We start from the raw sequence: 55443 nt of genomic DNA, 5'->3' as shown, positions 1-55443 counted from the left end.
AACAGCGAGGCGGAGAACAGCCCGAGCGCGGTCAGGTTCCCCGCCATGTGGACGAAGCCCACCCGTTGCTGCTCAAGGTGGAGCGAGGACCAGTCGGTCAGCCCGGCCGCCGCCGTCGGCAGCGCGCCGGCGATGCCGGTGGCCAGCAACAGCCGCGCCGCCCGTTGATCACCGCCCGCCGCGTCCAGCAAGGCCGCCGACGTCCAGCAGCCCAGCGTGACGGAGGCCAACGACGGGTGCAGCGGCTCGCCTATGGGGACGCCGTGCAGCAGGTCACGCAGCCGGCCCGGTTTGACGCGGGTGCGTACGGCCTTGGCCAGCACACGGATGGGCCGGTCCATGGCCTTGGACTTCTCAAGCCGATCGGCCAGAGCGACCGGACCGGCGAATCCCCTCAATTGCCGACGTTTGGCGCGTACTGTCTCTTTCACGACAAGTCCCCTACCCCAGGCATACGGGGATCACTCGGCGAGGTGTCCCCTGGCCACGGAGAGCTCGACCAGCTCCAGGGCGTACCGGCCGAGGGTGGGTGAGCCCTCCTCGATGATGCGCACCTTCTCCCGTACCTGCGAGGCCCGTACCTTGAACAGCGGCCAGGTGCCGCCCTCGGTGTGATGGTTGGCCAGGATCGGAGCGAAACGGTCGAGCGCCTTGGCGAAGCGCGCCTCCGGCGTCTCGCGCGCCTCGAACTCGTCCCACAGCGCCCGCAGCTCCGCCCCCTGCTCGGCGGGCAGCAGGCCGAAGATGCGCTCGGCGGCGGCCCGCTCGACGTCCGCCTGCGCGGCCACCTCGACCGGGTCGTAGATGAACGTGTCGCCGGCGTCGATCTCCACCAGGTCGTGCACCAGCAGCATGGCCACCACCCGCTGGAGGTCGGTCCCCGGCGGGGCGTGCTCGCCGAGGACCATCGCCAGCGTGCCCACGTACCAGGAGTGCTCGGCGGTGTTCTCCCGGCGGGAGCCGTCGATCAGATGGTTGCGGCGGATGATCCGCTTCAACTTGTCGATCTCGACGGCGAAAGCGATCTGGGCGTTCAGGCGACGGTCCTCTTCTGGCGCGATAGTCACGCGCAGCACCCTAATGTGCGGTGATCACCCCGGTTGGTGAAATCGTGACCGGAACTCCGTTGAACACTGCGTTACCACTTGGGGCGTCCACCGCGCTCTCGTCGGTGAGGTCGTTGACGCTCACGCCCGCGTGCGCGGAGGCCACGCGCTGCGTGCTGTCCGCGTGACCCCAGCCGTGCGGCAGGCTGACCACGCCCGGCATGATCGTGTCCGTCGGCTCCAGCGGCACCGTGAGCCGGCCCTTCGCCGAGCGCACCACCGCCTCGCCGGCGAGCCCGAGCCGCGCCACGTCCGCCGGGTTGATCTGCAGCGTGCAGGCGTTGCTGCCGCCGACCAGCGGGCCGACGTTGTGCATCCAGCTGTTGTTGGAGCGCAGATGGCGCCGGCCGATGAGGACCATCTCCGGCGCCTCCTCCTCCAGCTTCGCGCGCAGCCGCTCGACGTCCTCCAGGAGCTGCGGCGGCGCCAGCTCGACCAGGCCGGAGGCGGTTCGCAGCACCTCGTCCAGGCGGGGCTCCAGCGGGCCCAGGTCCAGGCCGTGCGGGTTGTCGAGGAGCTTGCGCAGCGACAGGTCGCCCTTGCCGGACCACTCGCCGTACGGGCCGAGCCTGAGCATGAGGTCGAGCCGCCGCTCGCCGCCGTCGCGGCCGTCCAGCGCGGCGCGCAGCTCGGCCACGTCCCGGCCCTCGACGCCGGAGCCGGGCGTCTGCGTGGCCTTGCGCAGCGTCTCGTCGATGACGAACGCGTCGAGGTCGCCGCCCTCCGTGCCGGAGGCGATCATCGCCAGCCTGGCCAGGATCTGGGACTCGGACGGCCGGTCGTCCATCGGCAGCAGGGGAGGGGAGTAGCGCGCGTAGTTGCGTACCGCGAAGCCGAGCAGCGCGAAGTCGTAGTGCCCTGACTGCAGCACGCGCGGCGGCGGCAGGATGACGTTCGCGTGCCGGGTGGTCTCGTTGAGGTACGGGTCCACGCTCACCATGAAGTCGAGCCGCTCGAAGGCCGCGTCCAGCCGGGCCCCGTGGGGCGCCGACAGCACGGGGTTGCCCGCCACCGTGAGCAGGAACCTGATCCGGCCCTCGCCCGGCGTCTCGATCTCGTCGGCCAGCGTGGCCACCGGCAGCTCGCCATTGGCCTCCGGCAGGCCGCGCACCCGGCTCCGCCAGCGGCCCGTCGCGTACGGCCGCCGCCGCCCGCCGGACTCGGTGGCCGGTTTGGCGAACATCGCCCCGCCCGGCCGGTCGAGGTTGCCGGTGAGCGCGTTGAGCACGTCCACGAGCCACTGGGCCAGCGTGCCGAACTCGGCCGTGCAGGTGCCGATCCTGGCGTACACGGCGGCCGTGCGCGCCGCGGCCAGCTCCCTGGCCAGCCGCTCGATCACCGCCGCGGGCACGCCGGTGCGCCGGGCCACGGCCTCGGGCGGGAAGTGCTTGGCCGCCTCGCGCACCTCGTCCAGGCCGTTGACCTCGCGGCCGAGCGTGACCAGGTCCTCGGCGAACAGCGTGTGGACCATGCCGAACAGCAGGTACGCGTCCGTACCCGGCCGGATGAACACGTGCTCGTCGGCGAGCGCGGCGGTGCGGGTGCGGCGCGGGTCCACGACCACCAGCCGGCCGCCGCGCCCGCGCAGCGCCTTCAGCCGGCCGGGGAAGTCGGGCGCGGTGCACAGCGAGCCGTTGGACTCCAGCGGGTTCGCGCCGAGCATCAGCAGGTGGTCGGTGCGGTCCAGGTCGGGGACCGGGACGGCCATCGGGGAGCCGAACATCAGGCCGCTCGACACGTGCTTCGGCATCTGGTCGGCGGTGCTGGCGGAGAAGACGTTGCGGGTGCCGAGCGCCCTGATCAGCGGCCCGGCGTAGAGCGCGCCCGCCATGGTGTGCGCGGTGGGGTTGCCGAGGTAGACGGCGACCGAGCTGCGGTCGCCCACCTGGTCGAGGCCCGCCCGTACGGCGGCGAACGCCTCCTCCCAGCCGACCTCGCGCCACAGCTCGCCCTCGCGGACGAGCGGCTTGCGCAGCCGGTCGGGGTCCTCGTCGAGCCGGCCGAGGCTGGCTCCCTTCGGGCAGATGAAGCCCTTGCTGAAGGGATCGTTCTTGTCACCGCGGACGCTGGTCACGTGCCCGCCCTCGTCGAGGGTGAGCGTCAGGCCGCAGACGGCCTCGCACAGGGGACAGGTCCGGTGGACGGTCGACGTCATCACGACTCCTGAGTTCGTCAGATGAACTCATCTTGGCCCGAGTCGCGCGCATGGGGAAGCCCCGGAGCCCCCGCGGTCTCCGAGGCTTGCCCCCTGGGGAAAGGCCCCATTCATCCCCAGGCTTCTAGCCGATCCGCACCGCCTGCATCGGGCTGCGCAGATCAGGCGGCTCCTTCAGGTCGGGCCGGAGCGAGATCCAGGCGCGCCGGCCGAACAGCCGGTCGAGCCCCGGCGACAGCGTGCCCGGGGCCTCGTCCCTGCGGACGATCTCCACGATCACGAACTGCGCCCGCGTACGGTGCCGGTAGACGTTCACGCCGCGCGCCCAGCAGGCCGCGGCGATCTCCTCGCTGTAGGCGTCGAACTCCTCGGCGCAGATGCCGGCCCTCGTCAGCACCAGCGCCTTCTCCCCGGTCGCGGTCGGCGTGATCCACAGGATCAGCGGGATGCGCCCGGCCCTCGTGTGCATGGTCGTCTCCAGGCAGACCCGCTGCAGGCGGTGCCGGGAGACCACGCACCAGCAGTGGGCCGCGATCCAGCCGCGGCCGGTCCTGGTCACCGCCGCCGGCACCGAGATCGCGCTGGTCACCAGGGCGAACGGCAACAGGTGGCCGGCGTCCGCGGCCCGCAGCAGGAGCAGCGCGAACAATCCCAGCGCCGCCGCCAGCAGCAGCTCGGCCCGCGCCCGCCAGAGCCGGACGAGGACCCGTGCGCGCCCGGCGGCGGGCAGGTCCTCGTAGCCGGGGTAGATCTGGTTCCGTGGGTTCCTGGGCACCTCACGTCACCTCCTCGCGCACCCGGCCGGGCACGCGGAGCTGGTCGAATCGCGGATCACGGTAGCGGCGCGCGCCGAACCCCGTCCTGGTCACCGTCCAGCCGACGTGGTAGGCGAACTCATCGGGCTCCATGCAGACCTCGCGGTCGGCCCAGGCCATGAGTTCACGGATACGGGACTTGATTCGGCCAGGTCCCTTGATACCTTGTGAGTACATAGAAGACCCCTTTCGCGGCATTTCTAGAGGTGGCTTCTGCGCCGGTCCGCCGGCTGGCGGCCGTTCCTCCCGCTGGGTGGCAGCCCATATGCGGGGATCAGGCCGACAGCCGCGGCCCGGCATTTTTTTGTGCCCGGCTCGTTCTTATTCGGGGGCGGCGACGCCGCCGGAGTGCGTACGGCCCGGCATGCTCGGGCACGCGTTGCTGTGGGGGAGGCCCGGTGCGTGCGGCGGACTCGACGTCATGCCCGGCCTCCTCACGTCAGAGAAACCTTTTCCCTACGATCGTGCTCCGCTGGTGAGCGGGGCACAATACCTTCCGCCCGGAAGTTTTGGTTTTCTTGCGCGGAGCTTGCGGTGCAAGTTGCACGCAGCCGATCCGATCCGCGCTCTCGCCTTGCTCCTGAGCTCTCTCCGTGACAGCCTTCCGGCAAGGGCACCTGGCATTGGGTGTGCAACTTGCATGTACGATTGTGGGAACGGCCCCGAATGCCGTCCCCCAAACGATCCCCGCCGGTTACACCTTCCTTCCGGACAAGGAGAGCGGACGGTGCCATCGCAGCAGGGCAGCCCGACGGTACGCAGGCTCCGGCTCGGCCAGGAGCTGCGTTTGCTGCGTGAGCGCAACAAGCTCACCGGCGCCAAGGCCGCCAAGGAGCTCGGCTGGTCTCCCAGCAAGGTCAGCCGCATCGAGGCCGCACGTACGATGCCCAGCGCCGACGACATCAAGGCACTGGTGAAGCTCTACGGCGTCGACGGGGGCAAACTTGACGAACTCATCGGCCTGCTGCGGGATGCGGAGCGGCGGGGCTGGTGGGAGGATTACCAAGACGCCCTGCCTGAGGAATACATGAGGTTTCTCGGGCTGGAAGCGGAGGCGACATACCAGCGCGCCTGGGAACCCCAGGTCGTTCCTGGTCTGCTGCAGACAGAGGATTACGCGAGGGAAGTGATCCTGGCCACTCGCGGCATCGCTCGGATCACTCATAGTGGCATCCGAAGCCGAGTGGAGGCCCGTCTCGCGAGGCAACAGCGAGTGTTGCACAGGAGTGACCCGTGTGCGCTCTCCGTGGTGCTGGATGAATCGGCGCTGATGCGACGATTCGGAGAGCCCTCTGTCATGCGGGAGCAGATGGAGCACCTTCTGGAAGTCTCGCTGCTGCCGCACGTGAACGTGAGAGTTCTGCCGCTGGAATCCCTGCACCCGGTCAACACAGGTGCATTCATCCATCTGAGGTTCTCGTCCTTCGATGACGTCGTGTACCTGGAGCAGTTGTATGCGGCGCATTTCGTCGAGGAGCTCGAATGGGTGGCGGGATATGAGACGGCCTTTGATCACATACGGCTGGAAGCGCTGGACGAGGACGAGTCACGCGTGCTCATCCAGCGTAAAGCAATGCTCTGGCGTCGCTAGAGCGGAACCTCAGAAAAGGGGCAACGGTGCCCCTTGCGCATTTGGGGAGAAAATGTACAACCATACTGCGACGACGGCTTGGCGGAAGAGCACTTTCTGCAACGGCGCCGACACGTGCGTGGAGGTCGCCCCGCTGGCCGACGGAAAAGTCGCACTGCGGGACGCCAAGGACCAGGATGGTCCCGTCCTGGTCTTCACTCCCGAAGAATGGGCCGCCTTCACCGCAGGGGTTCGTGAGGGAGAGTTCGACCTGACGGCTCTCCAGGTCACGGCGTGAAGACGAAGGCGTAACGCCGCCCGTCATGACACATCCGCCCCGGAGGTCGATCGACTCCGGGGCTGTTTCCTGCGCGTGTGACGGATCCAGATGATTCCCGCGGCGACGAGCGCCGTCGCCGTGACGCCGGCCGAATTCCGGCCGGCGACCGGCCTGTCCGTACGCGTGCTTAGGCTCTGCCGCCAAACCTGATCCATCACGTTGATGAAGCGCTCGCCGCGCCGGTCCTTGACCACCAGGAGCCTGTGGTCCCGGGTCGCCCGCCAGAAGCTGTGGCCGGCCTCCGTGCCGAAGAAATTCGCCCGCGCGTACTCGGCGAGCTGTTCCTCCGTCATCTCTCCCACTCTGAAGAGCATCTCCCAGTAGGAGAGGACCAGATTGAGATAGATGTGCACCCGCGGATCGAGCTGGGATCTGATGCTCAGCGCGTCGCTCAGCACGGGGTTCTCTATCTGCAACTGCATGAGTTGAAAATGGTGAGCGCGTTCGGCCTCCGCCCTGGCGAATCGCATTTCCCGCACCTGTAAGAAGAGCGAGAACCCGATCGCGACCAGGGCGAAGGCGAAGATGACGGCTGAAGCGGCGCCGTACGTCTCGCCGACGGCGCTCAACTGCTGCCATCGGGTCCCTGCGGGCACCAGGCGTTCCAGCAGGAGGGGCGTGAGCAGGGTCGCGACGAGGCAGGACAGCGTCGCAGCCGTGAGGAGCAGCGACCAACGCAACGCCCGTGAGCGATGACGGAACGTCATGCCTCCACAGTGCCATCTCGGCCGGTCGCACGGTGGAAAACCTGGAGCGCCACCACGACCTGACGTTCGGCGGGCCGCGCTCCGGTAGTCGCGGCCGAGCTTCGGCAGGCCGGCCTCCCTGACCAGAGATGGTCAAATTGTTGCGATTTGCCGGGTAACGACCCCCGCATGGCATGCTCAATCCCTGAATGTCAGGATTCGAGCGGAAGTGCGGCAGATGAGACTCCCCCGTGCCCTCCCGTTGTTCGCCGCCATCGCGTCGGTGGCCTCGCTGGCCGCCTGCTCCTCTTCGGCGCCGGACAAGGAGTTGCAGGCCAAGCAGGCCGACCAGCAGGCGGCGGTGTCGCCGACGAAGAAGCCGACGCCGCAGCGGCGGCCGTACACGATCTCGTTCGGCGGGGACGTGCACTTCGAGGGCATCCTGCGGCCGCGGCTGGCCAATCCGCGCACCGCGCTCGGGCCCATCGCGAACGTCCTGCGCCAGGCCGACCTCACCATGGTCAACCTGGAGACGGCGATCACCACGGCGGGGACGCCCGCGCCGGGCAAGCAGTTCACCTTCCGCGCGCCGGCCAGCGCGTTCACCGCGCTCAAGTCGGCCGGGGTGGACGTCGTGTCCATGGCCAACAACCACGGCATGGACTACATGGAGAGCGGGCTGGCCGACTCGCTGGCGGCCATCAAGCGCAGCAAGTTCCCGGTGGTGGGGATCGGGAAGGACGCGGCGGAGGCGTACAAGCCGTACAGGAAGACCGTGAACGGCAACCGGGTGGCGATCATCGGGGCCACGCAGGTGCTCGACTCCGAGTTCATCCAGGCGTGGACGGCCACCGCGGACAAGGGCGGCCTGGCCTCCGCCAAGGACGAGGCAGCCCTGCTGCAGGCGGTGCGGCAGGCGCGCAAGAACTCCGACACCGTGATCGTCCACCTCCACTGGGGCACCGAGATGCAGAAGTGCCCGAACGAGGCGCAGCTCTCGCTGGCCCCCAAGCTGGTCAAGGCGGGCGCGGACGTCATCGTCGGCGGCCACGCGCACATCCTGCTCGGCTCCGGCTACCTCGGGAACGCCTACGTCAACTACGGGATGGGCAACTTCGTCTTCTACAACTCCAATCCGGCGACCACCGGCCGGACCGGCGTCTTGACGCTCACCATCAACGGCAGGAAGGTGCTGAAGGACCGCTGGACCCCGGCCACCATCCAGGGCGGCGTCCCGGTGCCGATGACGGGCTCGGCGAAGACCCAGGCGCTGACGGACTGGAAGGCGCTGAGGTCCTGCACCGGCCTTTCCACGCGGCCCTAGCGGATCTATATTGCGGACGGAGCGTCCACTAGGGGGTCGCGATGCGGTGGGTCGAGTCCGGCGACGTGCGGCTGGCGGTCTACACGGACGGCGACCCCGCCGATCCGACCGTGCTGCTCCTCCACGGCTATCCGGACACGCACCGCGTCTGGGACGAGGTCGCGGCCCGGCTCTCCGGCCGCTTCCATGTGGTGCGTTACGACGTACGAGGGGCCGGGGCCTCGACCGGGCCCCGTGACCGCCGCGACTACGGCCTCGACCGTCTGATGGACGACCTGCGGGCGGTGCTCGACGCGGTGGCCGGCGGGCGGAAGGTCCATCTGGTCGGGCACGACTGGGGGTCGGTGCAGGGGTGGGAGGCGGCCGGGCGGGCCGGGCTGCGCGAGCGGCTGGCCTCGTTCACCAGCCTCGGCGGGCCGGGCGGGCGGCACCTGGCGGACTTCGCCCGGCACGGCGGGCGGCGGGACCGGCTCGTGCAGCTCGTACGCTCCTCCTACATCGGGTTCTTCCTGATCCCGGTCCTGCCCGAGCTGGCCTGGCGCTCGCTGGTGCCGCGGCTGCTGGCGCGCCGCCTGCGCCGCGAGGGCGCGCCCCCGCGCGACGGCCATCCCGCCCCGACCCTGGTACGTGACGCGCGCAACGGCCTCTGGCTCTACCGGGCGAACCTGCGGGGGCGGCGGGGCCGGGCCGAGCCGGCCGGGCCGCCCGTGATCGACCTGCCCGTGCAGCTCGTCGACGCCGCGCACGACCCCTTCGTGACCCCGGCGCTGGCGGGCTGGTGCGAACGGTGGACGCCGCGGCTCTGGCGGCGCGAGCTCGACGCCGGCCACTGGGCGCAGCGCGCCCGTCCCGACACGGTGGCCGGCATGATCGCCGAGTTCGTCGCGCACGTCGAGGGCGCCTCCCCGTCGCGGGAGTTACGGCGGGCGCGGGCGGGCGCCGCACGCCGGGCGTTCACCGACCGGCTGGTGGTGGTCACCGGCGCGGGGTCGGGGATCGGGCTGGCGGCGGCGCGGGCGTTCGCGGCGCACGGGGGAGAGGTGGTGTGCGCAGATGTGGACGGGTCCGCCGCGGCGCGGGCGGCCGAGGGGATCGGAAAGGAACTCGGGGGCACGGCGTGGGCCGCGCAGGTCGATGTGGGCAATGTCGATCAGATGGCTGACTTTTCGCGAAATGTCATTGCGGAATATGGAGTGCCGGACATTGTGCTCAACAATGCCGGGATCACCGTCGCCGGCCCCATTCTCGATCACACCGTCGACGACTGGCGGCGCACCATCGACACCAATCTCTGGGGCGTCATTCACGGCTGCCGGCTGTTCGGGGCGGCCATGGTGGCGCGCGGGCAGGGCGGGCACATCGTCAACGTCGCGTCCCTGGCGGCGTTCGCGCCGACGCGGCTGCTGCCGGCGTACTCGGTGTCCAAGGCCGCCGTGAAGGCGCTCAGCGACAGTCTGAGGGCCGAACTGGCGGGACACGGCATCGGGGTGAGCGTCGTCTGCCCGGGGTTCGTGTCCACGCCCATGGCGGAGCACACCACGTACGTCGGCGCGGTCCGCAGGGACCTCGCCGTCCGGTGGCCGGCGCGCCGCCGGTATCCGGCCGAGCGGGTGGCCGCGCACATTCTGCGGGCCGTGGACCGTAATGAGGCGGTCGTTCCGGTCAACCTGGAAGCCGAAATAGGTTATGCGCTGTCCCGGATTTCGCCCCGGCTGATGCGGACACTGGCGCGGCTGGGGTGACGAGCGAGAAATCCAGAAATTTTCCAACTAACGATCGCGCCTTCGGGAGAAGATGAATCCGTGTCTTCGCCGCAGATTGAGAACGATTGCTCCCAGCCTCCCGCCCTGAGGCGGCGTCCCGCGCAGCGCCGCAGCGCCCGCCGCGTCGAGCGCATGCTCGACGCCTGCGCCGAGCTGCTCGACGAGTCCGGCTACGAGGCCCTGTCCACCACCCGCATCGCGGAGCGGGCGGGCGTGGCGATCGGTTCGGTCTACCAGTTCTTCCCGGACAAACGGGCCATCACCCAGGAGCTCACCCGGCGCAACGTCGAGGAGTTCGTCCGCCGGGTGGACCGCCGGTTCCTGGAGGAGGACTACCGGGGGTGGTGGGAGGCGGTGGACGCCATCATCGACGTCTACGTCGACATGCACCGCTCGGTCGCCGGCTTCAAGAGCCTGCACTTCGGCGACGCCGTCGACCTCAACCTGCTCGACTCCGACTCCGAGAACAACACGGTCATCGCCGGCCGCCTGCGCGGGCTGTTCCTGACCGAGTTCGGCCTGGCCGACGACCCGAGGCTGGACGTGTCGGTGCTGGCGGCCGTCGAGGCCGGTGACGCGGTGCTCAAGCTGGCCTTCCGCCGCCGTCCCGACGGCGACCCCGAGATGATAGAGGCGGCCAAGCAGCTCATCCGCGGCTTCCTGTCGCGCCAGCTCAAGAACCTGTCGCCGGCCGTCTGAGCCGCGACTACTCGCCCGTCACGGCGCGCTCGACGTCCTGGACCAGGCCGGGCAGCCAGTCGGGGGCGGCCTCGCCCGGCCGCCCGCGCCCGGCGTGCTCCTCGCGGCCGAGCGCGCTGGCCGAGAACTCCTGCAACTGCGGCGTGGACGGCGTGTGCAGGCAGGGCACCGAGTACGACACCGGCCGCGCGTCCCTGGCCTCGCGGAGCTGCAGCCGCGCCTCCAGCGCCCGCAGGTTGCGCTCGGCGGCCTCGATGGCCTCCATCCGGGCCGTCAGATAGCCGGCGACACCGGGCACCAGAGCCGACAACACGACCACACACGCCAGCGCGAAGGTCGTCTGCTTGGACATGCCCATGACAGCCCCTTCCGCTCGCGAGAACGCGTAGCGATCCGTATATCCCCCGCAAGCAGTGTCAACACGCAGAGAGTGACCAGTCTTTACCGTGGAGTGACCGAAATCCGGACCCACCGGCGATGCGCAATGACCGGGCAAAGGCGCACGTGGCTCGGTAGTCTCACGGTGTGGCGCATGTGACCCGTGAGCACCTTGATCGTCTGCTTGAGCAGGCCCTTCTGGCCGACGACCACGATTCCCTGGCCAGTCGGCTCTACGACGTCGCGCTCGGATACTCCTCGGGCGACGTCTCCAGGGCGTCCATCCTGGTTCTCGCCGCCGAGGAGTGGCGGGCGGCCGGACAGCCCGCGCGCGCGATGGAGTGTTTCCAGCGCGCGCTCGAGGACGGCGGCGAGACGGGCTTCGATCCGCGTGCCGGCATCGCCGACACGTTGTTCGAGCTCGACCGGCAGGAGGAGGCGAGAGAGGTCATCGAGACGATACGCGCCGAGGGCGGCGTCTCGACGGCGACCGCTCACACGATCGCCGAGACGCTGGTGGCGTACGGAGACCTGCGGGGCGGCCTGGAATGGGCGACCCAGGCCGCGCTGGGATCCGACGAGAGCGACCCGGAGCACGATGCGGCGCTGCGTACGCGCTACCGCATCAGGGTCGATCTCGGGCTGCCCGAGGACGAACTGGACGCGCTCGTCCACTGACGGCCCGCCCTGAGAAGGGCGGACCGCCGGGATCGGCGCGTGTACCGTTCCACCGAGGTGCACGCGCCATTCCGCCGTGCCCTCTGAGGGATCAGCGGAGGCCGAGGTCCTGGACGAGGCCGGTGAGGCCGGCCAGGCCCGGATCGCGTCCCGGCAGCACCGGCGAGTCGCCGAGGTCGCCGAGCGCCTGCGGCAGCAGCTCGCCGACGACCTGCGAGCCCACCTCGCCCGCCGGCTTCCGCGCCCCGCGCGGGTCCTTGCGCGGAGAGCCGGCGATCACGGTGTGCGGCTCCCGCGAGGCGCGCGCCGGCGTCCCCGGCAGGACGGGCGCCTGGGGCAGCGTCGGCAGGGCCGCGACGTACGCCGCCGTTGCCAGATCCCTCATCCCGGCCGGTCCGGCCGCGGCCTGACGGACCAGTGGGGAGGCGGAGGACAGGGGCGGCATGCCCCAGCTGGCCGGCACCCCGCCGAGATCGACCTTGCCCGGCAGCGCGCCCCCCGAGGCGAGGCCGGTCAGCCCGAGCTGCCGGGCCAGCCGCCCGGCCGCCAAGGCCAGGTCGTTGGCCTCCGGGGTGATCATGGTCCCGCCCGGCACGTCCTGCGGACGCACCTCCACCCGCCCGGCGCAGCCGAGCAGGCTGGTCGAGTGCCGCGCTCCGCCACAGGTGTCCGCGCCCGTGGGGCCCGCGGCGAACCAGCTCACACCCGCGGCCAGCGCGGCCGTCGCGACGATGATCCGGAACTTGTGGGATGGCACTGGCACGCCCCCTGGTCGTTGTTCGCTCATCTGACGAACGCCGAAGCTAGCCCGCCGGGGGGCGGGGCGTGCGGGGCTTGTCCGAAGGGTGGGGCGAACCTTACCGAGCGGGCGGGCCCATGACCGTGCCGTGAGCCCGCTGATCGCCCCCCCAAAAAAAACGCCGGAGCCCGGGGCCCACGGACGGGGCCCCGGGCTCCGGGCGGGCGTCAGGCGGCGCGCTGGACGAGCAGCTCGTCGTCGCCGAGCTCCACGGTCACCTTGTCGCCGTCCACGACCTCGCCCGACAGGACGGCCTTGGCCAGCTTGTCGCCGATGGACGACTGCACCAGGCGGCGCAGCGGCCGGGCGCCGTAGAGCGGGTCGTAGCCGGTCAGTGCCAGCCACTCGCGGGCCGCCGGCGTGACCTCCAGCGTCAGCCTGCGGTCGGCCAGGCGCCGGGCCAGCCGCTCGACCTGCAGGTCGACGATCTGGGCCAGCTCCTCCGTGCCGAGGGCGTCGAAGAGGATCACGTCGTCGAGCCGGTTGAGGAACTCCGGCTTGAAGGCCGAGCGCACGGCCGCCATGACGGCCTCGCGCTTGGCGTCGTTCTCCAGCTTGGGATCGATGAGGAACTGCGAGCCCAGGTTGGAGGTGAGGATCAGGATCGTGTTGCGGAAGTCGACCGTGCGGCCCTGGCCGTCGGTCAGCCGCCCGTCGTCGAGCACCTGGAGCAGGATGTCGAAGACCTCGGGGTGGGCCTTCTCGACCTCGTCCAGCAGCACCACGGTGTAGGGGCGCCGGCGTACGGCCTCGGTGAGCTGGCCGCCCTCCTCGTAGCCGACGTAGCCGGGAGGCGCGCCGACGAGCCGGGCCACGCTGTGCTTCTCGGAGTATTCGCTCATGTCGATGCGGGTCATCGCCCGCTCGTCGTCGAACAGGAACTCCGCCAGCGCCTTGGCCAGCTCGGTCTTGCCCACGCCCGTTGGGCCGAGGAAGAGGAACGAGCCCGTGGGGCGGTCGGGGTCGGCGATGCCGGCCCGGCTGCGGCGTACGGCGTCGGAGACCGCGCGTACGGCCTCCTGCTGGCCGATGAGCCGCCGGCCCAGCTCGTCCTCCATGCGCAGCAGCTTGGCCGTCTCGGCCTCCAGGAGCCGCCCGGCGGGGATGCCGGTCCACGACGAGATCACCTCGGCGATGTCGTCGGCCCCGACCTCCTCCTTGACCATGGCGTTCTCCGGCTGCTCGGCCTCGGAGGCGGCCTTGAGCGCCTGCTCCAGCCGCGGCACCTCGGCGTACATCAGCCGCGAGGCGGCCTCGAAGTCGCCGTCGCGCTGGGCCCGCTCGGCCGCGCCCTTGGCCTCGTCGAGCTGCTTCTTCAGCTCACCGACCTTGTTGAGCCCGGCCTTCTCCTGCTCCCAGCGGCCGACGAGGGCGTTGAGCTCCTCCTGGCGGTCGGCCAGCTCCTGGCGGAGCCGCTCCAGCCGCTGGACGGAGGCCTCGTCGGTCTCCTTCGACAGGGCCAGCTCCTCCATCTTCATCCGGTCGACGGAGCGCTGGAGCTGGTCGATCTCCACGGGACGGGAGTCGATCTCCATGCGCAGCCGCGAGGCGGCCTCGTCGACCAGGTCGATCGCCTTGTCGGGGAGGAAGCGGTTGGTGATGTAGCGGTCGGACAGCGCGGCGGCGGCGACCAGCGCGCCGTCGGAGATCTGCACCTGGTGGTGGGCCTCGTAGCGGCCCTTCAGTCCGCGCAGGATCGCGATGGAGTCCTCGACCGTGGGCTCACCCACGTAGACCTGCTGGAAGCGGCGCTCCAGCGCCGGGTCCTTCTCGATGCGCTCGCGGTATTCGTCGAGCGTGGTCGCGCCGATCATGCGCAGCTCGCCGCGGGCCAGCATGGGCTTGAGCATGTTGCCCGCGTCCATGGCGCCCTCGGCGGCGCCCGCGCCGACGACCGTGTGCAGCTCGTCGATGAAGGTCACGACCTGGCCTTCGCTCTCCTTGATCTCGGAGAGCACGGCCTTCAGCCGCTCCTCGAACTCGCCGCGGTATTTCGCCCCCGCGACCATCGCGCCGAGGTCGAGCGAGATGAGCCGCTTGCCGCGCAGCGACTCCGGCACGTCGCCGGCCACGATGCGCTGGGCCAGGCCCTCGACGACGGCGGTCTTGCCGACGCCGGGCTCGCCGATCAGCACCGGGTTGTTCTTGGTGCGCCGGCTCAGCACCTGGACCACGCGGCGGATCTCGCCGTCGCGGCCGATGACCGGGTCGAGCTTGCCGCCCCGGGCGCGCTCGGTCAGGTCGACGCCGTACTTCTCCAGCGCCTGGTAGGTGTCCTCGGGCGTCTCACTGGTGACGCGGGCGTTGCCGCGCACCTTCTCGAACGCGTCGAGCAGCGCCTGCGAGGTCGCCCCCTGCGCCTTCAGCAGGTCGGCGACCTGGCCGCCGTCGGCCGCGAGGCCCACCAGCAGGTGCTCGGTGGAGACGTAGAGGTCTTCGAGCCGGTTGGCGTGGTGCGCGGCGGTGTTCATGACCGTGAGGAGCTGGCGTGAGCTCGACGGCGCCCCCACCGTCGCGCCCTGCGCCTTCGGCAGCCCGGCCAGCAGCTCCTCGACCCTGGTGCGCAACGCGCGCCAGTCGGCGCCGACGGCTTCCAGCAGCGGCACGGCGGTGCCGCCCGTCTGCGCGAGCAGGGTGGCCATCAGGTGAGCCGGGGCGATCTCGGGGTTGCCCTCCGCGGCGGCGCGCCGCATGGCCCCCGAGAGCGCCTCCTGGCTCTTCTGGGTGAGCTTGTAGTCCATGTCGTTCTCAGGCCCCCGGTGGCAGCTCGTAGCGGATCAGCGCTCTGACCATGCGCATCTCGGCGCGCAGGCGGTGAACCTCCTCGCGCAACCGCAGGGTCTCGTTCTCGAGCTCGAGAATGCGCTTGATGCCCGCGAGGTTGATGCCCTCTTCCTGGGAGAGCCGCTGCACCTCGCGGAGCTGGATGATGTCTCTTGTGGAGTAGAGGCGGCCGCGCCCGGCCGTACGGCCGGGGCTGACCAGGCCGAGCCGGTCGTACTGGCGCAGGGTCTGCGGATGCAGCCCGGACAACTGCGCGGCCACCGAGATCACATAGACGGGTGTGTCGTCGGACAGGTCGAAATAGTTGGCGTCCATCGGCTCACTCGCTTCTGGCTCGCTGAATGAGGTCGGCGCGCGGGTCCTCGCCCGCGGTCGCGGTCTGGAACTCGCTGAGGAGCTCGCGCGACTTGTCGTCCAGCGTGTTCGGCACGAGCACCTCGACCGTGGCGAGCAGGTCGCCCTTGGTGCCGTCCTTACGGGACACGCCCCTGCCGCGCACCCGGAAGGTACGCCCGTTGGGCGTGCCCGGCGGGATGCGCAGCGTGACCGGCATGCCCTTGAGGATGGGCACCTTGATCTCGGCCCCCAGGGCGGCCTCCGTGAACGTCACCGGCACGGTGACGGTCAGGTTGTCGCCCGAGCGGCCGAACACCGCGTGCGGCTTGACGTGGGTCTGGATGTAGAGGTCTCCCGCGGGGCCGCCGTTCTCGCCCGGCGCCCCCTTGGCCTTGAGCTTGACCCGCTGACCGTCGGCGACGCCGGCGGGGATGCGGGCCTGGATGGTGCGGGTGCTCTTGGCCCGGCCGCTGCCCTCGCACACGGGGCAGGGGTCGTCCACGATCAGCCCGCGGCCCTTGCAGTCGCGGCAGGGCTCGGAGAAGGCGAAGTTGCCCAGGTTGCGGCTGGCCGCGCCGGTGCCCTCACAGGTCGGGCAGACCCTCGGGGTCGTGCCCGCCTTGGCGCCGGTGCCGGTGCACGCGGCGCAGGCGGCCGAGCTGGTCAGCCTGAGCGACACCGTGGTGCCCTCGACGGCCTCGGTGAACGAGAGCGTGACCTCGGACTCGATGTCCTGGCCACGCCGCGGCCGGGTCGTGGTGGTGCGGGTGGACGCACCACCACCGCCGCGGTTGAACAGCCCGCCGAACAGGTCGCCGAGCCGCTCTCCCGCGCCCCCCTGCTGCCCCTGCCCGGTGCCGCCGAACAGGTCGCCGAAGTCGAACGAGAAGCCGCCGGCCCCCGGCCGCTGGCCGCCCACCCCGGAGCCGAACAACGTCCGCGCCTCGTCGTACTCCTTGCGGCGCTTGGTGTCGGACAGGACGTCGTACGCCTCGGAGACCTCTTTGAACTTGGCCTCTTTGGCGGTGTCGCCCTGGTTGCTGTCGGGGTGGTACTGGCGGGCCAGCTTGCGGTAGGCCTTCTTGATCTCGTCAGCGGTCGCGGTCTTGGGCACACCAAGGACGGCGTAGTAGTCCTTCTCCAAGTAGTCCTTGGTGCTCATCTACGGCCCTTCGTCCTCGTCAGCTTTCGTCTTCGGTTTCACCCTGGCCGCCCGCGGCGGGCTCCTGGGGCTCGGCGGGCTCGGCCACGGCCACCCGCGCCGGCCGCAGGATGCGCTCGCCCATGCGGTAGCCGGGCTGGAACACCTCGACCGCGGTGGCCTCGGTCACGTCCGCGGAGTAGCTGTGCATCAGCGCCTCGTGGACGGTCGGGTCGAAGGGGTCGCCCTTCTGCCCGTAGGCGGTGAGGCCGAGCTTGGTGAGCGTGGCCTCCAGCGACTCCGCCACCTTCGCGAAGCCGCCGGTGAGCTCGCCGTGCTCGCGGGCGCGGCCGATGTCGTCGAGCACGGGCAGGAGCTCGGTCAGCGCGCTCGCCACCGCCTGCTCCCTGACCGCGGCGCGGTCGCGCTCGACGCGCTTGCGGTAGTTGACGTATTCGGCCTGGAGTCGCTTCAGGTCCTCGGTCCGCTCGGCGAGCTGGATGGCCAGCTCGCCGTCGGCGGCGGGACCGGCGGCGGCCGGGGCCTCGGCGGGCTGGCCGGCCGTCTCCTGGGCGGCGTCGGGCTCGCGAGGCAGCCCCGTCTCCGGGTCGATCTTGCGGTTGTCGCGGATCACCGGCTCCTCGTGCCCGTTGTCACGCGGCGGCATCACTTGTCCTTCTTCGGCTCGTCGTCGACGATCTCGGCCTCGACCACGTCCTCGTCGGCCTTCTGGCCCGCACCGGCCGCGGCGTCCTGCGGGGCGCCCTCGGGGCCGCCCTGCTGACCCTGGCCGGCGGCGTAGATCGCCGAGCCCATCTTCTGGCTGACCGTGGCGAGCTTCTCCGCCGAGTTGCGGATGACGTCGGTGTCGGTGCCCTCCAGAGCCTTCTTCAGCTCGGCCAGGGCGTCGTTGACCTCGGTCTTGATGTCACCGGGGACCTTGTCGTCGTTCTCGCGGAGGAACTTCTCCGTCTGGTAGGCGAGCCCGTCGGCGTTGTTGCGGACCTCGGCCTCCTCGCGGCGCTTCTTGTCCTCCTCGGCGTAGGACTCGGCCTCGCGCATCATGCGCTCGATGTCGTCCTTGGGCAGCGCCGAGCCGCCGGTGATGGTCATCGACTGCTCCTTGCCCGTGCCCAGGTCCTTGGCGGAGACGTTGACGATGCCGTTGGCGTCGATGTCGAAGGTGACCTCGATCTGCGGGATGCCGCGCGGGGCCGGCGCGATGCCGGTGAGCTCGAAGGTCGCGAGCTTCTTGTTGTAGGCCGCGATCTCGCGCTCGCCCTGGAAGACCTGGATCTGCACCGACGGCTGGTTGTCCTCGGCCGTGGTGAAGACCTCGGAGCGCTTGGTCGGGATCGTCGTGTTGCGCTCGATGATCTTGGTGAAGATGCCGCCCTTGGTCTCGATGCCCAGCGACAGCGGGGTCACGTCGAGCAGCAGGACGTCCTTGACCTCACCCTTGAGCACGCCGGCCTGCAGGGCGGCGCCGATGGCGACGACCTCGTCGGGGTTGACGCCCTTGTTGGGCTCCTTGCCGCCGGTCAGCTCCTTGACCAGGTCGGTCACGGCGGGCATCCGGGTCGAGCCGCCGACCAGCACCACGTGGCTGATGTCGGAGACCTTGATGCCGGCGTCCTTGATGACCTGGTGGAACGGGCCCTTGGTCCGCTCGAGCAGGTCGGCCGTCAGCCGCTGGAACTCCGAGCGCGTGAGCTTCTCGTCGAGGTGCAGCGGGCCCTCGGAGGAGGCCGTGATGTAGGGCAGGTTGATGCTGGTCTCGGACTGGCTGGACAGCTCGATCTTGGCCTTCTCCGCGGCCTCGCGCAGGCGCTGCAGAGCCATCTTGTCCTTGGACAGGTCGACGCCGTGGGCGTTCTGGAAACGCTTGACGAGCTCGTCGACGACGCGCTGGTCCCAGTCGTCGCCGCCCAGGTGGTTGTCACCGGAGGTGGCCTTGACCTCGACGAAGCCGTGGCCGTCCTCGGAGCCGACGTCGAGCAGCGACACGTCGAAGGTGCCGCCACCGAGGTCGAAGACCAGGATGGTCTGGTCCTGCTCCTTGTCGAGGCCGTAGGCGAGGGCCGCGGCGGTCGGCTCGTTGATGATGCGGAGCACGTTGAGGCCCGCGATCGTGCCGGCCTCCTTGGTGGCCTGCCGCTGGGCGTCGTTGAAGTAGGCCGGGACGGTGATCACCGCGTCGGTGATCTTCTCGCCCAGGTAGGCCTCGGCGTCCTGCTTGAGCTTCTGCAGCACGAAGGCGCTGATCTGCTGCGGGGAGAACTTCTTGCCGTCGATCTCCTGGGACCAGTTGGTGCCCATCTCGCGCTTGACGGAGCGGATGGTGCGGTCCACGTTGGTGACGGCCTGCCGCTTGGCGACCTCACCGACCAGGACTTCGCCGTTCTTCGCGAAGGCGACCACGGACGGCGTGGTCCGCGAGCCCTGCGCGTTGGCGATGACGGTGGGCTCACCGCCCTCGAGGATCGAGACGACGGAGTTGGTCGTCCCAAGGTCGATACCTACCGCACGTGCCATGAGTACGTCCTTGTGGTGAAAGTTGAGTCGGTCGGACTCAAGCTACGGATGACGGTCGTGTTTGTCAAACGACTTGAGCCTACTCGACTCAACCCTTGTGAGCGCGCCCGCATTCCCGATCCTGCCCCAGAATTCTGCAGGATGGCGCGGACGCGGGAGATCAGCTGACCGGGGTGTTCAGGTCGGTCTGGATCTCGGCGGGGGTGAGGGCGCGGTTGTAGAGGCGGACTTCGTCGATGAGGCCGGCGAAGTACTCGCCCCACAGGCTGTTGCCGCCGATGCGCAGGACGCCGTTGTCGGTGCGGATTGAGCCGGTCTTGGCGGTTTGGGCGACCTGGGTGCCGTTGACGTAGAGGCGCAGCGTGGTCGCGTCGTAGGTCGCGGTCAGGTGGGACCAAGTGTTGAGCGGGAGTTGGCTGGGGCCGCCGACGTCGGCGGGTGTGGTGGTGAAGATCGCCGTGTGCGGGCGGTTGCTGTCGCTGCCGGCGGTCAACGTGTAGGCCTCGCCGCTGGCGTGCTGCTTCATGACGACTGTCCGCCAGCCGGTGACAGTGGTGGGGCGGATCCAGGCTTCCACGGTCATGCCGGTCGTGAGGCGGAGGCTCGGCGCGTCGGGGATGGTGATCCAGCTTGAGGTGCCGTTGAAGGACAGTGCGCTGCCGTAGCGGCCGGAGGTGGTCCAGGTGGTGGAGGTGAGGGTGCCGGTGTGGCCTCCGCCGGAGGTGTCGGCGACCGTCGAGCCGGTGCCCTCGTTCATCCCGTACGCCGCCACCAGCCCCGGCACGGACGGCGGCTGCGTGACCGTCGCCGAGACCTCGGCCGAGGCGGGGCCGACGTTGTTCGCGCCGTCGAAGGCCCGCACCCGGTAGTAGTACGTGCCCGCCGCGAGCCCGGAGTCCGTGAACGACGTGCCGTCGGCCGAGCCCACCTGGTTGGCCCCTGACGGCGTGAAGCCGGGCGTGGCCGAGCGGTGGACCAGGTAGCCCGTCACGCCCACGTTGTCCGTGGCGGCCGACCAGGAGAGCTGCGCCGAGCCCGGTCCGCCCGCCGCCGTGAGCCCGCCGGGGGCGGTGGGGGCCTGCGTGTCGGGTGGCAGCGGCTGTCCCACCGGGGTGTTCAGGTCGGTCTGGATCTCGGCGGGGGTGAGGGCGCGGTTGTAGAGGCGGACTTCGTCGATGAGGCCGGCGAAGTACTCGCCCCACAGGCTGTTGCCGCCGATGCGCAGGACGCCGTTGTCGGTGCGGATTGAGCCTGTCTTGGGGGTTTGGGCGACCTGGGTGCCGTTGATGTAGAGGCGCAACGTGGTGGCGTCGTAGGTGGCGGTGAGGTGGGTCCAGGTGTTGAGGGGGAGTTGGCTGGGCCCGCCGATGTCGGCGGGGGTGGTGGTGAAGATCGCCGTGTGGGGGCGGTTGCTGTCGCTGCCGGCGGTCAACGTGTAAGCCTCGCCGCTGGCGTGTTGCTTCATGACGACCGTCCGCCAGCCGGTCACCGTGGTGGGACGGACCCACGCCTCCACGGTCATGCCGGTGGTCAGGCGGAGGTTGGCGGCGTCGGGGACGGTGATCCAGCTTGAGGTGCCGTTGAAGGACAGTGCGCTGCCGTAGCGGCCGGAGGTGGTCCAGGTGGTGGAGGTGAGGGTGCCGGTGTGGCCTCCGCCTGAGGCGTCCCCGACCGTGGAGCCCGAGCCCTCGTCCATCGCGTACGCCGCCACCAGCCCCGGCACCGCCGCCGTCGGCTCGTACGTCGCCGTATAGGTCGTCGCGGTCGCCGGAGCCACGACCTGGTGGGTCGCCGCACCCCCGTCCGACCACGACGCGAAGGTGTGGCTGCCGCCGCTCGCGGTCTGCGGCGAGGGCGCGGAGACCGAGTTGCCGGAGCCGACGATCACGGTCCTGGTGAACGGGCTGATCGTCTGCTCGCTGTTGAAGCCGAGCCGCAGGCCGGGCGGCGACGACTGGAAGGTCAGGTTCACCGTGCGCGGCTGGAGCAGCACGCTCTTGGTGTCGCTCAGCCCCTGGGCGTCGGTCACCGTGAGCCGCAGCTCCAGGTGGGACGGGTAGTCGTGGTCGGGGGCCTGGAAGGACCCGCTCGCGCCGGTGAACGCGGTGATCTCGTGCTCGTGGCAGGTGCTCGGGCAGTGGTGCAGGATCAGCGCCCAGTGCATGCGCGAGCCGGGGACCGTGCCGTCCTGGGCGTCGGTGCCGCTGCCGGAGAAGGCGATCGTCTGGCCGACGGCCCAGGTGGTGGTGGCCGTCGGCACGGCGATGGTCGCCGTGGGCGCGGTGTTGTCCACGTTGACGGTGACCGAGGCGTCGCCCTGGCCGCCCCTGCCGTCGTGGACGCGCAGGCGCACGGTGTACGAGCCCGGCTGGGCGTACGTGAACGACGGCGCGGCGGCGGTCGAGTCGTCGAGGTCGCCGTCGCCGTCGAGGTCCCAGGCGTAGGTGAGCGGGTCGCCGTCGGCGTCGCTGGAGGAGGCCCCGGAGAACGTCACGGCCAGCGGCGCGGCGCCGGAGGTGGCGCTCGCGCCGATCACCGCCGTGGGCGGGGTGTTGGCGTAGAGGTAGCGGACGAGCGTCCCGTGGTCGTAGTCCACGGCGAACAGGTCGCCGCCGGGGCCCGTCTCCAGCTCGACCGTGGGCATGCCGGAGTCGAAGGTCTGAATCGTGGCCGGGTCGGGCAGGCCGTTCGCGCCCTTGGTCATCACCCAGACGCACTGGCGGCTGTAGTCGGAGAAGAACAGCGCGCCGTCGTAGGCGGCCGGGTAGCCGCCGCCGGTGTGGAAGGCGACGCCGCTGGCCGAGGAGCCGCCCGACGGGCAGGGGTCGCTGGGGGCGGGGCGGGCGTTGTGGTTCCAGGCGAAGTACGGCGCGGTGTGGGCGGAGGCGCCGGCGGCGTACAGGTTCTCGCAGAGCGTCAGGTCGAGGTTGTCGTAGCCGCCCTGGCGGCCAGGGCCCTCGTAGCAGGGCCAGCCGAAGTTGGTGACGCCGGCGGTGGGGCTGACGACCCGGTTGATCTCCTCGACGGTGTTCCAGCCGACCTCGCCGAGCCAGATCTCCGAGGTGCCGGGGCGCACGGTGATGCGGAACGGGTTGCGCAGGCCGTGGGCGACGATGCGGGCGGCGTTGGGGTCGGGGCTCGCGGCGTTGGGGTTGCCGGCGGCCGCCGCCCCCGTATCCGGATTTATCCGGATCAGGGAGCCGTCGAGGCCGGCCGGGTCGCCGTTCGTCCGCACGTCCTGCGAGCGCAGCGCCCCGCCCTCCGCCGACGGCGGCGACAGGGCCGTGCCGACCGGCGAGGGCGGGTCCCCGCACGGGTTGTCCGGCGTGACGTCGGAGCTGGTCAGGTTGTCCTGGCCGTAGTCGGCGAAGTTGAAGCTGGCGCCGTCGCCGGCCGAGGCGTACAGCGCGCCGTCCGGGCCGAAGCGCAGGTCGCCGACCGAGTGGCTGGGATGCTGCTGGCACCAGTCGGTGATCAGCGGGGTCTCGGCCCCCGTGGGGGAGATGACCGACAGGCGGCCGGTGACCAGGCAGCCGTCACCGGTCGCGCCCGGCGGGGTCGGGCACGGGTCGTCGGTCGCGCCCGCGGTCCCCCAGCGCGGCGCGGTCCCGCCGGGCACGGCGTCGCGGCTGTAGAGGACGTACAGACGCGGGTCGGCGGGAAAATCCGGATGCAGGGCCATGCCGAGCAGGCCGCGGTCCCAGAAGTTGTGCACCTGCGTGCGCAGGTCGGCGTAGAGCGTGGGCGTCGTGTCGGACAGCGAGTCGAAGACCTTGATCAGCCCGCTCTTCTCCGCCACGAACACCCGCCCGTCCGGCGCGAACTCCACGTTCGTCGGCCGGGTGAGCCCGCTGAGCACGGTCTGCCGCTGGAACGCCGGCGGCAGCGCCCGCGCGGGCGGGCTCGACAGCGCGAGCCAGCCGGCGGGGAGGAGCAGGAGTGCGGCGAGCGCGCGGCCGAGTCGTCTCACGGGAACCCCCTGGGCTGAGCGACGTCACCCTCGACGCCCCCACGCCTTCGGTGCCTGATCGATGTATCGCAAGTAACCGATCAGTTGTCAGCAGGGGTGTCCGCTGTTGGACACGGAAACCGTTCGCGGCTCAGCGCTTGGCGCCGTCCACGAGCACGCGCTTGCCCAGGGCCTTCTTGAGCTTGACGGTGGTGGTCTTCTGGATGGCGATCATGATGCAGGAGGTGTTCTTCGCCTTGGGCGAGGTGCCCTCGTACAGGGTGATCGTGACCTTCTTCGACGTCTCCTTGACCTTGACGCGGTCCAGCACCGTGCACGGCGCGACGCCCGACCACCAGGTGAGCTGCACTTTCTTGCCCTTGGAGACCGGTTTGGCCTTGGTCCAGCGGACCTTGTGGACGTTGATCGCGTTCCCGGTCGGCTTGACCGGCTGGGGGCCTTCCGACGGCGCCGTCGGAGCGGTGGTGACCGGGGTCACCTCGACCGCCGGCGGCGGGGCAGGGGTGCGGGAGGAGGACGACGCGGCCGGTCGCGTGGCCGGCGCGGTGGCACAACTCGTCGCGAGAACCAGGGACCCGGCCAGAAGAGTCGCTTTCGTCATTGTGCGCATACCCCTACGACGGATCCCGGCGGCCCGCGGTTCAGCGCCCTGCGGGGTTAGTGTGGTCCCCGTGCTCCGTCAGGCCATGCTCGCAGTCTCCCGAAGCGAACGCGCCGAGCGCGTCATCTCCTCCTCGCCGCTGACCAGGGACGTGGTCAGGCGCTACGTCGCCGACGACGTCGCCTCCGTGGTCGGCGACCTGACCCGCAGAGGGCTCCTCGTCACCGTCGACCACCTGGGCGAGGAGGTGACCGACAGGGAGCAGGCCGCCGCCGCCGTCGGCGAATACCTCGACCTGCTCGCCCTGCTGCCCGCGGGCGCGGACGTGTCGGTCAAGCTCACCGCGCTCGGGCTGCGGCTGTCGGAGCGGCTCGCGTACGAGCACGCGGCCGACATCTGCCGGGCCGCGGCCGAACGCGGCGTCACCGTCACCCTCGACGCCGAGGAGCGCGACACGATCCACGGGCTGCACGCCGTCCATGCGGCGCTGCGGCGCGACCACCCCGACGTGGGGGTGGTGGTGCAGGCTTACCTGCCGGACTCGCTGGAGCGGTGCGAGAAGCTCGGCGGTGCCCGGGTGCGGCTGTGCAAGGGCGCCTACACGGCGCCGGGGGCCTACACGTCGCCCGCCGAGATCGACCGCTCGTTCGTACGGTGCCTCAAGGTGCTCATGGCGGGGACGGCGTACCCGATGGTGGCCACGCACGACCCCCGGCTGCTGCGGATCGCCTCCACGCTCGCCGTGCTCGACGGCCGGGACGTCACCGGGTTCGAGTACCAGATGCTGTACGGCGTCCGCCCCGCCGAGCAGTCCAGGCTGGCGGGGCTGGGATCGCAGATGCGGGTCTACGTGCCGTACGGGGACGACTGGTACGCCTACCTCATGCGCCGCCTGGCCGAGCGCCCGCGCAACCTGGGGTTCTTCCTGCGGTCGCTGATGTCACGCCGGTGAGTAGGCTGCCAGGATGATTGCGATTCTGGGCACGGGCAAGATGGGCGAGGCCCTGCTGTCCGGGCTGCTGCGGGCCGGGTTCAAGCCGGGAGACGTCCTCGCGACCACCCGCAGGGCCGAGCGGGCGCAGGCGCTGCGCGACACCTACGGCGTGCGCACCGTCACCAACGCCGAGGCGGCGAAGGCGGCCGACACGCTGATCCTGGCCGTCAAGCCGCAGGACATGGCCACCCTCCTGGCCGAGATCGCCCCCTACGTCCCCGCCGACCGCCTGGTGATCACGGCCGCGGCCGGCATCACGACGGCGTTCGTGGAGCAGCGGCTCGGGGTGGACGTGCCGGTCGTGCGGGTGATGTCCAACACGCCGATCAGGTTCGACGAGGCGATGAGCGTCATCTCGGCCGGGGCGCACGCGGGCGAGGAGCACCTCAGGCTGACCGAGAACCTGCTGAAGCCGGTCGGCAAGGTGCTGCGCATCCCCGAGTCGCAGCAGGACGCGGCGACCGCGCTCTCCGGCAGCGGCCCCGCCTACTTCTTCTACCTGGTCGAGGCCATGGTGGACGCGGGCATCCTGCTCGGCATGCCGCGCGCCGCCGCGCTCGACATGGTCACGCAGTCGATCGTCGGCGCGGCCGTGATGCTGCGCGACTCGGGCGAGCACCCGGTGATCCTGCGCGAGGCGGTCACCTCGCCGGGCGGCACCACGATCGCGGCCATCGCCGAGCTGGAGCGGCACAGCGTGCGGGCGGCGTTCCTGGCCGCCATCGAGGCGGCCAGGGACCGCGGGCGGGAGCTCGCGGGCGGCTGAGCGGTCCCGCCCCCGCCCGGAGGAACCGCTCGGTCCGGCCCGCGCCCGGAGGAGCCGCGCGGTCAGGCGTCGCGGCGGTGCAGCAGGACGCCCGCCGCGACCGCGGCCACGGCGATCCACGCCAGGTAGACGGCGAACCCGCCCCACGGGCTCAGCGAGGAGGGCCCTCCGCCGTCGGTCATGATGAGCTGGCCCGCGTTGGTGGTGAAATACTCCGCGACGGTCCTGCCCCACTTGCCGGGCAACTGGGTGACGACCGTGGGGAGCACCAGGATCAGCGCGATGGCCGTCACGAGCGCGCCCGCCGTGTGCCGGACGAGCGTGCCGAGCGCCAGCCCGAACAGCCCGCACGCGGTCAGGTAGAGCCCCGCGCCGACGGCGGACCGTACGAGGTCGCCCGTCGTGACCCCGGCGGGCTGCGTGATCGCCAGGCCGGCGGCGAGCGCCCCGGCGGCGGCGAGCGTGCAGACGACCAGCGAGGTGACGGTGAAGACCACGGCCTTGCCGGCGAGCAGGTGGAGCCGCCGGGGCACGGCCAGCAGCGAGGTGCGGATGCCGCCGGTGCGGTACTCGCCGGAGATCACCAGTACGCCCAGCGCGGCGATCGACAGCGAGGCGAACATCGCGCCGGTCAGGCTCGTCATCAGCGCGTTCTGCACGTCGACGGGCCCTTCGGCGTTCTCCTTGACCGCGAACGAGAGCAGCGCGCCGAAGCCGATCATCATGGCGGCGGTGGCGGCCAGCGTCCAGAGCGTCGAGCGGACCGAGCGGAGCTTGGTCCATTCGGACCTGATGATGTCGATCATGACGTGTACTCCAGACTGTCCTTGGTCAGCTCCATGTACGCGGCTTCGAGCGAGGGCCGCACGTGCGTCAGCTCCTCCAGCGGGATCCCGGCCCGCGCCGTGAGCGTGCCGATCTCCAGCGTGCTCATCGTGGTCACCCGCAGGTGGTCGGGGTGCCGCTCGCCCGTGCCGAGCAGGTCGGCGACCTCGGCCAGGCGGGGGGAGCGCACCCGTACGTAGCCCTGCGAGCTGCGCGCGATGAACTCGTCCACGCTCGTGTCGGCGATGAGCCGCCCCTTGCCGATCACGATGAGGTGGTCGGCGGTCTGGGCCATCTCGCTCATGAGGTGGCTGGAGACGAACACCGCGCGGCCCTCGGCGGCGAGCTCGCGCATGAACGTGCGGATCCACAGGATGCCGTCCGGGTCGAGCCCGTTGACGGGCTCGTCGAACAGCAGGATCTCCGGATCGCCGAGCAGCGCCGCGGCGATGCCGAGCCGCTGCGCCATGCCCAGCGAGAAGCCGCCGACGCGGCGTCTGGCGACCTCGCGCAGCCCCACGGTCTCCAGCACCTGCTCGACCCGGCTCGCGGGCAGCCCGTTGCTCTGGGCGATGGCCAGCAAGTGGTCGCGGGCGCTGCGCCCGCCGTGCACGGCCTTCGCGTCGAGCAGCGCGCCCACCTTGCGCAGCGGGTGCCGCAGCTCGGCGTACGGCCGCCCGTCCACGAGCACGGAGCCGCCGGACGGCCGGTCGAGCCCGAGGATCATCCGCATCGTGGTGGACTTGCCGGCCCCGTTGGGCCCCAGGAAACCTGTCACCCGGCCGGGCTCGACGTCGAACGACAATTCCGCCACCGCGGCGGTGGCGCCGTAGCGTTTGCTCAGGTTCGTTGCCCTAATGGCTGTCATGATCCCAGCGTGGCGGCGCGGGCCGCCGGTTTCTTCCTGCCCGGGGACCGTCTCGCCGGGCAGGCTCTGGGACCAGGGTCCTACTCTCCGGGGCGGACGAGCCCCGCCTCGTAGGCGACGATGACGGCCTGGGCGCGGTCCCGTACGCCGAGCTTGGCGAACAGGCTCGTCACGTGGTTCTTGACGGTCGAGGGGGAGACGGCGAGGCCGGCGGCGATCTCCGCGTTCGAGCGGCCGCGGGCGATGAGGACGAGGATCTCCCGCTCCCGCTCGGTCAGCCCGGAGAGCCGGGCCGTACGCGCGGGCGCGGGCGGGGTCCGCGAGGCGCGGACGAACGTGCCGATCAGCCGGGTCAGCAGCCGCGGCGCGACCGCCGACTCGCCCCGGTGCACCACGCGCACGCCCTCGATCAGCTCCTCGGGGGAGACGTCCTTCGGCAGGAAGCCGTCCGCGCCCGCGCGCAGCGCCGCGAGCACGTTCTCGTCCAGGTCGAACGTGCTCAGCGCGAGCACCCGCACCTCCGGCAGCGCGGCCGTGATCAGCTCGGTGGCACGGACCCCGTCCAGGTTCGGCATGTGCAGGTCCATGAGCACGACGTCCGGCCGCAGCCGCCGGGCCAGGTCCACCGCCTCCGCGCCGTCGCCGGCCTCGCCCACCACGGACAGGTCGGGCTGGGCGTCGAGCATGAGCCTGAAGCCCGTACGGACCAGCCCGTGGTCGTCGGCGAGCAGCACACGGATCACAGTGTCTCCAGGGGGATGCGGGCGTGTACGCGGAAACCTCCGCCGGGGTGCGGGCCGGTCGTGAGCCGGCCGCCGCAGAGCGCCACCCGCTCGGCCATGCCGCCGAGCCCGAAGCCGGGCGTGCCCGAGCCCGTGGCGCGCCCGTCGTCCACGACCTCGACCTCGACCGCCTCCGGCTCGTACGCCAGCCGCACCCCCGCCCGTGCCCCGGCCGCGTGCTTGCGGGTGTTGGTCAGCGCCTCCTGGACGATCCGGTAGACCGCGAGGTCGACGGGGGCGGGCAGCGCGACGGGCGTGCCGGTCACGGTGAGGCTGGTGGACAGCCCGGCCGACCGCGCCTCATCGACGAGGGCGGGCAGCCGTTCCGCGCCCACGCCGGTCGCGGCGTCCGGTCCCGTGCCGGCCGCCCCGAGCAGCTCCCCGTCGCGGAGCACGTCGTCGGCCCTGAGCACGTCGAGCAGGCGGCGCATCTCCGTCATCGCCTCGCGGGCGGTCTGCTCGGCGCTCTTCAGCGCGTCCCTGGTGACCTCCTGCTCGGCGGGGAGCGTCGCCCGCGCGCCGCCGACGAGGGCGGTGATGACGGTGATGTGGTGCGCCACGATGTCGTGGAGCTCCCTCGCGATGCGCCGCCGCTCCTCGCGTACGGCGGCGTCGGCGGCCTCGCGCCTGCCGCGCTCGTCGAGCTCCGCGCGCAGCCGGACGAGCTGGCCGACGCCCACGGTCGTCGCCACGAAGAACAGGTAGCCGACCCAGTTGCCCTTGCCGGGCTGGAAGATCTCCCCGGCCAGGGCGTAGGCGGCGTAGGCGGCGAGCGAGGTCAGGGCGGTGACACGGCCGGCGGTGTGCCGGCCCACGCTGTAGAGCGCTATGACCGCGGGCACATCGGCGATCGTGACGAGGCGCAGGGCGTGGCCGGCGACGTCCAGCGTCGTGATCAGCGCCGCGGTGAGCACCGGCCGGCGCCGGCGCATCAGCAGGAGCGCCGCGCCCGCCAGGTAGTGGACGGCTTTCGGCGCGGTTCCGGTGTCGCCCTCCACGATCTCGGCGATCAGCCCGACGACCGCGGGGAACGAGATGACGATCACCAGGGCGGCGTCGAAGACCTTGGGACGCCGCAGGAACCGCACGGCTCTCCTGACCGTTCGCCCCATCCGCACGCCCAAAACCCTAAGTCATGAGATGTCCGGCACAGGCGGACATTTCGCTCTGAACCCGGGCTACTACGCGAAGTCCGCGCTGCGGTAACGTCGCCCCAAGGCGAGGCGGCACGTGGAGGGGTTGGCATGAGCCGGTCGGTACGGGTGATCTGGGACGACGCTCTCACCTCCTACGACTTCGGCCCCACCCATCCACTGGCGCCCGTCAGGGTGGAGCTGACGATGGCGCTGGCCCGCCACCTGGGCGTGCTCGACCGGGTCGAGCTGGCCGGCTGCGACCCGGCGAGCGACGACGAGCTGGCCTTGGTCCACAAGCGCGACTATGTCGAGGCGGTCAAGCGGGTGTCCGTCTCCGGCGCGCCCGACCTCGGCTGCGGGCTCGGCACCACGGACAACCCGGCGTTCAAAGGGGTGCACGAGGCGTCGGCGCTGATCGCGGGCGCGTCGCTGGCCGCCGCCCGTACGATCTGGGAGGGCGCGGCCGAGCACGCCGTCAACATCGCGGGCGGGCTCCACCACGCCATGCCTGCCATGGCGAGCGGCTTCTGCGTCTACAACGACCCCGCGCTCGCCATCGCCTGGCTGCTGGAGCGCGGGGTGAGCCGCATCGGTTACGTCGACGTCGACGTCCACCACGGCGACGGCGTCCAGACGGTCTTCTACGACGACCCCCGGGTGCTGACGATCAGCCTGCACGAGAGCCCGCGCACGCTGTTCCCCGGCACCGGCTTCCCCGAGGAGACCGGCGCCGAGGGCACGGCCGTCAACGTGGCGCTGCCGGCCGGCTGTGGCGACGCGGGCTGGCTGAGGGCCTTCCACGCGGTCGTGCCGCCGCTGCTGCACGAGTTCCGTCCCGAGGTGCTGGTGACCCAGCACGGCTGCGACAGCCACGCGCTCGACCCGCTCGCCAACCTCATGCTGAGCGTCGACGGCCAGCGCGCCGCCTACGCCGCCCTGCACCGCCTGGCCCACGAGACGGCGGGCGGGCGGTGGATCGCGGTCGGCGGTGGCGGCTACGAGCTGGTCCAGGTCGTCCCGAGGGCATGGACGCACCTGCTCGCCGAGGCGTCGGGCCATCCGATCGACCCGGCCACGCCGACCAGCGAGGAATGGCGCCGGTACGTCAGGGAGCGCACCGGCGAGACGCCCCCGCTGACCATGACCGACGGCCGAAACCCGGAATTTCGTGATATCTCGGCAGGTTATGACCCAGCGGACCCCATCGACCGTGCGGTCATGGCGACCCGCAAAGCGGTGTTCCCCCTGCACGGCCTCGACCCGATGCCCTAGACCCCAGGCCCTGGCGCCGATGTTCTGCGAAGGAAAGCTGTGCTGAGCCGCGACCAACTCCGCGATCACCTCGTACGGACCCGCATCGCCGGCGACGTCGCGACCCCCCGTGAGAACAACCTCGACCACTACAGCTCCCTGGCCAACGGCGACCCCTACTACGCCCTCGGCCTGAGCTTCGACCACCCGTGGTCCTACCGGGACGTGCTCGCGCTCATGGCCAAGTCCGCGGGCGTCGTCGGCGACCCCGGCCACCGCTGGGGCCAGGACACCATCGACCCCGAGCTGACGATCGACGCCCTCGACGCCATGGCCGAGCGCATCGCGGCGGTGCTGGCCCGGCCCGAGCCGCGCATCCTGTTCGCGACCGGTCACCCCACCGGGCTGCTGGCGGTCCACCTGCCGCTCGCGGCGCTCTGCGAGCGGCGCGGCGCGCGGCTGCTGACGCCCGGCGAGGGCTGGACGTACGCGGGCTCGGGCTTCGGCCGCCCGCGCCGCATCCGCTACCTCCAGGACGTCGCGATGCTCGACGACCGGGGCAACTTCGTCCACACCCACGACGCCGCGCCGATGCGTCACATGCTCCACGAGCTGGACGGCGACCTGCCCGACCTGGTGATCGCCGACCACGGCTGGGCGGGCGCGGCCGGCGAGGCGGGGGTGCCGACGGTCGCCTTCGCCGACAGCAACGACCCCGGCCTGTTCGTCGGCGAGGCCGAAGGAAAGATCGACGTGGTCGTGCCGTTGGACGACAACGTGCTACCGCGCTTTTACGCTCCGCTCACCGAGCGATTGGTCACTCTGGTCTCATCTGCCCTGTGAGTTCAATTCGGTCAGCTCGATACCGTCTTTTCGCGCCCGCATTCCAAGCGGCTCGCCGTCCCTTTGCCAACTTTTGACAGGGCTCCGGCGACTCTTATGTGTGGCATCTTGGACAGTTCCAAGGTCCAGGCGAGGTGCTCGGTCCGCTGCTCACCAGCGATTTCTCTGGTTCGGCTGACAGACGGCTCCGTCAAGAGAGAAAATAGGGGGTTTGCGCACTCGGAGTCCCGCCTTACGCTGACGGCAGTACACGTGCGTGAGCAATGGCACCAGTGGGGATAACCCGGAAACACGTGCGGAAGAGGCGTCCGATGGGTGCAGGCGAAAGACCTCTCAGCGAGGTGAAGTTCCTGACCGTGGCAGAAGTCGCGACGGTCATGAGGGTGTCCAAGATGACGGTGTACCGGCTCGTACACTCCGGCGAGCTCCCGGCCATCAGGGTAGGCCGGTCGTTCAGAGTGCCCGAGCAGGCGGTGCACGACTATCTGCGGGAGGCCTACATCGAGGCAGGTTGACGTAGCGACGTGATGGTCACGCCGTGAGTGCTGTCGCGGGAGAAGCCCGGCCGCTCGCCACGCGCGGCCGGGGCTCTCGCCCCCCGAGGGGCGATCTACCGTGGATCGCCGGTAGTCTGTGACCCGGTGTGCGCTCGCACTCCGATTCAGACTTGCTATCAGTACCTGGGGGTCCCGTGGGCTCTGTGATCAAGAAGCGCCGCAAGCGGATGGCCAAGAAGAAGCACCGCAAGCTGCTCAAGAAGACGCGCATCCAGCGGCGTAACAAGAAGTAACCAACGCAGCTGCGAGGCGCTGATGACCCACACCGTGCTCGTCACCGGGGTCTCGCGCCACATCGGCGCCCGTGTGTCGAACATGCTGGCCGCCGACCCGGACATCGACCGGGTCATCGGAGTGGACACCGTGCCGCCCCCCTCGCTGACGCGGGACGGCGGTGTCTCCCTGGGCCGGACCGAGTTCGTCCGGGTCGACCTGCGCAGCCCCGACATCGCGCAGGTGATCGCGGCCGCGGACATCGACACCGTTGTGCACATGAGCCTGGTCAGCGCTCCCTCGCGGGGCGGTGGCAGGGCAGCCATGAAAGAGCACAACATCATCGGCACCATGCAGCTGCTCGGCGCCTGCCAGCGGTCGGCGACCGTGCGGCGGGTGGTGGTCCGCTCCACCACCGCCGTCTACGGCTCGTCACCGCGGGACCCGGCGGTCTTCACCGAGGACCTGGAGCCGCACGACGGCCCCAGCCACGGTTACGCGAAGGACGCGTGCGAGGTCGAGGGCTACGTGCGGGGCTTCGCGCGCCGCCGTCCCGACGTGACCGTGTCACTGCTGCGCTTCGCCAACTTCATGGGGCCGGGTGTCGACTCGCCCCTGACGCGTTACTTCACCCAGCCGGTGCTGCCGACCGTGTTCGGCTTCGACCCGCGGCTGCAGTTCGTCCATGAGGACGACGCGGTCGAGGTGCTGCGCCGGATGGCGACGGAGGACCACCCCGGCACGTTCAACGTGGCCGGGGCGGGCGTGCTGCTGCTGTCGCAGTGCGTGCGCAGGGCGGGCCGGCTGTCGATGCCGCTGTTCACGCCCGCCTTCGAGGCGCTCGGCAACGCCGCGCGCCGTCTCGGGCTGGTCGAGTACTCACCCGAGCAGCTCAAGCTCATGTGTTACGGCCGCGCGGTCGAGACCTCCCGCCTGGAGGCCGAGCTCGGCTGGAAGCCGAAGTTCAGCACCGGGGCGGCCTTCGACGACTTCCTGCGCTCGCGGGGCCTGCACCCGCTCGGAGGTGTGCCCAGTTGAGCGTCTCCCACGAGGACGACGACGGCCGTGTGATTCCCATCACCGCCGCGCCCTCCTACGAGCAGGCCGACGACCCCGACCCGCTCGCCGAGCTGCTGGCCTTCCTCCGGCGGCGGATCGACGGCGACTACGAGGTCGACGAGTTCGGCTACGACGCCGAGCTGACCGACAAGGTCTTCCTGGAGCTCGTCCGGCCCCTCTACAACCACTGGTTCAGGGTCGAGACGGTCGAGCTGCACAACGTGCCCGAGGAGGGCGGCGCGCTGGTCGTCGCCAACCACTCGGGCACGCTGCCGATCGACGCGCTCATGCTCCAGGTCGCCATGCACGACGACGTGCACCGGCCGCTGCGGCTGCTCGGCGCCGACCTCGTCTACCAGCTCCCGCTGCTCAGCCACCTGGCGCGCAAGACCGGCCACACCCTGGCCTGCCGGGAGGACGCCGACCGGCTGCTGCGCAAGGGCGAGCTGGTCGGGGTGTTCCCCGAGGGCTTCAAGGGCGTGGGCAAGCCGTTCTCCGAGCGCTACAAGCTGCAGCGCTTCGGCCGCGGCGGCTTCGTGGCCTCGGCGATCCGCGCCGGGGTGCCCATCCTGCCCACGGCCATCGTCGGCGCCGAGGAGATCTACCCCAAGATCGGCGACGTGAAGTCGCTGGCCCGGCTGCTCGGGCTGCCCTACGTGCCGATCACGCCGTTCTTCCCGCTGCTCGGGCCGCTCGGGCTGGTGCCGCTGCCGTCCAAGTGGATGATCGAGTTCGGCGAGCCGATCCGCACCGACCACTACGAGCCCGACGCCGCAGACGACCCCATGCTCGTCTTCAACGTCACCGACCACGTGCGCGAGGTCATCCAGCAGATGCTCAACGAGCTGCGGCTGCGCCGCGGGCACGCCTTCCCGCCGTTCCTCTGACCGCGCGCCCGCCGTGAACCCCGGCGGCCCGTTGTGGCGATACATCTCCGACCGTTCCCCCAGAGAAGGGCGGAGATGATCCTGCAACCCGCCACCCGAGGCGCGGACGCGGAGCTCGTGAACGCCTCATGGACCGAACCCGAGGCGTTCGCCGAGCTGTTCGACCGCTACGCCGGCATGCTCTACCGCTACGTCTCCAAACGGCTCGGTCCCGAGCCCGCGGAGGATCTCGTCGGCGAGACCTTCCTGGTCGCCTTCTCCCGCAGGAGGAGCTACGACCTGGCCTATCCGGACGCCCGTCCCTGGCTGTTCGGCATCCTCACCAAGCTCATCTCCCGGCACCACCGCAGCGAGGCCGCCCGCTACCGCGCGCTGCTGCGCGCGCCGGTCGAGCACACGATCGAGTCGCCCGCCGACCGGGTGGCCGCCGGGGTCAGCGCCCAGGCGGTGCGCGGCGAGCTGGCCGGCGCCCTCGCGTCCCTGTCCGCCAAGGACCGCGACGTGCTGCTGCTCATCGCCTGGGGCGATCTGACGTACGAGGAGGTCGCGCAGGCGCTCGGCATCCCCGTCGGCACCGTGCGCTCCCGCCTCAACAGGGGCAGGCGGAAGGTACGGGCCGCGCTCGGCGACACCAACCCGATGGCGGAGGAGGAGTGACGATGGACGACCTGAAGCTGCTCCGCGACTTCGGCGCGCAGCTGGAGCACGAGCCGCCCGCGACGCTCGTCCGCCAGCGCGAGCGCCTGCTGCGGGCCCGCCCCGCCCGGCGGTGGTGGGCCACCTGGTGGACCGCCGGTCTCGTGGCCGTCGCCACGGCCGCCGCGGTCGTGGTGCCGACGCTGCTGCTGGCCCACGAACGGCCGGTCGCGGTGCCCCCCGCCGGAGCGCGGGACGTGGACGTCAGCGGCGCCATGAACATCCTGCTGGTCGGCTCCGACAGCGTCGAGGGCGAGAACGCGGCGTACGGGCCCTGGCGCGCCCGTCAGCCGGACGGCGGCGGGCGGCGCGCGGACAGCATCATCATCCTGCACGTGCCCGAGGACAGGGGAGCGGTGACGGCGGTCAGCGTCCCCCGCGACTCGCTGGTACGGATCCAGGGCTGCGCGGGCGAGCCGGCCCACGTTGGGATGATCAATTCCACGTACGACCGGCCGGGCGGCCTGACCTGCCTGCGCCAGACCCTGCAGAAGCTGACGGGGCTCACCTTCAAGCACACGATCGAGGTGGACTTCACCGGGTTCAAGGGCGTGGTGGACGCGCTCGGGGGCGTGCAGCTCACCCTGAGCCGCCCGGTGGTCGACCCGCGGGCGAAGCTCAGGCTGCCGGCCGGCAAGGTCACGCTGGACGGCGAGGCGGCGCTGGGGTGGATGCGCTCGCGGGCCCAGGAAGACGGTTCGGACCTCGGCCGCATCAAGCGGCAGGCGCAGCTCCTGCGCGTGATGGCGAAGAAGGCCCAGAGCGCGGCCCTGGACAACGACCGGCTCAAGGCCGTGCTGACCGAGGTGCGCAAGTCCGTGCGTACCGACCTCGGCGTGGAGGAGATGGCCGCGCTGGCGGGGCAGCTGACGAAGGCGAAGATCAACATGACCGTCGTGCCGTGGCAGCCCGCCAAGATCGACCGGAACCGGGTCGAGTGGCGGCAGCGCCAGGCCCGCGAGCTGTTCGAGTCGCTGAAGTGACGGGGGGAGCGGGCGGCGGGTCAGACGCGGCGGTAGAGGCGGCGCAGCGCCATGCCGGCCGCGACGCCGCCCGCGATCGCCCCGACGCCCGCCGCGATCGGCAGGGCCTTCAGCGTGGCCTTGCGGCCGGTGCGGAAGTCCTTGATGGGCCAGTCGTGCTTCCTCGCGTGCTCGCGCAGCTCGCTGTCGGGGTTGATGGCCACGGCGTGGCCGACCAGCGACAACATCGGCAGGTCGTTGGCGGAGTCGCTGTAGGCGGTGCAGCGGGTGAGGTCGAGGCCCTCGCGCCGGGCCAGCGCCCGCACGGCCTCGGCCTTGGCGGGGCCGTGCAGCAGGTCGCCGACCAGCCGGCCGGTGTAGATGCCGTTGCCGGTCTCGGCGACGGTGCCGAGCGCGCCGGTCAGCCCGAGCCGCTGCGCGATGACCCTGGCCAGCTCGACGGGCGTGGCGGTGACCAGCCAGACCCGCTGGCCGGCGTCGAGGTGGGACTGGGCGAGCGCGCGGGTGCCGCTCCAGATGCGGTCGGCCATGACCTCGTCGTAGATCTCCTCGCCGAGGCGGACCACGTCGTCGACCTTGGTGCCGGCCACGAACGCCAGCGCCGTCTCCCTCGCCACCGCGATGTGCTCGGGGTTCTCGCTGCCGCGCAGGCGGAAGACCGCCTGGCCCACCGCGAACTTGAACAGGTCGGAGGTGGTGAACATGCCGCGCGTGGCGAGGCCCCTCGCGAAGTGGTAGATGGAGGCGCCGCGCATCATCGTGTTGTCCACGTCGAAGAAGGCCGCCGCCTCCAGGTCGGGCTCGACCGGCTGGGCCGGCGCGACGGTGACCGCCGCCCGGGCCGCCGCCTCGCCGGCAGCTTCGGGCTCGATCTGGTGTCGTCGTCCAAAAAGCCGCATGGGCCTCAGCTTAGCTACCTACTGTGGCGCGACCAGACCTTCGATGTAGTGCAGATAGCCCTCCGCCTGGGCCTGCTGGTCGCCGTTGAGCTGCGGAAGCATGGGGCTGACCATCTCTTTCTGGTCCCGTGCGAATTTCTTGATCTTCGGCGAGCGCGGCTCGGCCCGTTCGAGGCGGCTGATGCCCGAGCGGGTGGAGTCCTCCATGTCCTTCAGCGTCTCGCTGACCAGCGGGCCGTCGTCGGCGGAGCCGAGTAGGCTGGCGACCTCCTTGGCGCGGGTCTTGGCGGAGTCCAGCTCGCGCTCGCCGCGTTCGGCGTCGTCGGCGCTGAGCCGGACGAGGGTGCTCTCCGCGGCCCGCTTGAGCGGGTAGAGCGAGTCGCCGGGCACCGACTGGTACGTCGCGAACGCCGAGACCATCATCCCCGCCGCCAGCCCGAACGAGGCCAGGTGGGACAGCATCGGCCGCCTGCGCGCCCGCCGCCGGGAGGCGCGGGGCCGCGCGTGCCGGCCCGGGGAGGAGGGGAGCGGGGACAGGTCAGTGGCGGCGACGGACGGGAACGGGTGGGGCGACTGCTCGGCCAGGTGCCGGGAGAGCAGCTCGGCGCGCAGCCGCGCGCGGAAGGCCGGCTCCGGGGCCCCGCCGATGGGCAGGCTCCGCAGCTCGGTGAGGTGTTCGAGCACGCGCTCCCGCCGCCTGCGCGCCCTACGCATGACAGTCGCTCCCGTCTGGCCGTGACACCTGCCTAACGACGGGTGGATGGTGGAGGTTACGCCAGGTCGTGCTTGAGCGCTCGGGCCAGCGCGCGGATGGCCCGGAACTGCAGCGCTTTGATCGCTCCACTCTTCTTCCCCATGATCAACGCGGTTTCCGCGAGCGAGAGTCCGTGCAGGAAACGCAGGACGACCACTTCCTGCTGTTCGGGATTGAGCTCTCGTACGGCCCGCAGCACCCGGTCGTTGATGATGGCCGTGACCACGGCGTTCTCCGGGATGTGCGAGCCGTCGAGCGGAACGTCGATGATCTCCCCGGTAGGGATTTCCAGCCGATATCGCCCCGATTTGAAGTGATCCGTTACCAGGTTTCGGGCGATGGTCACGAGCCAGGCGCCGAAATCGCGGCCCTGCCAGGTGAAGTCGGCGATCCTGCGCAGCGCCCGCAGGAAGGTCTCGCTGGTCAGGTCCTCGGCGAGCTGGTGAGAGCCGACCCGGAAGTAGATGTAGCGGTAGACGAGGTCCACATAGCGGTCGTAGAGCGTGCCAAACGAATCCGTGCAGCCGTTCTTGGCGTCCAGGACGAGGTCCCGTACGTCCACGTCGGCGGCTGCGTCCACCTCGGGTTCCGGCGCTTCTTCGCGCACGGCGAACTCGCCCGTCCGGGCAGGCGCAGCGAGCGCTGGCACCAGCAGCCCGGCGAACGGTGACGAGTCAGGCATCCGGTATCCCTAGGGGTAAGGGGTGCGGCGTGCTCGAACACTCTAGAAATCAACCGGAAATTCCACAATCCACAAGCTACTTGCATGACTTGGTGTAACCGCCGGATACCGTGAGGATCGACCTGTTCCCTCTTCGGCTACCGGCTGGGAGGCATCGTCCGGCAGCATTGGAGTCACCATGGAGATCCTCGTTGCTGTCCTCGGGTTCGCCGGTGCGCTCCTCGCCGCCTTCGCGACAGGCGCCCTGATCAAACGGCTGCGCGACGAGCCCGAAGGCTGGCTGATCGGCTGGGCCGTCGCGGCCGGGGCGCTGTGCCTGTCGCTGGCGGCGGTCGGCATCGGCGGCCTGATCGGGTTCGGGGCGGTGACGTTCCGGATCTACCAGGTGACGGGGTCGCTGCTCGCGCCGCTGTGGCTGGCCGTCGGCATGATCCAGCTCCTCGCCGAGCGGGTGCCGCCGCGCTTCCTCGCGTGGCTGATGGGCATCGCGCTGACGATCGTCACCGGCGCCATCATGATCTTCGACCCGCTCAAGTCCGAGGTGACGGGCAAGAAACTGCCCGCGGGGCCGACGCTCTGGGGCATCTTCCCCGGCTACCTGCTGATCGGCGTGCACGTCGTCGCCGTGGTGATCATGCTGGCCATGCTGGTGGTCGCGGCGCTCAAATGGCGGGGCGGCGACGAGTACGACACCGACAACCTGCATGCCTCCCTGGTGATCGCGCCGTCCGGGATCGCCCTGGTGGGCGCGATGCGCTTCACGGTGCCCCCGCTGTTCACCACGGCGCTGCTCGCGGTGGCCGCCGCGGCGGTCTGGTACACCGTGCTGCGGCCGCTGGCGCCGTACGACGACGAGGAAGACGACTTCGACGACCGCGACGAGCCCGCCAGACGCGGCCAGGACGCCCGGGCCCGCCACGGCCACGACGCGGCCGCCGCGCGCCACGGCCAGGATCCCGCCGCGCGGCACGGCCACGGTCCCGCCGCGCGGCACGGCCAGGATCCCGCCGCGCGGCACGGCCACGACACCCCCGGGAGGCACGGTGGCGACCGGCGCGGGATGCCGCCCGAGGACCACGACCGCACGGTCCCGCGCGGGCGCCGGGCCATGCCCGAGCCCGTGCCGGCCGCCGACCTGCCGCCCGCCGCGCCCCGCCGGCCCACCGGCCTCGGCGACCTGGTGGCCGAATACCGCGCCGGAGAGCGCGACGTCGACTACGCCGCCCGCATGACGCCGCCCCCGCCCGAGGACGGCCCCGCGACCGGCTACATCATGAACGGCGGCCCGATGCCCGGCGGCCCCTCGGGCCCGCAGGCCATGCCGCCGCAGCGCCCCGAGTACGCGATGCCGCCCACCCCGCCCCCGGCCGGCCCGGCCACCGGCATGCTCTTCTCCGGCGCCGACCTGTTCTCCCCGTCCGGTCCCCAGCAGCCGGGCCGGCAACCAGGCCCGCAACCGGGCCCGCAACCCGGCCCGCAGCCCGCCGGGGGCCGCCTGTCGCCGAACATCTACGGCCTGCTCACCGTGTTCACGATCATGGACGGCGCGGGCGAGGCGTTCGACCGGCTGGCCGAGGCCACGGTCGAGGGCGTGCGCCGCGGCGAGCCCGACACGCTCGTCTACGCCTGCCACTCCGTCAAGTCGGCCCCGCTGCAGCGCATCGTCTACGAGCTCTACCGCGACGAGGTCGCCTACCGCGACCACCAGCGGCAGCCGCACGTCGAGCGGTTCGTCACCGAGCGGCAGTCGATGGTGCTGGCCACCAACGTGATCGAGCTCGACGTCAACGCCGCGAAGGTGGTGCCGCTCCCCACGGTCCCGTACTGAACCTACGTACTGAGCGCCGCGCGCAGGCGGGTCTCGTCGACCCGCCAGAAGTCGTGCTGCACGCCGTCGATGAGCGTGACCGGGATCATCTCCCAGTATTTCTCCCTCAGCTCCTCGGAGGAGTCGATGCTGATCTCCTCCCAGGGGACGCCCAGCTCGCCGGCCACCCGGGCGATGACCTCCCGCGCGTCCTCACACAAGTGACAGCCGGGCTTGCCGAGCAAGGTGATGCGGTGCATATGGCAACCGTACCGCCGCTACTTTGTGCATCGGTTCACAAAGGGATTAACCTGAAAGACGGTTCTAATCCGTCCCCGCGGCTCCCCGCCGCCCGTCCCCTGGAGCTCCGGCGCGTGAAGAGCACGTCCCAGCCCCGTGACCGAGGCATCCCCGAGGCGACGGTCGCGCGGCTGCCGCTGTACCTGCGGGCGCTGCACGGCATGGCGGAGCGGGGCGTGGCGACGGTCAGCTCCGAGGACCTCGCCGTGGCCGCTGGGGTCAACTCCGCGAAGCTGCGCAAAGATCTGTCACACCTCGGCTCCTACGGCACCAGGGGCGTAGGCTATGACGTCGAGTACCTCGTCTACCAGATCTCCCGCGAGCTGGGCCTGACGCAGGACTGGGCGGTCGCCATCGTCGGCGTCGGCAACCTCGGCCGCGCGCTGGCGAACTACGGCGGGTTCGTCTCACGCGGCTTCCGGGTGGCGGCACTGATCGACGCCGACCCCGAAGTCGTGGGCGACACCATAGCGGGGTTGAATGTTGAGCACATCGACGAACTGGAAGCCGTCGTCAAACGGCGTGGAGTCTCGATCGTGGTTCTGGCGACACCGGCGGAAGCGGCGCAGGCGGTCTGCGATCGCGTGATCGCCGTGGGCGTGACCAGCATCCTCAACTTCGCCCCCGTCGTGCTCTCCGTGCCGGACACCGTCGACGTCCGTAAGGTCGATCTATCCATCGAACTGCAGATTCTCGCGTTCCACGAGCAACGCAAAGCTGGAGGGCCACTCATGGCGGTGGACAGTCAATGAGCATCCTGGCCGTCGGACTCAGCCACCGCACCTCGCCGGTGGCGCTGCTTGAACGGGTCTCACTCACCGGCGACCGGCTGGTCAAGCTCCTCCACGACGTCCAGCGGGACGCGTCCGTGGCCGAGGCCATGGTGGTGTCGACCTGCAACCGGGTGGAGATCTACGTCACCGTCGACCGGTTCCACGCCGCCCTCACGGCCGTGACCGGGCTCCTCGGCGTGCACACGGGCGTCCCGGTCGAGGAGCTCACCCCGCACCTCTACGTGCACTACGAGGAGCGCGCGGTCGAGCACCTGTTCTCCGTGGTGTGCGGCCTCGACTCGATGGTGGTCGGCGAGGGCCAGATCCTCGGCCAGGTACGCCAGGCGCTCAAGCTCGGCCAGCGCCAGGGCACCGTGGGCGCCACGCTCAACGAGCTGGTGCAGCAGGCGCTGCGGGTCGGCAAGCGGGCGCACACCGACACCGGCATCGACCAGGCCGGGGCCTCCCTCGTCACGGCCGGGCTGGCGCTGGCGGGCGAGATCGCGGGCCGGCGGGCGCTGGTCGTCGGCGCGGGCTCCATGAGCTCGCTGGCGGCCGTCACGCTCCAGCGCGCCGGGGTCACCGACATCGTCGTGGCCAACCGCACGTACGAGCGGGGCGCCCGGCTGGCCGCCAACGTCGGCGGCCGGGCCGTCGAGTTCGCCGCCATGCCGGCCGAGCTGGCCGCCGCCGACATCGTGATCACCTGCACCGGAGCGGGCAGGCACATCATCACGCCGGATATGCTGGGCGGACCCACGTTCCTGCTGGACCTCGCGTTGCCGCACGACGTCGACCCGGCCGTGCGCCGGGTGCCGGGGGTCCGGCTGGTCGACCTGGAGACGATCCAGGAGTCCGGCATCGGCTCGCGGGAGGTCGACGCGGTCGCGTCCGTGCGCGCCCTGGTCGTCGAGGAGCTTCGCGCCTACCTCGACGCCGAGCGCGCCGCCAAGGTCACCCCGACCGTGGTCGCGCTCCGCAGCAAGGCGGCGGGGGTGGTCGAGTCCGAGCTCGGCCGGCTCCTGATGCGCGTGCCCGACCTCGACGCCCGGGCGCGCGACGAGGTCGCGATGACCGTGCAGCGCGTCGTGGACAAGCTGCTCCACGAGCCGACTGTGCGTGTCAAGCAGCTGGCGACCTGCCCGGGAGGCGATCATTATGCGGAGGCGCTGCGTGAGCTGTTCAACCTGGACCCGAAGATGCCCGAGGCCGTGAGAGAGGTGGAGCTGTGACGCCCGAACCCCTCCGGCTGGGCACGCGCCGCAGTCAGCTGGCGACCGCCCAGTCCCAGATGGTGGCCGACGCCTACACCGAGCGCACCGGCCGCGCGATCGAGCTCGTCGGGGTGACCACGTTCGGCGACGTCACCAAGGCGCATCTCGCGCAGCTCGGCGGCACCGGCGTGTTCGTCAGCGCGCTGCGCGACAAGCTGCTCGACGGCGAGATCGACTTCGCCGTGCACTCGCTGAAGGACCTGCCCACCAAGCAGGACCCGCGCTTCGTCCTGGCCGCGCTCCCGGCGCGCCACGACCACCGCGACGCGCTGATCGCGCACGCCAAGTTCGCCGACCTGCCGGCCGGGGCGCGCGTCGGCACCGGCTCGCCGCGCCGCGTCGCCATGCTGAGCGCGCTCCGCCCCGACCTCGAATACGTCCCGATCCGCGGCAACGCCGACACGCGCATCGCCAAGGTCACCTCCGGCGAGCTCGACGCGGTCGTGCTGGCCACGGCCGGGCTCGACCGGCTCGGCCGCGGCGCCGAGATCGCCCAGATCTTCGAGATCGAGGAGCTGCTGCCGGCCCCCGGCCAGGGCGCGCTCGCGGTCGAGTGCCGCGCCGACCTGACCGAGCTCGTCGCCTTCCTCGGCGTGCTCGACGACCCGCGCACCCGCTCCGCGGTGGCCGCCGAGCGCGCCGTCCTGTCCGCCCTGGAGGCGGGCTGCGCCGCGCCCGTGGGTGCGTACGCGGTCGATGACGGGCACACTCTGAACCTGACCGCCACGGTCGTCGCGCTCGACGGCCGCGAGGCGGTCCGCAAGTCCGCCGCCGGCTCTCCTTCGGAGGCTGTCAGCCTGGGCCGCCGCCTCGCGGCCGAGATGATCGCCGAAGGGGCCGACAGATTGATGGGGGAGCATTCCCATTGAGCTCCGATAGTCCAACCTCCGGTCTCGTCGCCTTCGTGGGCGCGGGCCCCGGCGACCCCAACCTGCTCACGCTCCGCGGCGCCGAGCTGCTCGGCAAGGCCGACGTCGTGGTGCTCGGCGAGGAGGCGCACCGCGCGCTGCTGCGTCATGCCCGCGAGGGCGTGCAGGTCGTCGAGGCCGACGACGCGCTGACGGGTCTCGTCAAGCGCGCCAAGGACGGCGGGCTCGTGGTGCGCCTGTGCCCCGGCGACCCCATGCTGTTCTCCTCGATCACCGAGGAGGCCGCGGCCTGCGCCGCGGCGGAGGTGGACTTCGAGGTCGTGCCCGGCGTCCCGCCCGCGACCGCCGTGCTCACCTACGCGGGCATCCCGCCGGCGACGGCCGTGCCCGAGTTCCGCGTCGTGGACGCCGCGCAGGAGCAGGACTGGTCCTCCCACGCCGCCTGCCCCGGCACGCTGGTCATCTACAACGGCATCGGCGAGGCCGTGTCCATCGGCAAGGCGCTCATCGCGGGCGGCAAGCCCGACACGACGCCGGTCGCGGTCAGCAGCGGCGGCACCACCACCGAGCAGTACACCGTCGTGTCCTCGCTCGGGCGGCTGCAGGCCGACCTCAAGCACGCCGGGTTCACCGAGCCCGCGCTGATCGTCGTCGGCGAGGCCGTGGGGCTGCGCGAGAAGCTGTCGTGGTTCGAGACCAAGCCGCTGTTCGGCTGGCGGGTGCTGGTGCCCCGCACCAAGGAGCAGTCGCGGAGCCTGTCGGAGCAGCTCGTCTCCTACGGCGCGGTGCCCGAGGAGGTGCCGACCATCTCGGTCGAGCCGCCGCGCACCCCGCAGCAGATGGACCGCGCCATCAAGGGCCTGGTCACCGGCCGCTACGAGTGGGTGGCCTTCACCAGCGCCAACGCCGTCAAGGCCGTGCGCGAGAAGTTCGAGGAATACGGCCTCGACGCCCGCGCCTTCGCCGGGCTCAAGGTGGCCGCGGTCGGCGAGGCGACCTCGCGCGCCCTGGTCGAGTTCGGCGTCAAGCCCGACCTGCTGCCCTCGGGCGAGCAGTCGTCCGAGGGGCTGGTGGCCGAGTGGCCGCCGTACGACTCGATGCTCGACCCGATCAACCGGGTGCTGCTGCCGCGCGCCGACATCTCGACCGACACGCTGGTGGCCGGGCTGACCGAGCTCGGCTGGGAGTGCGACGACGTCACGGCCTACCGCACCGTGCGGGCCGCGCCGCCGCCCGCGCCGATCCGCGAGGCGATCAAGGGCGGCGGCTTCGACGCCGTGCTCTTCACCTCCTCCTCCACGGTGCGCAACCTCGTGGGCATCGCCGGCAAGCCGCACAACGTCACCGTGATCGCGGTCATCGGGCCGCAGACGGCCAAGACCGCCGAGGAGTTCGGGCTCCGGGTGGACGTCATGGCCGACAAGCCATCCGCCTCCGCGCTGGCCGCCGCCGTGGCCGAGTACGGAGCCAAGCAGCGCCAGGCTGCGCTGGCCGCGGGCGACACGCCCCGCAGGCCCTCGCAGAACCGCCGTGGCGCGAGAAGGAGAGCCAGATGAGCGCACGCTTCCCCGTGGCGCGTCCCCGCAGGCTGCGCGGCACTCCCGCGCTGCGGCGGATGGTGGCGGGCACCAGGATCGACCCCGCCGACCTGATCCTGCCGGTGTTCGTCAAGGAGGGCATCGCCGAGCCGCAGCCGGTGGTGTCGATGCCGGGCGTGTTCCAGCACACCTCCGACTCGCTGCGCAAGGCGGCCCACGAGGCGGCCGAGGCGGGCCTGGGCGGGCTGATCCTGTTCGGCATCCCGGCGGTCAAGGACGCGCGCGGCTCGGCCGCCGACGACCCCGACGGCGTGCTCCAGAAGGCGCTGCGCGAGGTGAGCGCCGAGGTCGGCGACGCGCTCGTGGTCATGGCCGACACCTGCCTCGACGAGTTCACCGACCACGGGCACTGCGGCATCCTGACCCCGTCGGGCGATGTCGACAACGACGCCACGCTGGAGCGCTACGCCTCCGTCGCGGTGGCCCAGGCCGACGCGGGCGCGCAGATGATCGCGCCGAGCGGCATGATGGACGGCCAGGTGGCCGCCATCCGCGCCGCGCTCGACGGCGCCGGCCACGCGGGCGTGCCGATCCTCGCCTACTCGGCGAAGTACGCCTCCGCCTTCTACGGCCCGTTCCGCGACGCCGCCGAGTGCGCGCCGCAGTTCGGCGACCGCGCCACCCACCAGCAGGACCCCGCGGGGCCGCTGGAGGAGGCGCTGCGCGAGGTCCGGCTCGACCTGGCCGAGGGCGCGGACGCCGTCATGGTCAAGCCCGCCCTGGCCTACCTCGACATCATCGCCGCCGTCCGCCGCGAGGTGGACGTGCCGGTCGCCGCCTACCAGGTGAGCGGCGAGTACGCGATGGTCGAGGCGGCCGCGGCCAACGGCTGGGTGGACCGCGAACGGACGATCATGGAGTCGCTGGTCGCCATCAAGCGGGCCGGCGCCGACCTGATCCTGACCTACTGGGCCACCGAGGTGGCACGGACGCTCTAACCAAGGGGTTTCCCGTCAACTCGTGAGGCCTGTGCGTTAGAGTGCGATGACAAGTGCTGGTGTGTCCCGCGTGAGCGAACGCCCGCCCGGAGCCGGGACCTCTTCAGGCGCGGGATTCGACGGGAGACACCAATGGTGGGGGTACCTCTGGCTCGGCGTACCAAAAAGCGGGCGCGGCCGTCGCGCATCGCGACCGTGCTCGACTACGCCGCGATGGGCTGGCCCGTGGTGCCGGGCGCCTATCCGCTGCCCGCGGGGCCGCGGGCGTGCTCGTGCGACCGGCTCGGCTGTCCCGACCCGGGCGCCCATCCGCTCTCCCCGGCCTGGCCGCTGCTCGCCACCACCGACCCCGCGCAGCTGTCCCGCTGGTGGCAGGCCGAGCCCGAGGCGGGTGTGATCCTGCCCACCGGCCGCGTCTTCGACGTCTTCGACGTACCGCTCGCCGTCGGCCTCACGGCGCTCACCAGGATCGACGAGGCAAGTGCCCACTCCGGCCCGGTCGCCGCCCAAGGCGACCGGGTCTTGTTCTACGTGGCCACCCGCGGCAACCCCGAGGACGAGGACGAGTGGTGGTCCTGCCACCTCGACTGCGACCCGGCCGCCATCGACGACACGCCGGGCCTGCGCTGGCACTGCCGCGACAGCTACGTGCTCGCGCCGCCCTCGCACCTGCCCTTCGGCCGGCAGGTCTCCTGGCTGCGGCCCCCGGACGGACGGCCGCTGCCCGACCCGCTGCGCATCCTGGAGTGGCTCGCCGACTGAGCGGCCCCTCGCCCTGGGGCGGCCCCTGGCCCGACTAACCTGGTCGGGTGAGCCGCATAGAGACATCCGAGGACCTGTTCGCCCGTGCCCGCCGGATCGTGCCGGGAGGCGTCAACTCCCCGGTGCGCGCGTTCGGCGCGGTCGGCGGCACCCCGCGCTTCATGGCCGCCGGCCAGGGCCCCTACATCACCGACGTCGACGGCAACCGCTACGTCGATCTGGTGTGCTCCTGGGGGCCGATGATCCTCGGCCACCGCCACCCCGCGGTCGTCGAGGCGGTCTCCGAGGCGGTCGCGCACGGCTTCTCGTACGGCACCGCCACGCCAGGCGAGGTCGAGCTGGCCGAGGAGATCGTCTCCCGGGTGGCGCCGGTGGAGAAGGTGCGGCTGGTCAGCTCGGGCACCGAGGCCACGATGAGCGCGGTGCGGCTGGCGCGCGGCTTCACCGGGCGGTCCAAGGTGATCAAGTTCGCCGGGTGCTACCACGGGCACGTGGACGCGCTGCTGGCCTCGGCCGGGTCGGGCGTGGTGACCTTCGGGCTGCCGGACACGCCGGGCGTCACCGGGGCGTCGGCGGCGGACACGATCGTGCTCCCGTACAACGACGTGGCGGCCGTCGAGGAGGCGTTCGCCCAGGCCGACATCGCGTGCGTGATCACCGAGGCGTGCCCGGCCAACATGGGCGTGGTGCCGCCGCGCGACGGCTTCAACCAGCGGCTGCGCGAGCTGTGCACGGCCCACGGGGCGCTGCTCATCGTGGATGAGGTGCTGACCGGCTTCCGCGTCTCGGCGGCCGGCTGGTACGGCCTCGACCCGGTCGAGGCCGACCTGATGACGTTCGGCAAGGTGATGGGGGGCGGGCTGCCGGCGGCGGCGTTCGGCGGCCGGGCCGAGGTGATGGCCTACCTCGCGCCGGAGGGGCCGGTCTACCAGGCGGGCACGCTGTCGGGCAACCCGCTGGCCTGCGCCGCCGGTCTGGCGACGCTGCGGGCGCTGGACGAGGCGGCGTACGCGCGGGTGGACGCCGCGGCGCTCGCGGTGGGCGACGCCGCCGCGCAGGCGCTGGGCAAGGCCGGGGTGCCGCACCGGCTCCAGCGGGCCGGCAGCCTGTTTTCGATCTTCTTCACCGATGCCGAGGTGACGAACTTCGCCGAGGCGAAGACCCAGGACACCAGTGCGTTCACCGCGTTCTTCCACGCGATGCTGGACCAGGGGGTCTACCTGCCGCCGTCGGCGTACGAGGCGTGGTTCCTGTCGGCCGCGCACGACGACGAGGCCATCGAGCGGATCGTCGCGGCGCTGCCCGCCGCCGCCGAGGCGGCCGCGACGGCGCGGTAGCGCGGGGCGGCGCTCAGCGGGCGGGCTTCTGGTAGCGGATGCGCTGCTCGCGAGCCTGCTCGGCGAGCTCCTTGAGGTACGAGGGACCGGCGGGCTGCTGCTTCTTCGACTTGATGATTCTCATGCATCTATTTTCATCTGCTACACAATCAACCACAAGCGAGACTTTCTACGCTAAACCCTTTAGTCTGGCTTACATGTTGGACCTGAACCGCCTCAAGGCTCTGCACGCTGTGCACGTCTACGGCTCGGTCGGCGCGGCGGCGGACGCGCTCATGGTCACCCCCTCGGCCGTGTCGCAGCAGATCGCCAAGCTGGAGCGCGAGACCGGCGCCCGGCTCATGGAGCGCAACGGCCGCGGCGTGCGGCTGACCGACGCGGCCGGGCTGCTCGCCGAGCACGCCGAGCGCATCCTCGCCCTGGTCGAGACGGCCGAGGCCGACTTCGAGGCGCTGCGCGGCGAGGTCGTCGGCCGGCTCAACGTGGCGGCCTTCCCCACCGCTGCCCGCGGCCTCATGCCGCAGGCCCTGGTCGCGCTCCGCGGCCGCCATCCCGACCTGTGGATCCAGCTCAGCGAGCGCGAGCCCGAGCGGGTCGTGCGCGACGTCGCCAGGGGAGAGCTCGATCTCGGCATCGTCCAGGACTGGCTCAACCGGCCCATGGCGCTGCCCGACGGCCTGTCCAGGGCCACGCTGCTGGACGACGTCGCGGACGTGGCGATACCCGCCGGGCACCCGCTGGCCGGCTCGCGCGAGATCGAGCTGGCCGCCCTCCACGGCGAGCGCTGGGTCAGCTCCACGCCCGGCACCGTGTGCCACGACTGGCTCGTGTACACGCTGCGCAACGCCTCGCTGGAGCCGGAGATCGCCTGCCTGGCCGACGAGTACCCGACCCAGCTCGCGCTGGTCGCCGCCGGGCTCGGCTGCGCGATCGTGCCGCGGCTCGGCCGCTACGTGCCCGAGGGCGTCGCCATGGTGCCGATCAGGCCGCGGCAGGCCCGCCGCATCTACGCCGTCTGGCGCGCCGACGCGGCCCGCCGCCCGGCCATCAGGGCCCTGGTCGACACCCTGATGGAGGTCAGCAGGGAGCAGGAGAACGCCTGGGCCGTGAAGTGAGCGACTAGCTCAGGGCGATCGCCACGACGCCGCCCAGGATCACCCCCGACGCCAGCAGCCGGCGCGCGAGATCGCCCTCGGCCAGCAGCCGCCCGCCCAGCACCACGGCGATCAGCACGCTGATCTCCCGCGCCGGCGCGACCACGGTGACCGGCGCCATCGTGAACGCGATCAGCACCAGCAGGTACGACACGAAGATCAGCACCGCCGCCCCGGCGATCCGCCACCGGTGCTCCCGCCACACCGGCGCGACCAGCTCCCGCCGCGTGGCCAGCACGACCGGCGCGAGCACCAGCGCCCGCCCGACCTCGCCCAGGTAGAGGAGCGCCAGCGGCGCCACCCCGAAGGGCCCCACCACCTGCGAGTCCCACACCGTGTACCCGGCGATGAACAGCCCGACGACCAGCCCGGGCGCCACCGAGCGCAGATCGGCGCGGCCCGCGCCCCGGCCCAGCAGGAACACCCCCACGCCGACCAGCACGATCCCCGCCACGTTGGCGACCGACGGCCGCTCGCCCAGGAACAGCACCGCCACCAGGCTCGCCAGCATCGGCCCCGTGCCGCGCGCCACCGGGTAGACCATGGACAGGTCGCCGGTGCCGTACCCGCGCTGGAGCAGCAGGAAGTAGCCCAGGTGCAGGGCCATGCTGCCGCAGATCACCGCGAGGTCCGTCCAGGACGGCACGCCCGCCACCACCAGGTATCCCGCGAACAGCGGCGCCCACAGCGCCGCGCCGGCCACCGCCACCAGCCAGACGAAGACCACCCCGTCCGCCTGCGAGGAGCGCTTGCTCAGCAGGTTCCAGGTGGCGTGGGCGAAGGCGGCGACGAGCACGAGGAGGAGCGCCCAGGGACTCACCCGGGGACCCTATCCCGAGGCGAGCGGATAGGCTGTGCCCACCATGGCTGAAACGACCGTCGTCCACCTTCTGCGCCACGGTGAGGTGCACAACCCGAAGGGCATCCTGTACGGCAGGCTGCCCGGCTACCACCTGTCCGAGACGGGTCACCTCATGGCCGAGACGGTCGCCAAGGCGGTCGGCGGCCGTGACATCGTCGCCCTCTACAGCTCGCCCCTGGAGCGCGCGCTGGAGACCGCGGCCCCCCTCGCCGCCAAGCTCGGGCTGGAGGTCAGGCAGGACGAGCGCCTGCTCGAAGCGGTCAACCTGCTGGAGGGCCGGCCCGTCGCGCAAGGGGTCGGGCTGTTCCGCGACTGGCGCAACTACCGCTACTTCTGGAACCCGATGCGCCCGTCCTGGGGCGAGCCCTACCCGGTGATCGTGCGCCGGATGAAGTCGATGATCGACGACGCGCGGGCGGCGGCGCGCGGGCACGAGACCGTGCTCGTCAGCCACCAGTTGCCGATCTGGTCGATCAGGATGGCGGCCGAGGGCCGCCGGCTCTGGCACGACCCGCGCCGCAGGCAGTGCGCGCTGGCCAGCCTCACGACGTTCACCTTCGACGGTGACCGGCTCATCAGCATCGGCTACAGCGAGCCGGCCGGGTCGCTGGACACCGGGCCGTCCGTCCCGGGCGCCTGAGCCCGATGTCCGGATCGCCCGGACCCACCGGTAGAGTTGCAAGCTCTACCGGTTGTAGTACAAGGAGATCTTCCTCCGTGCGCGCCATGTCCCTCTCCCTCGCCCTGCTGGCCGTGCTGGCCGCGGGGTGCGCCGGCAATCAGAGCGGCCAGCCGGAGGCGGGCGACACCCGGTTCGTCGCCGGCGACGGGAAGATGCAGGTGTTCGCCGCCGCCGAACGCAAGCCCGCCCCCGCGGTCGAGGGCCCGACCCTCGACGGCGGCACCGCCTCGCTGGCGGCGCACAAGGGCAAGGTCGTGGTGCTCAACTTCTGGGCGTCCTGGTGCGGGCCCTGCCGGGCCGAGGCGCCGGTGCTCAAGGAGGTCGCGGCCAAGACCAAGGGCACCGGCGTCGAGTTCGTCGGCGTCGACTTCAAGGACCGGCAGGCCGACGCGCTCGCCTTCGAGCGCACCGAGCAGACCGGCTACCCGTCGATCTTCGACCAGCCGGGCAAGGTCGCGCTGGCCTTCCAGGGCACGGTGCCGCCCGCCGCCATCCCGTCCACGCTGATCATCGACAAGCAGGGCCGGATCGCCGCCCGCGCGCTCGGCGCCGTCAAGTACACCGACCTCATGGACACCGTCACCAAGGTCCGCGATGAATGACGTCGTCGCCTCGGGCTCGCTGCTGCTCGCCGTGCCGATCGCGGTGCTCGCGGGCGTGGTGTCGTTCCTGTCGCCGTGCGTGCTGCCGCTGGTGCCCGGCTACCTGTCGTACGTCACCGGCATGAGCGCCGACCCCAGGCGGGGGCGGCTGGTGCTCGGGGCGGCGCTGTTCGTGGCCGGGTTCGCGCTCGTGTTCGTGCTCAGCGGCGCGCTGTTCGGCGGGCTCGGCTCGGTCATGCTGGGCAACGCCGCGATCATCACGCGGGTGCTCGGGGTGCTGACCATCGTGCTCGGGCTGGCCTTCCTGGGGGTCATCCCGGGGCTCATGCGCGACGTACGGATCCACCGGCTCCCCGCGGCGGGGCTGGCCGGGGCGCCGCTGCTCGGCGTGGTGTTCGGGCTCGGCTGGACGCCGTGCATCGGGCCGACGCTGGCCGTGGTGCTGACGCTCGGGCTCAACGAGGGCAGCGCCGGGCGCGGAGCCCTGCTGGCCGTCGCGTACGCGCTCGGCCTCGGGCTGCCGTTCGTGGCGGCGGCGCTGGCCTACAGCAGGGCTCTGCGCACGTTCCGTGCCATCCGCAAGCACTCGCGCCTGATCACCAGGATCGGCGGCGGGATGATGGTGGCCGTCGGCGTGCTGCTGGTGACCGGTCTGTGGGGGGAGATGATCGCGGCCATGCAGGGTGTGATCGGCGCGTTCGAGCCGGTGATCTGATGAGCGTGCGGGAGCTGGAGCGCGAGCGGTCGCCCAAGCAGGCCGGGCTCGGCCCGGTGGGCTGGCTGCGGTGGGCGTGGCGCACGCTCACCTCGATGAAGACCGCGCTCATCCTGCTGTTCCTGCTGGCGCTCGGCTCGGTGCCCGGCTCGCTGATCCCGCAGCGCGGCGTCGACCCCGACAAGGTCGCCAGGCTCTACGACGAGAGCCCCGCCCTGGCCGAGTGGTACGACCGCCTCCAGCTCTTCGAGGTCTTCTCCTCCACCTGGTTCGCCGCGGTCTACCTGCTGCTGTTCACCTCGCTCATCGGCTGCATCATCCCGCGCACCCTGACCTACGTGCGCGAGCTGCGCCGCAAGCCGCCCGCCGCGCCGAAGAACGTCACCAAGCTGCCGCACGCGGCCGTCATCGAGGGCGGGCCGAGCCTGGACGAGGCCGCCAGGCGGCTGCGCGGGCTGCGCTTCCGCGTGGTCACCGGCGACGGCTGGATCTCGGCGGAGAAGGGCTACCTGCGCGAGACCGGCAACCTGTTCTTCCACGTCGCGCTGCTCGGCATCCTGTTCGCGATCGGCGTCGGCTCGCTCTTCGGCTACCGCGGCAACGTGCTCGTCGTCGAGGGCGACGGCTTCGCCAACACCGTGGCCGCCTACGACCGGTTCATGCCGGGCAACCAGGTGTCGGCCGAGTCGCTGGCGCCGTTCACGCTGCGGCTCGACGACTTCAACGTCTCCTACCAGGTGGCCGGTGAGAAGCGGGGGCAGGCGCTCGACTACACCGCCCACCTCACGGTCAACGACACGCCGGACGCGCCCGCCCGCGACGTCGACCTCAAGGTCAACACGCCGCTGGAGGTCGACGGCACGCAGACCTACCTCATCGGCAACGGCTACGCGCCGGTCTTCCGGGTGACCGACGGCAAGGGGCAGGTCGCCTTCGAGGGTCCTGTGCCCTGCCTGATCGAGGACAAGGCCACGATGACCTCGGGCTGCGTGGTCAAGGCCCCCGACGCGCAGCCGTCGCAGCTCGGCTTCCTGCTGCGGTTCCTGCCGACCAGCGTGCCGCTCACCGACGGCACCCACGCCTCCGCCTTCCCCGGCGAGCTCAACCCCGAGGTGCAGCTGCTCGGGGCGTTCTCCGGCGACCTCGGGCTGCGCAACGGGCAGCCGCAGTCGGTCTACGAGCTGGCCCCGCCGGAGACGCTGAAGAAGCTCAAGCCGCTGCTGATGGGCACCGCGGTGCCCAAGCCGCTCGCGGTCGGGCAGTCGGTCGAGCTGCCCGAAGGGGCGGGCAAGCTGGAGTTCACCGGCGTCAAGCAGTGGATGACGCTGCAGGTCGCCTACGACCCGGGACGGCTGCCCGCGCTGCTGTTCTCCGGTCTCGCGGTCGTGTCCATCGCCGCGTCGCTGCTGATCAGGCGGCGGCGGGTGTTCGTCCGGGTCAAGGGCGAAACGGTCGAGGTCGGGGGCCTCACCCGCACCGAAGGCTCCGCGGCGGGCTTCGCCGAGGAGTTCGCCGACATCGTCAAGGTTCTATCAGCAGGAGAGAAAGATGTCCGCTGAGCAACTCGCCGAGCTGAGCGACCTGACCGTCGTCGCCGCGGTCCTGCTCTACGTCCTCGCGATGATCGCCTTCGCGACGGAGCTGGCCTTCGGCCGCTACGTCGCGGGCAAGAAGGCAGCGGCGAGGGCCGCCCGTCCCGTCAGGCAGACGGTCACGGTCGGCGCCGCCGCCGACCAGGTCGAGGGCGCGGCTCCAGAGCCCGTGGCGTCCGAGGGCGCCCCGCCGTCGCGGCTGGCGGCCCGGGCCGGGACGGCCGGGCTGGCGCTGGCCTGGCTCGGCTGGGCCGCCAACCTGGCCGCCATCGCGACCCGCGGCCTCGCCGTCGGCCGCTGGCCCTGGGGCAACATGTACGAGTTCGTCGTGGCGCTCTGCTTCGCCGCCGTCACGGCGTTCCTGCTCACCCAGCTCCGCCACAACGTGCGCTTCCTCGGCGCGTTCGTCATGGTCACGGCCACGCTCGGGCTGGGCGCGGCGGTCAAGATCTTCTACACCGCCGCAGGGCCCGTGGTGCCGGCGCTGAACTCGTACTGGATCGCCATCCACGTCACGGCGGCCATCATCGCGAGCGGGCTGTTCGCGATGGCGGGCGTCGCGGGCGTGCTCTATCTGATGCGCGGTGACGGGATGTCGCGCCTGCCCTCCCGCGAGGACCTGGAGCGGGTGGCGCACCGGGCGATCGTGTTCGCCTTCCCGCTGTGGACGTTCGCGGTGATCGCGGGCGCGCTGTGGGCCGACCGCGCGTGGGGCCGCTACTGGGGCTGGGACCCCAAGGAGGTCTGGTCGTTCATCACGTGGGTGGCCTACGCGGCCTACCTGCACGCCCGCGTGACGGCCGGCTGGAGGGGCAAGGCCGCCACGATCGTGCAGCTCGTGGCGTTCGGCTGCCTGCTGTTCAACCTGATCGGCGTGAACATCTTCGTCGGCGGGATGCACAGCTACGCCGACGTCTGAGCCGGGGCCGGCCCCGGCTCGTCGAGCCGGGGTCGCTCAGTGCTGCTCGTCGCCGCCGCGCATGCGCCGGTCGAGGTCGCGCAGGAAGTCGGGGTCGTCGTCGGGACCCTTCGGCATGCCGGGACCGGGGGAGACCGACCAGACCTGCCGCTCGACCCGCGGGCGGCCGCGCGCCATCCAGATGAGCCCGCCGACCAGCGGAATCAGCACGACCACCATGATCCACATGGTTTTTGGTACGTTCCTGACCTCGTCTTCCGGGGTAGTGACGACGTCGAAGAGCGAGAAGAGCCAGAAGGCCAGCAGCGCCAGTCCGATGAGAACACCTGCCATGCCCGAACTGTAAGCCATCTGCGACGTGCTCGTGCTTCCCGATGTCCCATTTCGGGTGACTAGCAGAAGATCCCCGTCGTACGGTGGGAGCAGAAAACCGTGGAACCCACGGGGTTCCTCACTCGTTGAGGGGTGCGATGGCCTTTTCTCAGGACAAGGGCCGGCATCGCCGCGGCCGCTGGTGGCGGCGGGGGTCGTACCTCTTCTCCCGTAAGGCCGAGGCGCCGAGCGGCGCGGACCGTTCCTTCTGGTCCGGCGCGCGTGAGAGGCTCGGAGAAGCCCCGGAGGCCCGCACCGAGGCCCGGAAGCCCGAGGACGCCGCGCGAAGCCGCAGGCCGGGCGCTGAGCGGCCGGAACGTCGCTCCTGGCCCGGCGCCGACCAGCCGCCCGACCAGCGGAGCTGGGACGGGTTCGCGGTCCGCGAGCGCCACGAGCGCCTGTCCGCCGCCGTCGTCGAACGCCCTCGCTACACCTGGGACGACTTCGAGCTCGACGACCGCCCGCCGCGCGCCCAGCCGCACCGCCCCGACGCCCCGTCGCTGGGCGACGGCCTGCGCCACTGCGGGAAGCTGGAGTCCATCCTGCACCGCCAGTGGGACGCCAGGCTCGGCCCGCCGCCGCCCGACGTCGTCCGGGCCGTGGAGAGCCTGGCCCGGCTGCCCGACCGGCTCAAGGAGAAGCTGGCGGCCGGCCTGGAGGGCATCTACGTCGGCCCCGGCGGCGTCCCCGACCTCGACGACATGGGCTACTTACGCGGCGCTCCGCTGCCCTCGGGCCGGGCCACCTGGGACATCTGCGCCGGCGCGTACGGCGACCGCAAGATCGTCGTCGGTGACCGCCCCTCGCCGACCCCCGACGTGATGATGCACGAGGTCGGCCACGCCATCGACGACGTCGACTCCGCCTACGGGGCCTGGGTGTCGGACTCGCCGGAGTTCGTCGGCCTCTACGAGAAGGCCCGTCCGATCCTGGCCTCCGCCTTCCACCGGCAGGGCGGCGGGCTCGGCCGCAAGGAGTTCTTCGCCGACGCCTTCGCCGCCATCGCCTCCCG

Annotated in this window: 55 protein-coding genes and 1 pseudogene (2 of these 56 only partly in view); 31 read left to right on the top strand and 25 right to left on the bottom strand. The window is 71.4% G+C overall.

Features of this window, described 5'->3' with window-relative positions; genetic code table 11:
* From AC27IY_RS30530 to AC27IY_RS30510, 5 genes are all read right to left on the bottom strand, one after another.
* Positions 1–341, bottom strand: the start of a protein-coding gene (locus AC27IY_RS30530; protein ID WP_487179988.1) for a Rieske 2Fe-2S domain-containing protein. The gene continues 478 nt to the left of window position 1, outside the view; the window shows 341 of its 819 coding nt (coding positions 1–341); it begins with the start codon at positions 339–341; its stop codon lies beyond the left edge, outside the window.
* A gap of 120 nt (positions 342–461) precedes the next feature.
* Positions 462–1076 (bottom strand): HD domain-containing protein, encoded by a 615-nt coding sequence (locus AC27IY_RS30525; RefSeq protein WP_364456701.1) that lies wholly within the window; start codon positions 1074–1076, stop codon positions 462–464.
* 1 nt (position 1077) lies between these two features.
* The gene (locus AC27IY_RS30520; protein WP_487179987.1) at positions 1078–3261 is read right to left on the bottom strand and encodes a molybdopterin-dependent oxidoreductase; all 2184 of its coding nucleotides are present in this window, start codon (positions 3259–3261) and stop codon (positions 1078–1080) included.
* A 124-nt stretch (positions 3262–3385) separates the two neighbouring features.
* The gene (locus AC27IY_RS30515; RefSeq protein WP_423451364.1) at positions 3386–4036 is read right to left on the bottom strand and encodes a hypothetical protein; all 651 of its coding nucleotides are present in this window, start codon (positions 4034–4036) and stop codon (positions 3386–3388) included.
* A 1-nt stretch (position 4037) separates the two neighbouring features.
* Positions 4038–4196, bottom strand: a complete 159-nt coding sequence (locus AC27IY_RS30510) for a hypothetical protein (protein WP_344208337.1) — start codon at positions 4194–4196, stop codon at positions 4038–4040.
* 607 nt (positions 4197–4803) lie between these two features.
* Between AC27IY_RS30510 and AC27IY_RS30505 the strand changes: the two genes are divergently transcribed.
* The gene (locus AC27IY_RS30505; RefSeq protein ID WP_344208334.1) at positions 4804–5667 is read left to right on the top strand and encodes a helix-turn-helix domain-containing protein; all 864 of its coding nucleotides are present in this window, start codon (positions 4804–4806) and stop codon (positions 5665–5667) included.
* A gap of 52 nt (positions 5668–5719) precedes the next feature.
* Positions 5720–5944, top strand: a complete 225-nt coding sequence (locus AC27IY_RS30500) for a DUF397 domain-containing protein (RefSeq protein WP_423451363.1) — start codon at positions 5720–5722, stop codon at positions 5942–5944.
* Positions 5945–5967: 23 nt separating this feature from the next.
* Here the strand turns inward: AC27IY_RS30500 and AC27IY_RS30495 are convergent, their stop codons facing one another.
* Positions 5968–6693, bottom strand: coding sequence for a DUF6082 family protein (locus AC27IY_RS30495; protein WP_487179986.1), 726 nt, complete (start codon positions 6691–6693; stop codon positions 5968–5970).
* A 217-nt stretch (positions 6694–6910) separates the two neighbouring features.
* Between AC27IY_RS30495 and AC27IY_RS30490 the strand changes: the two genes are divergently transcribed.
* The 3 genes from AC27IY_RS30490 to AC27IY_RS30480 all read left to right on the top strand — a co-directional run bounded on the left by AC27IY_RS30490 (position 6911) and on the right by AC27IY_RS30480 (position 10458).
* The gene (locus tag AC27IY_RS30490; protein ID WP_487179985.1) at positions 6911–7996 is read left to right on the top strand and encodes a CapA family protein; all 1086 of its coding nucleotides are present in this window, start codon (positions 6911–6913) and stop codon (positions 7994–7996) included.
* A 41-nt stretch (positions 7997–8037) separates the two neighbouring features.
* Entirely contained in the window at positions 8038–9738 is a 1701-nt protein-coding gene (locus AC27IY_RS30485) for an SDR family oxidoreductase (protein ID WP_487179984.1), read from the top strand.
* Between the two features lie 153 nt (positions 9739–9891).
* A complete protein-coding gene (locus AC27IY_RS30480) occupies positions 9892–10458 on the top strand; it encodes a TetR/AcrR family transcriptional regulator (protein ID WP_371251029.1) in 567 nt (188 codons plus the stop codon).
* Positions 10459–10465: 7 nt separating this feature from the next.
* Here the strand turns inward: AC27IY_RS30480 and AC27IY_RS30475 are convergent, their stop codons facing one another.
* Positions 10466–10810, bottom strand: coding sequence for a hypothetical protein (locus AC27IY_RS30475; RefSeq protein WP_423451360.1), 345 nt, complete (start codon positions 10808–10810; stop codon positions 10466–10468).
* A gap of 173 nt (positions 10811–10983) precedes the next feature.
* Between AC27IY_RS30475 and AC27IY_RS30470 the strand changes: the two genes are divergently transcribed.
* The gene (locus tag AC27IY_RS30470; protein ID WP_245775283.1) at positions 10984–11514 is read left to right on the top strand and encodes a tetratricopeptide repeat protein; all 531 of its coding nucleotides are present in this window, start codon (positions 10984–10986) and stop codon (positions 11512–11514) included.
* A gap of 91 nt (positions 11515–11605) precedes the next feature.
* Here AC27IY_RS30470 and AC27IY_RS30465 read toward each other — a convergent pair whose 3' ends face one another.
* The 8 genes and pseudogenes from AC27IY_RS30465 to AC27IY_RS30430 all read right to left on the bottom strand — a co-directional run bounded on the left by AC27IY_RS30465 (position 11606) and on the right by AC27IY_RS30430 (position 23680).
* Positions 11606–12271 carry a hypothetical protein gene (locus AC27IY_RS30465; RefSeq protein WP_487179983.1) on the bottom strand — a complete coding sequence of 222 codons (666 nt, stop codon included), beginning with the start codon at positions 12269–12271 and terminating at the stop codon, positions 11606–11608.
* 209 nt (positions 12272–12480) lie between these two features.
* Positions 12481–15054, bottom strand: coding sequence for an ATP-dependent chaperone ClpB (gene clpB, locus AC27IY_RS30460; protein WP_371250858.1), 2574 nt, complete (start codon positions 15052–15054; stop codon positions 12481–12483).
* Positions 15055–15088: 34 nt separating this feature from the next.
* A pseudogene (locus AC27IY_RS30455) lies at positions 15089–15412 on the bottom strand (heat shock protein transcriptional repressor HspR); the annotation flags it as partial.
* Between the two features lie 4 nt (positions 15413–15416).
* Positions 15417–16595, bottom strand: a complete 1179-nt coding sequence (dnaJ, locus tag AC27IY_RS30450; RefSeq protein WP_344208313.1) for a molecular chaperone DnaJ — start codon at positions 16593–16595, stop codon at positions 15417–15419.
* A 19-nt stretch (positions 16596–16614) separates the two neighbouring features.
* A complete protein-coding gene (gene grpE, locus AC27IY_RS30445) occupies positions 16615–17241 on the bottom strand; it encodes a nucleotide exchange factor GrpE (RefSeq protein WP_371250856.1) in 627 nt (208 codons plus the stop codon).
* Entirely contained in the window at positions 17241–19109 is a 1869-nt protein-coding gene (gene dnaK / locus AC27IY_RS30440) for a molecular chaperone DnaK (protein WP_344208309.1), read from the bottom strand. Before dnaK ends, grpE begins: the two co-directional genes overlap by 1 nt.
* 160 nt (positions 19110–19269) lie before the next feature.
* Positions 19270–23079, bottom strand: a complete 3810-nt coding sequence (locus AC27IY_RS30435) for a LamG-like jellyroll fold domain-containing protein (RefSeq protein WP_487179982.1) — start codon at positions 23077–23079, stop codon at positions 19270–19272.
* A 130-nt stretch (positions 23080–23209) separates the two neighbouring features.
* On the bottom strand, positions 23210–23680 hold the full coding sequence (locus tag AC27IY_RS30430; RefSeq protein WP_371250854.1) for a hypothetical protein: 471 nt from the start codon (positions 23678–23680) through the stop codon (positions 23210–23212).
* A 70-nt stretch (positions 23681–23750) separates the two neighbouring features.
* Between AC27IY_RS30430 and AC27IY_RS30425 the strand changes: the two genes are divergently transcribed.
* A complete protein-coding gene (locus AC27IY_RS30425; RefSeq protein ID WP_487179981.1) occupies positions 23751–24632 on the top strand; it encodes a proline dehydrogenase family protein in 882 nt (293 codons plus the stop codon).
* A gap of 13 nt (positions 24633–24645) precedes the next feature.
* Positions 24646–25440 carry a pyrroline-5-carboxylate reductase gene (gene proC, locus AC27IY_RS30420; protein ID WP_344208303.1) on the top strand — a complete coding sequence of 265 codons (795 nt, stop codon included), beginning with the start codon at positions 24646–24648 and terminating at the stop codon, positions 25438–25440.
* Positions 25441–25502: 62 nt separating this feature from the next.
* Here the strand turns inward: proC and AC27IY_RS30415 are convergent, their stop codons facing one another.
* The 4 genes from AC27IY_RS30415 to AC27IY_RS30400 all read right to left on the bottom strand — a co-directional run bounded on the left by AC27IY_RS30415 (position 25503) and on the right by AC27IY_RS30400 (position 29027).
* Entirely contained in the window at positions 25503–26246 is a 744-nt protein-coding gene (locus AC27IY_RS30415; protein WP_344208302.1) for an ABC transporter permease, read from the bottom strand.
* Entirely contained in the window at positions 26243–27133 is an 891-nt protein-coding gene (locus AC27IY_RS30410) for an ABC transporter ATP-binding protein (protein WP_364458922.1), read from the bottom strand. The genes AC27IY_RS30415 and AC27IY_RS30410 overlap by 4 nt, the downstream gene beginning before the upstream one ends.
* An 80-nt stretch (positions 27134–27213) precedes the next feature.
* Positions 27214–27876 (bottom strand): response regulator, encoded by a 663-nt coding sequence (locus AC27IY_RS30405; RefSeq protein ID WP_487179980.1) that lies wholly within the window; start codon positions 27874–27876, stop codon positions 27214–27216.
* Positions 27873–29027, bottom strand: a complete 1155-nt coding sequence (locus AC27IY_RS30400; RefSeq protein WP_487180066.1) for a sensor histidine kinase — start codon at positions 29025–29027, stop codon at positions 27873–27875. Before AC27IY_RS30400 ends, AC27IY_RS30405 begins: the two co-directional genes overlap by 4 nt.
* A 132-nt stretch (positions 29028–29159) precedes the next feature.
* On the opposite strand from AC27IY_RS30400, the gene AC27IY_RS30395 reads away from it, so the two are divergent.
* The 8 genes from AC27IY_RS30395 (at position 29160) to AC27IY_RS30360 (ending at position 35540) form a co-directional block, all read left to right on the top strand.
* Positions 29160–30323 carry an acetoin utilization protein AcuC gene (locus AC27IY_RS30395; protein WP_344208299.1) on the top strand — a complete coding sequence of 388 codons (1164 nt, stop codon included), beginning with the start codon at positions 29160–29162 and terminating at the stop codon, positions 30321–30323.
* Between the two features lie 39 nt (positions 30324–30362).
* Positions 30363–31145 carry a phosphatase gene (locus AC27IY_RS30390; RefSeq protein ID WP_344208297.1) on the top strand — a complete coding sequence of 261 codons (783 nt, stop codon included), beginning with the start codon at positions 30363–30365 and terminating at the stop codon, positions 31143–31145.
* A 311-nt stretch (positions 31146–31456) separates the two neighbouring features.
* Complete coding sequence (locus tag AC27IY_RS30385) at positions 31457–31660, top strand: helix-turn-helix domain-containing protein (RefSeq protein ID WP_026214222.1); 204 nt, start codon at positions 31457–31459, stop codon at positions 31658–31660.
* 176 nt (positions 31661–31836) lie between these two features.
* Positions 31837–31935: a 30S ribosomal protein bS22 gene (locus AC27IY_RS30380; RefSeq protein WP_018654693.1), complete on the top strand. Its 99-nt coding sequence runs from the start codon at positions 31837–31839 to the stop codon at positions 31933–31935.
* A gap of 22 nt (positions 31936–31957) precedes the next feature.
* On the top strand, positions 31958–32953 hold the full coding sequence (locus AC27IY_RS30375) for an NAD-dependent epimerase/dehydratase family protein (protein ID WP_344208296.1): 996 nt from the start codon (positions 31958–31960) through the stop codon (positions 32951–32953).
* Positions 32950–33861: a lysophospholipid acyltransferase family protein gene (locus AC27IY_RS30370; RefSeq protein WP_435875025.1), complete on the top strand. Its 912-nt coding sequence runs from the start codon at positions 32950–32952 to the stop codon at positions 33859–33861. Before AC27IY_RS30375 ends, AC27IY_RS30370 begins: the two co-directional genes overlap by 4 nt.
* Positions 33862–33936: 75 nt before the next feature.
* Complete coding sequence (locus AC27IY_RS30365; protein WP_371250850.1) at positions 33937–34518, top strand: RNA polymerase sigma factor; 582 nt, start codon at positions 33937–33939, stop codon at positions 34516–34518.
* Between the two features lie 2 nt (positions 34519–34520).
* Positions 34521–35540 (top strand): LCP family protein, encoded by a 1020-nt coding sequence (locus AC27IY_RS30360; RefSeq protein WP_487179979.1) that lies wholly within the window; start codon positions 34521–34523, stop codon positions 35538–35540.
* Between the two features lie 20 nt (positions 35541–35560).
* On the opposite strand, the gene AC27IY_RS30355 is transcribed toward AC27IY_RS30360, so the two are convergent.
* The 3 genes from AC27IY_RS30355 to AC27IY_RS30345 are packed head-to-tail and all read right to left on the bottom strand — an operon-like array spanning position 35561 to position 37875.
* Positions 35561–36439, bottom strand: a complete 879-nt coding sequence (locus AC27IY_RS30355) for an HAD family hydrolase (protein ID WP_344208294.1) — start codon at positions 36437–36439, stop codon at positions 35561–35563.
* An 18-nt stretch (positions 36440–36457) separates the two neighbouring features.
* Positions 36458–37153: a DUF5667 domain-containing protein gene (locus AC27IY_RS30350; protein WP_487179978.1), complete on the bottom strand. Its 696-nt coding sequence runs from the start codon at positions 37151–37153 to the stop codon at positions 36458–36460.
* 56 nt (positions 37154–37209) lie between these two features.
* Positions 37210–37875: a sigma-70 family RNA polymerase sigma factor gene (locus AC27IY_RS30345; RefSeq protein WP_487179977.1), complete on the bottom strand. Its 666-nt coding sequence runs from the start codon at positions 37873–37875 to the stop codon at positions 37210–37212.
* 178 nt (positions 37876–38053) lie between these two features.
* Here AC27IY_RS30345 and AC27IY_RS30340 point away from each other — a divergent pair, with 178 nt between their 5' ends.
* Complete coding sequence (locus AC27IY_RS30340) at positions 38054–39703, top strand: putative quinol monooxygenase (RefSeq protein WP_487179976.1); 1650 nt, start codon at positions 38054–38056, stop codon at positions 39701–39703.
* 2 nt (positions 39704–39705) lie between these two features.
* On the opposite strand, the gene AC27IY_RS30335 is transcribed toward AC27IY_RS30340, so the two are convergent.
* Positions 39706–39942, bottom strand: coding sequence for a glutaredoxin family protein (locus tag AC27IY_RS30335; protein WP_091091351.1), 237 nt, complete (start codon positions 39940–39942; stop codon positions 39706–39708).
* Positions 39943–40056: 114 nt separating this feature from the next.
* On the opposite strand from AC27IY_RS30335, the gene AC27IY_RS30330 reads away from it, so the two are divergent.
* The 8 genes from AC27IY_RS30330 (at position 40057) to AC27IY_RS30295 (ending at position 48648) form a co-directional block, all read left to right on the top strand.
* Entirely contained in the window at positions 40057–40734 is a 678-nt protein-coding gene (locus AC27IY_RS30330) for a redox-sensing transcriptional repressor Rex (RefSeq protein ID WP_329586937.1), read from the top strand.
* Entirely contained in the window at positions 40731–41987 is a 1257-nt protein-coding gene (locus AC27IY_RS30325; RefSeq protein WP_344208290.1) for a glutamyl-tRNA reductase, read from the top strand. Before AC27IY_RS30330 ends, AC27IY_RS30325 begins: the two co-directional genes overlap by 4 nt.
* Positions 41984–42898, top strand: coding sequence for a hydroxymethylbilane synthase (hemC, locus tag AC27IY_RS30320; RefSeq protein WP_344208289.1), 915 nt, complete (start codon positions 41984–41986; stop codon positions 42896–42898). The genes AC27IY_RS30325 and hemC overlap by 4 nt, the downstream gene beginning before the upstream one ends.
* Positions 42899–42933: 35 nt before the next feature.
* Positions 42934–44454, top strand: a complete 1521-nt coding sequence (locus AC27IY_RS30315; RefSeq protein WP_344208288.1) for a bifunctional uroporphyrinogen-III C-methyltransferase/uroporphyrinogen-III synthase — start codon at positions 42934–42936, stop codon at positions 44452–44454.
* The gene (gene hemB, locus AC27IY_RS30310) at positions 44451–45434 is read left to right on the top strand and encodes a porphobilinogen synthase (protein ID WP_364458960.1); all 984 of its coding nucleotides are present in this window, start codon (positions 44451–44453) and stop codon (positions 45432–45434) included. The genes AC27IY_RS30315 and hemB overlap by 4 nt, the downstream gene beginning before the upstream one ends.
* A 132-nt stretch (positions 45435–45566) precedes the next feature.
* Complete coding sequence (locus AC27IY_RS30305) at positions 45567–46196, top strand: bifunctional DNA primase/polymerase (RefSeq protein ID WP_344208286.1); 630 nt, start codon at positions 45567–45569, stop codon at positions 46194–46196.
* 56 nt (positions 46197–46252) lie between these two features.
* A complete protein-coding gene (hemL, locus tag AC27IY_RS30300; protein WP_449947778.1) occupies positions 46253–47533 on the top strand; it encodes a glutamate-1-semialdehyde 2,1-aminomutase in 1281 nt (426 codons plus the stop codon).
* 197 nt (positions 47534–47730) lie between these two features.
* Positions 47731–48648, top strand: coding sequence for a LysR family transcriptional regulator (locus AC27IY_RS30295; protein WP_344208284.1), 918 nt, complete (start codon positions 47731–47733; stop codon positions 48646–48648).
* Between the two features lie 4 nt (positions 48649–48652).
* Here the strand turns inward: AC27IY_RS30295 and AC27IY_RS30290 are convergent, their stop codons facing one another.
* Entirely contained in the window at positions 48653–49507 is an 855-nt protein-coding gene (locus tag AC27IY_RS30290) for an EamA family transporter (RefSeq protein WP_487179975.1), read from the bottom strand.
* Positions 49508–49550: 43 nt separating this feature from the next.
* Between AC27IY_RS30290 and AC27IY_RS30285 the strand changes: the two genes are divergently transcribed.
* From AC27IY_RS30285 to ccsB, 5 genes are all read left to right on the top strand, one after another.
* A complete protein-coding gene (locus tag AC27IY_RS30285) occupies positions 49551–50189 on the top strand; it encodes a histidine phosphatase family protein (protein ID WP_344208282.1) in 639 nt (212 codons plus the stop codon).
* An 86-nt stretch (positions 50190–50275) separates the two neighbouring features.
* The gene (locus tag AC27IY_RS30280; protein WP_344209087.1) at positions 50276–50833 is read left to right on the top strand and encodes a TlpA family protein disulfide reductase; all 558 of its coding nucleotides are present in this window, start codon (positions 50276–50278) and stop codon (positions 50831–50833) included.
* Positions 50826–51548 (top strand): cytochrome c biogenesis CcdA family protein, encoded by a 723-nt coding sequence (locus AC27IY_RS30275; RefSeq protein WP_344208281.1) that lies wholly within the window; start codon positions 50826–50828, stop codon positions 51546–51548. The genes AC27IY_RS30280 and AC27IY_RS30275 overlap by 8 nt, the downstream gene beginning before the upstream one ends.
* On the top strand, positions 51548–53107 hold the full coding sequence (resB, locus tag AC27IY_RS30270; protein WP_487179974.1) for a cytochrome c biogenesis protein ResB: 1560 nt from the start codon (positions 51548–51550) through the stop codon (positions 53105–53107). Before AC27IY_RS30275 ends, resB begins: the two co-directional genes overlap by 1 nt.
* The gene (gene ccsB, locus AC27IY_RS30265; RefSeq protein WP_487179973.1) at positions 53097–54059 is read left to right on the top strand and encodes a c-type cytochrome biogenesis protein CcsB; all 963 of its coding nucleotides are present in this window, start codon (positions 53097–53099) and stop codon (positions 54057–54059) included. The genes resB and ccsB overlap by 11 nt, the downstream gene beginning before the upstream one ends.
* 36 nt (positions 54060–54095) lie before the next feature.
* Here ccsB and AC27IY_RS30260 read toward each other — a convergent pair whose 3' ends face one another.
* Positions 54096–54392, bottom strand: a complete 297-nt coding sequence (locus AC27IY_RS30260) for a PLD nuclease N-terminal domain-containing protein (RefSeq protein ID WP_344208278.1) — start codon at positions 54390–54392, stop codon at positions 54096–54098.
* 137 nt (positions 54393–54529) lie between these two features.
* Between AC27IY_RS30260 and AC27IY_RS30255 the strand changes: the two genes are divergently transcribed.
* Positions 54530–55443 carry the 5' portion of a hypothetical protein gene (locus tag AC27IY_RS30255; RefSeq protein WP_487179972.1) on the top strand. The gene runs 91 nt beyond the window's last position, so only the first 914 of its 1005 coding nucleotides appear in the window; its start codon is at positions 54530–54532; the stop codon falls past the right edge of the window.

The sequence above is a fragment of the Nonomuraea sp. B208 genome (assembly GCF_057536035.1).
The sequence above is the reverse complement of the archived record's forward strand: the minus strand, read 5'-3'. Positions and strand labels throughout refer to the sequence as shown.

Bases quoted from the DNA above. Each gene is read 5' to 3' on its own strand.
- AC27IY_RS30355 (WP_344208294.1), bottom strand. From the start codon at position 36,439: ATGCGGCTTTTTGGACGACGACACCAGATCGAGCCCGAAGCTGCCGGC.
- AC27IY_RS30395 (WP_344208299.1), top strand. From the start codon at position 29,160: ATGAGCCGGTCGGTACGGGTGATCTGGGACGACGCTCTCACCTCCTAC.
- AC27IY_RS30510 (WP_344208337.1), bottom strand. From the start codon at position 4,196: ATGGCCTGGGCCGACCGCGAGGTCTGCATGGAGCCCGATGAGTTCGCC.
- AC27IY_RS30430 (WP_371250854.1), bottom strand. From the start codon at position 23,680: ATGACGAAAGCGACTCTTCTGGCCGGGTCCCTGGTTCTCGCGACGAGT.
- grpE (WP_371250856.1), bottom strand. From the start codon at position 17,241: ATGCCGCCGCGTGACAACGGGCACGAGGAGCCGGTGATCCGCGACAAC.
- AC27IY_RS30485 (WP_487179984.1), top strand. From the start codon at position 8,038: ATGCGGTGGGTCGAGTCCGGCGACGTGCGGCTGGCGGTCTACACGGAC.
- AC27IY_RS30280 (WP_344209087.1), top strand. From the start codon at position 50,276: ATGTCCCTCTCCCTCGCCCTGCTGGCCGTGCTGGCCGCGGGGTGCGCC.
- AC27IY_RS30480 (WP_371251029.1), top strand. From the start codon at position 9,892: ATGCTCGACGCCTGCGCCGAGCTGCTCGACGAGTCCGGCTACGAGGCC.
- AC27IY_RS30335 (WP_091091351.1), bottom strand. From the start codon at position 39,942: ATGCACCGCATCACCTTGCTCGGCAAGCCCGGCTGTCACTTGTGTGAG.
- AC27IY_RS30285 (WP_344208282.1), top strand. From the start codon at position 49,551: ATGGCTGAAACGACCGTCGTCCACCTTCTGCGCCACGGTGAGGTGCAC.
- AC27IY_RS30350 (WP_487179978.1), bottom strand. From the start codon at position 37,153: ATGCGTAGGGCGCGCAGGCGGCGGGAGCGCGTGCTCGAACACCTCACC.
- AC27IY_RS30295 (WP_344208284.1), top strand. From the start codon at position 47,731: ATGTTGGACCTGAACCGCCTCAAGGCTCTGCACGCTGTGCACGTCTAC.
- AC27IY_RS30495 (WP_487179986.1), bottom strand. From the start codon at position 6,693: ATGACGTTCCGTCATCGCTCACGGGCGTTGCGTTGGTCGCTGCTCCTC.
- AC27IY_RS30475 (WP_423451360.1), bottom strand. From the start codon at position 10,810: ATGTCCAAGCAGACGACCTTCGCGCTGGCGTGTGTGGTCGTGTTGTCG.
- AC27IY_RS30415 (WP_344208302.1), bottom strand. From the start codon at position 26,246: ATGATCGACATCATCAGGTCCGAATGGACCAAGCTCCGCTCGGTCCGC.
- AC27IY_RS30410 (WP_364458922.1), bottom strand. From the start codon at position 27,133: ATGACAGCCATTAGGGCAACGAACCTGAGCAAACGCTACGGCGCCACC.
- clpB (WP_371250858.1), bottom strand. From the start codon at position 15,054: ATGGACTACAAGCTCACCCAGAAGAGCCAGGAGGCGCTCTCGGGGGCC.
- AC27IY_RS30365 (WP_371250850.1), top strand. From the start codon at position 33,937: ATGATCCTGCAACCCGCCACCCGAGGCGCGGACGCGGAGCTCGTGAAC.
- AC27IY_RS30260 (WP_344208278.1), bottom strand. From the start codon at position 54,392: ATGGCAGGTGTTCTCATCGGACTGGCGCTGCTGGCCTTCTGGCTCTTC.
- AC27IY_RS30340 (WP_487179976.1), top strand. From the start codon at position 38,054: ATGGAGATCCTCGTTGCTGTCCTCGGGTTCGCCGGTGCGCTCCTCGCC.
- dnaK (WP_344208309.1), bottom strand. From the start codon at position 19,109: ATGGCACGTGCGGTAGGTATCGACCTTGGGACGACCAACTCCGTCGTC.
- dnaJ (WP_344208313.1), bottom strand. From the start codon at position 16,595: ATGAGCACCAAGGACTACTTGGAGAAGGACTACTACGCCGTCCTTGGT.
- AC27IY_RS30385 (WP_026214222.1), top strand. From the start codon at position 31,457: ATGGGTGCAGGCGAAAGACCTCTCAGCGAGGTGAAGTTCCTGACCGTG.
- AC27IY_RS30400 (WP_487180066.1), bottom strand. From the start codon at position 29,027: ATGGGGCGAACGGTCAGGAGAGCCGTGCGGTTCCTGCGGCGTCCCAAG.
- AC27IY_RS30500 (WP_423451363.1), top strand. From the start codon at position 5,720: ATGTACAACCATACTGCGACGACGGCTTGGCGGAAGAGCACTTTCTGC.
- AC27IY_RS30345 (WP_487179977.1), bottom strand. From the start codon at position 37,875: ATGCCTGACTCGTCACCGTTCGCCGGGCTGCTGGTGCCAGCGCTCGCT.
- AC27IY_RS30490 (WP_487179985.1), top strand. From the start codon at position 6,911: ATGAGACTCCCCCGTGCCCTCCCGTTGTTCGCCGCCATCGCGTCGGTG.
- AC27IY_RS30305 (WP_344208286.1), top strand. From the start codon at position 45,567: ATGGTGGGGGTACCTCTGGCTCGGCGTACCAAAAAGCGGGCGCGGCCG.
- AC27IY_RS30520 (WP_487179987.1), bottom strand. From the start codon at position 3,261: ATGACGTCGACCGTCCACCGGACCTGTCCCCTGTGCGAGGCCGTCTGC.
- hemB (WP_364458960.1), top strand. From the start codon at position 44,451: ATGAGCGCACGCTTCCCCGTGGCGCGTCCCCGCAGGCTGCGCGGCACT.
- AC27IY_RS30375 (WP_344208296.1), top strand. From the start codon at position 31,958: ATGACCCACACCGTGCTCGTCACCGGGGTCTCGCGCCACATCGGCGCC.
- ccsB (WP_487179973.1), top strand. From the start codon at position 53,097: ATGTCCGCTGAGCAACTCGCCGAGCTGAGCGACCTGACCGTCGTCGCC.
- proC (WP_344208303.1), top strand. From the start codon at position 24,646: ATGATTGCGATTCTGGGCACGGGCAAGATGGGCGAGGCCCTGCTGTCC.
- AC27IY_RS30360 (WP_487179979.1), top strand. From the start codon at position 34,521: ATGGACGACCTGAAGCTGCTCCGCGACTTCGGCGCGCAGCTGGAGCAC.
- resB (WP_487179974.1), top strand. From the start codon at position 51,548: ATGAGCGTGCGGGAGCTGGAGCGCGAGCGGTCGCCCAAGCAGGCCGGG.
- AC27IY_RS30325 (WP_344208290.1), top strand. From the start codon at position 40,731: ATGAGCATCCTGGCCGTCGGACTCAGCCACCGCACCTCGCCGGTGGCG.
- AC27IY_RS30275 (WP_344208281.1), top strand. From the start codon at position 50,826: ATGAATGACGTCGTCGCCTCGGGCTCGCTGCTGCTCGCCGTGCCGATC.